This window comes from Janthinobacterium violaceinigrum, from assembly GCF_009208555.1.
Classification (GTDB): domain Bacteria; phylum Pseudomonadota; class Gammaproteobacteria; order Burkholderiales; family Burkholderiaceae_D; genus Janthinobacterium; species Janthinobacterium violaceinigrum.
The window spans coordinates 1-57,671 of the sequence record NZ_WFLI01000034.1 but is presented as its reverse complement, the minus strand read 5'-3'; the positions used below and the strand labels follow the sequence as shown (position 1 = coordinate 57,671).

General features: G+C 66.0%; 35 protein-coding genes (1 of these 35 running past the window's edge). 13 read left to right on the top strand and 22 right to left on the bottom strand.

What is annotated here, in order from left to right; all coding sequences use genetic code 11:
* The 7 genes from GCN75_RS22815 to GCN75_RS22785 all read left to right on the top strand — a co-directional run.
* A protein-coding gene (locus tag GCN75_RS22815) for a catalase (protein ID WP_152284430.1) crosses the window boundary here: on the top strand, positions 1–1,596 show its 3' portion. Its footprint begins 816 nt before the window's first position; the window shows 1,596 of its 2,412 coding nt (coding positions 817–2,412); its start codon lies off the left edge, out of view; the stop codon is at positions 1,594–1,596.
* 233 nt (positions 1,597–1,829) lie between these two features.
* Complete coding sequence (locus tag GCN75_RS22810) at positions 1,830–3,524, top strand: MFS transporter (protein ID WP_193317614.1); 1,695 nt, start codon at positions 1,830–1,832, stop codon at positions 3,522–3,524.
* Positions 3,511–4,728, top strand: a complete 1,218-nt coding sequence (locus GCN75_RS22805) for an HlyD family secretion protein (protein WP_193317613.1) — start codon at positions 3,511–3,513, stop codon at positions 4,726–4,728. Before GCN75_RS22810 ends, GCN75_RS22805 begins: the two co-directional genes overlap by 14 nt.
* A complete protein-coding gene (locus tag GCN75_RS22800; protein WP_152284429.1) occupies positions 4,725–6,122 on the top strand; it encodes an efflux transporter outer membrane subunit in 1,398 nt (465 codons plus the stop codon). The genes GCN75_RS22805 and GCN75_RS22800 overlap by 4 nt, the downstream gene beginning before the upstream one ends.
* Positions 6,123–7,039: 917 nt before the next feature.
* Positions 7,040–15,649 carry an SdrD B-like domain-containing protein gene (locus GCN75_RS22795; protein ID WP_152284428.1) on the top strand — a complete coding sequence of 2,870 codons (8,610 nt, stop codon included), beginning with the start codon at positions 7,040–7,042 and terminating at the stop codon, positions 15,647–15,649.
* A gap of 14 nt (positions 15,650–15,663) precedes the next feature.
* Positions 15,664–20,109, top strand: coding sequence for an OmpA family protein (locus GCN75_RS22790; RefSeq protein ID WP_193317612.1), 4,446 nt, complete (start codon positions 15,664–15,666; stop codon positions 20,107–20,109).
* 167 nt (positions 20,110–20,276) lie between these two features.
* On the top strand, positions 20,277–21,017 hold the full coding sequence (locus GCN75_RS22785; protein WP_152284426.1) for a tetratricopeptide repeat protein: 741 nt from the start codon (positions 20,277–20,279) through the stop codon (positions 21,015–21,017).
* A gap of 32 nt (positions 21,018–21,049) precedes the next feature.
* Here the strand turns inward: GCN75_RS22785 and GCN75_RS22780 are convergent, their stop codons facing one another.
* The 12 genes from GCN75_RS22780 to GCN75_RS22725 form a co-directional block, all read right to left on the bottom strand.
* Complete coding sequence (locus GCN75_RS22780; RefSeq protein WP_152284425.1) at positions 21,050–22,021, bottom strand: hypothetical protein; 972 nt, start codon at positions 22,019–22,021, stop codon at positions 21,050–21,052.
* Positions 22,022–22,151: 130 nt separating this feature from the next.
* Positions 22,152–25,268: an efflux RND transporter permease subunit gene (locus tag GCN75_RS22775; protein WP_152284424.1), complete on the bottom strand. Its 3,117-nt coding sequence runs from the start codon at positions 25,266–25,268 to the stop codon at positions 22,152–22,154.
* A gap of 8 nt (positions 25,269–25,276) precedes the next feature.
* Positions 25,277–26,449 carry an efflux RND transporter periplasmic adaptor subunit gene (locus GCN75_RS22770; protein ID WP_152284423.1) on the bottom strand — a complete coding sequence of 391 codons (1,173 nt, stop codon included), beginning with the start codon at positions 26,447–26,449 and terminating at the stop codon, positions 25,277–25,279.
* A 13-nt stretch (positions 26,450–26,462) separates the two neighbouring features.
* Positions 26,463–27,884, bottom strand: a complete 1,422-nt coding sequence (locus tag GCN75_RS22765) for an efflux transporter outer membrane subunit (protein WP_226941522.1) — start codon at positions 27,882–27,884, stop codon at positions 26,463–26,465.
* Positions 27,881–28,603: a CerR family C-terminal domain-containing protein gene (locus GCN75_RS22760; protein WP_152284422.1), complete on the bottom strand. Its 723-nt coding sequence runs from the start codon at positions 28,601–28,603 to the stop codon at positions 27,881–27,883. Before GCN75_RS22760 ends, GCN75_RS22765 begins: the two co-directional genes overlap by 4 nt.
* A 264-nt stretch (positions 28,604–28,867) precedes the next feature.
* Positions 28,868–30,229, bottom strand: a complete 1,362-nt coding sequence (locus GCN75_RS22755; protein ID WP_152284421.1) for a hybrid sensor histidine kinase/response regulator — start codon at positions 30,227–30,229, stop codon at positions 28,868–28,870.
* Between the two features lie 142 nt (positions 30,230–30,371).
* Positions 30,372–31,106 carry a 2OG-Fe dioxygenase family protein gene (locus GCN75_RS22750; protein ID WP_152284439.1) on the bottom strand — a complete coding sequence of 245 codons (735 nt, stop codon included), beginning with the start codon at positions 31,104–31,106 and terminating at the stop codon, positions 30,372–30,374.
* 105 nt (positions 31,107–31,211) lie between these two features.
* Positions 31,212–33,245, bottom strand: a complete 2,034-nt coding sequence (locus GCN75_RS22745; RefSeq protein ID WP_152284420.1) for a TonB-dependent receptor — start codon at positions 33,243–33,245, stop codon at positions 31,212–31,214.
* Positions 33,246–33,295: 50 nt separating this feature from the next.
* Positions 33,296–33,781, bottom strand: coding sequence for a DUF6702 family protein (locus tag GCN75_RS22740; protein ID WP_193317611.1), 486 nt, complete (start codon positions 33,779–33,781; stop codon positions 33,296–33,298).
* Positions 33,781–36,156 carry a M1 family metallopeptidase gene (locus GCN75_RS22735; protein WP_152284418.1) on the bottom strand — a complete coding sequence of 792 codons (2,376 nt, stop codon included), beginning with the start codon at positions 36,154–36,156 and terminating at the stop codon, positions 33,781–33,783. The genes GCN75_RS22740 and GCN75_RS22735 overlap by 1 nt, the downstream gene beginning before the upstream one ends.
* 165 nt (positions 36,157–36,321) lie before the next feature.
* Positions 36,322–36,783 carry a MarR family winged helix-turn-helix transcriptional regulator gene (locus GCN75_RS22730; RefSeq protein WP_152284417.1) on the bottom strand — a complete coding sequence of 154 codons (462 nt, stop codon included), beginning with the start codon at positions 36,781–36,783 and terminating at the stop codon, positions 36,322–36,324.
* 73 nt (positions 36,784–36,856) lie between these two features.
* The gene (locus tag GCN75_RS22725; RefSeq protein ID WP_152284416.1) at positions 36,857–37,723 is read right to left on the bottom strand and encodes an aldo/keto reductase family oxidoreductase; all 867 of its coding nucleotides are present in this window, start codon (positions 37,721–37,723) and stop codon (positions 36,857–36,859) included.
* Between the two features lie 131 nt (positions 37,724–37,854).
* Here GCN75_RS22725 and GCN75_RS22720 point away from each other — a divergent pair, with 131 nt between their 5' ends.
* Positions 37,855–38,793, top strand: a complete 939-nt coding sequence (locus GCN75_RS22720; protein WP_152284415.1) for a LysR family transcriptional regulator — start codon at positions 37,855–37,857, stop codon at positions 38,791–38,793.
* On the opposite strand, the gene GCN75_RS22715 is transcribed toward GCN75_RS22720, so the two are convergent.
* Together GCN75_RS22715 and GCN75_RS22710 are read right to left on the bottom strand one after the other, a co-directional pair.
* Positions 38,778–39,599 carry a sugar phosphate isomerase/epimerase family protein gene (locus GCN75_RS22715; protein WP_152284414.1) on the bottom strand — a complete coding sequence of 274 codons (822 nt, stop codon included), beginning with the start codon at positions 39,597–39,599 and terminating at the stop codon, positions 38,778–38,780. The genes GCN75_RS22720 and GCN75_RS22715 overlap by 16 nt on opposite strands.
* On the bottom strand, positions 39,599–40,438 hold the full coding sequence (locus GCN75_RS22710; protein WP_152284413.1) for a phytanoyl-CoA dioxygenase family protein: 840 nt from the start codon (positions 40,436–40,438) through the stop codon (positions 39,599–39,601). The genes GCN75_RS22715 and GCN75_RS22710 overlap by 1 nt, the downstream gene beginning before the upstream one ends.
* Positions 40,439–40,547: 109 nt before the next feature.
* Here GCN75_RS22710 and GCN75_RS22705 point away from each other — a divergent pair, with 109 nt between their 5' ends.
* Positions 40,548–41,501, top strand: a complete 954-nt coding sequence (locus GCN75_RS22705; protein ID WP_226941521.1) for a LysR family transcriptional regulator — start codon at positions 40,548–40,550, stop codon at positions 41,499–41,501.
* A 25-nt stretch (positions 41,502–41,526) separates the two neighbouring features.
* On the opposite strand, the gene GCN75_RS22700 is transcribed toward GCN75_RS22705, so the two are convergent.
* Positions 41,527–42,597 carry a M29 family metallopeptidase gene (locus tag GCN75_RS22700; RefSeq protein WP_152284412.1) on the bottom strand — a complete coding sequence of 357 codons (1,071 nt, stop codon included), beginning with the start codon at positions 42,595–42,597 and terminating at the stop codon, positions 41,527–41,529.
* Positions 42,598–42,902: 305 nt separating this feature from the next.
* Between GCN75_RS22700 and GCN75_RS22695 the strand changes: the two genes are divergently transcribed.
* Positions 42,903–43,322 carry a hypothetical protein gene (locus tag GCN75_RS22695; protein ID WP_152284411.1) on the top strand — a complete coding sequence of 140 codons (420 nt, stop codon included), beginning with the start codon at positions 42,903–42,905 and terminating at the stop codon, positions 43,320–43,322.
* Positions 43,323–43,570: 248 nt separating this feature from the next.
* Here the strand turns inward: GCN75_RS22695 and GCN75_RS22690 are convergent, their stop codons facing one another.
* Both GCN75_RS22690 and GCN75_RS22685 read right to left on the bottom strand, forming a co-directional pair.
* Positions 43,571–45,073, bottom strand: coding sequence for a hypothetical protein (locus tag GCN75_RS22690; RefSeq protein WP_152284410.1), 1,503 nt, complete (start codon positions 45,071–45,073; stop codon positions 43,571–43,573).
* Positions 45,070–45,945 carry a hypothetical protein gene (locus GCN75_RS22685; RefSeq protein WP_152284409.1) on the bottom strand — a complete coding sequence of 292 codons (876 nt, stop codon included), beginning with the start codon at positions 45,943–45,945 and terminating at the stop codon, positions 45,070–45,072. Before GCN75_RS22685 ends, GCN75_RS22690 begins: the two co-directional genes overlap by 4 nt.
* A gap of 168 nt (positions 45,946–46,113) precedes the next feature.
* On the opposite strand from GCN75_RS22685, the gene GCN75_RS29305 reads away from it, so the two are divergent.
* Positions 46,114–47,049 carry a hypothetical protein gene (locus GCN75_RS29305; RefSeq protein WP_193317610.1) on the top strand — a complete coding sequence of 312 codons (936 nt, stop codon included), beginning with the start codon at positions 46,114–46,116 and terminating at the stop codon, positions 47,047–47,049.
* A gap of 66 nt (positions 47,050–47,115) precedes the next feature.
* On the opposite strand, the gene acpA is transcribed toward GCN75_RS29305, so the two are convergent.
* On the bottom strand, positions 47,116–49,236 hold the full coding sequence (gene acpA / locus GCN75_RS22675; RefSeq protein WP_152284408.1) for an acid phosphatase: 2,121 nt from the start codon (positions 49,234–49,236) through the stop codon (positions 47,116–47,118).
* 175 nt (positions 49,237–49,411) lie between these two features.
* Here acpA and GCN75_RS22670 point away from each other — a divergent pair, with 175 nt between their 5' ends.
* Positions 49,412–50,683 carry a cytochrome-c peroxidase gene (locus tag GCN75_RS22670; RefSeq protein ID WP_152284407.1) on the top strand — a complete coding sequence of 424 codons (1,272 nt, stop codon included), beginning with the start codon at positions 49,412–49,414 and terminating at the stop codon, positions 50,681–50,683.
* Between the two features lie 150 nt (positions 50,684–50,833).
* On the top strand, positions 50,834–51,163 hold the full coding sequence (locus tag GCN75_RS22665) for a hypothetical protein (protein ID WP_152284406.1): 330 nt from the start codon (positions 50,834–50,836) through the stop codon (positions 51,161–51,163).
* 57 nt (positions 51,164–51,220) lie between these two features.
* Here GCN75_RS22665 and GCN75_RS22660 read toward each other — a convergent pair whose 3' ends face one another.
* The 4 genes from GCN75_RS22660 to GCN75_RS29300 form a co-directional block, all read right to left on the bottom strand.
* On the bottom strand, positions 51,221–53,254 hold the full coding sequence (locus tag GCN75_RS22660; protein ID WP_319633305.1) for a sensor domain-containing diguanylate cyclase: 2,034 nt from the start codon (positions 53,252–53,254) through the stop codon (positions 51,221–51,223).
* A 210-nt stretch (positions 53,255–53,464) separates the two neighbouring features.
* A complete protein-coding gene (locus GCN75_RS22655) occupies positions 53,465–55,276 on the bottom strand; it encodes an ABC transporter ATP-binding protein (RefSeq protein WP_152284405.1) in 1,812 nt (603 codons plus the stop codon).
* The gene (locus GCN75_RS22650; protein ID WP_152284404.1) at positions 55,266–57,017 is read right to left on the bottom strand and encodes an ABC transporter ATP-binding protein; all 1,752 of its coding nucleotides are present in this window, start codon (positions 57,015–57,017) and stop codon (positions 55,266–55,268) included. Before GCN75_RS22650 ends, GCN75_RS22655 begins: the two co-directional genes overlap by 11 nt.
* Before the next feature lie 186 nt (positions 57,018–57,203).
* Positions 57,204–57,671 (bottom strand): hypothetical protein (locus GCN75_RS29300; RefSeq protein ID WP_405002834.1); only part of this gene is annotated, 468 nt, incomplete at its 5' end.

Sequence of the window (57,671 nt, the reverse complement as noted above, 5' to 3'; positions counted from 1 at the left end):
CCGAACAACGGCATCCCGCAGGCGGCCAGCGCGCATGACACCTTCTGGGACTTTGCCTCGCTGTCGCCGGAAATCACGCACATGCTGATGTGGGTGATGTCGGACCGCGCCATCCCGCGCAGCTTTCGCATGATGCAGGGCTTTGGCGTGCACACCTTCCGCCTCGTGAACGCCAAGGGCCAGTCCGTCTTCTGCAAATTCCACTGGTCGCCCATGGCCGGCACGCATTCGCTCGTGTGGGATGAAGCCGTCAAGCTCAGCGGCGCCGATTCCGATTTCCACCGGCGCGACCTGTGGGAAGCCATCGAGTGCGGCGAATACCCCGAATACGAGCTGGCCTTCCAGGTCTTCACGGAAGCGCAGGCGGAGGCATTCCCCTTCGACGTGCTCGACCCCACCAAGCTGATACCCGAGGAACTCGTGCCGTTGATCCCCGTCGGGAAAATGGTCTTGAACCGTAACCCGGACAATTTTTTCGCCGAGACGGAGCAGGTGGCCTTCTGTACGGCGCACATCGTGCCCGGCATCGATTTCAGCAACGATCCGCTGCTGCAGGGCCGCATCCACTCGTACGTGGACACGCAGATCACGCGCCTGGGCGGCGCCAATTTCCATGAAATTCCCATCAACTCTCCGCTGGCGCCGCTGCACAACAACCAGCGCGACGGCATCCACCGCCAGGCCATCAACCGGGGGCGGGTAGCGTATGAACCCAATTCACTGGCGGGCGGCTGTCCGTTCCAGGCGGGGGCCAAAGGTTTCAACAGCTTTCCCGCCTCCGTCGAGGGCGACAAGGTGCGCGGCAAGCCCGAGAAATTTGCCGAGCATTTTGCGCAGGGGCGGCTGTTCTGGATCAGCCAGACGCCGGTCGAGCAAGAGCATATCGTGCATGCGTTCCGCTTTGAGCTGAGCAAGGTGCAGACGGTGGCCATCCGCCAGCGCGTCGTCGCCATGCTGCGCAATGTCGATGAAACCCTGGCGCAGCGCCTGGCCGACGGCCTGGGCCTGGCCTTGCCGCCGGCCATGCCGCTCGTCTCCATGCTGCCCATGCCCACGTATCCGCCGTCGCCGGAACTGTCGCTCTTTTTCCGGCCCGGCAAGACGGGCATCCATACCCTGCGCGTGGCCATCCTCGTGGGGCCGGGCAGCGATGGCGCGCAGGCGCGCAGCATCTACGCGTCCCTGCTGGCCGACGGCGCCGTGCCGCGCCTGGTGGGCAGCCACCTGGGCAAGGTCGACACGAGCGGCGGCGCGCCGCTGGCCGTGGAAGTGTCGCTGGAAACGGGGCCGTCCGTGCTGTTCGATGCCGTCGTAATCCCGGACGGCCAGGGCGCCGTGCAGCAGTTGGGCAGCGACGCCAACGCGCTCGATTTCCTGCGCCTGCAATACCGCCACTGCAAGCCGATGCTGGCCGTTGGCGCCGGCAAGAGCTTGCTGGACAAGGCCGGCATACCGGCGACCCTGCCCGATGGCAAACCCGATCCCGCCATCTTCATCGTGGCCTCCGGCGAGGTGGTGAAAGCCGTGGCCGCCTTTAAGAAGGCGCTGGCGGCGCACCGGGCGTTCGCGCGCGAGACGGATCCGCCGCGCGTGTGATCGGCGGCTACGGCGCAGGCGAAGGAGCGGGGCGGATCCGTCGGGTCCGGCCCCGCCGGTCCGGCCGCCTATCCTGTTTGCCCTGTCTGCGCAACGCCGCCCAACAATGTAAACAATAAAAATGTCCTGCGGTGATATGCTGCTGACTAGAACTGTTCATTTGCAACTGTTTGCTTAATAGCAGTAGAGCTGCAGCAAAGAACGGTTTCAGCAAACTAGATCGCGATTGCCGCATGGACAAGTACACACCACGGACCTGGGGGCCGGGCGAACGCCCGAACCTGCCCGGGTCGCCATCGACGCCCGAACATTCGACGCCCAAGCGCGTCGCGTATTTCATCGTCGGCCTGATCGTCGCGCTGACGGGCGGGCTGGGCAACGGCCTGGTGACGGCCAATTTGCTGAACCTGCAGGGTTCGCTGGGCGCGTATGCCTACCAGATGCAGTGGCTGCCGGCTGCCTACGTGATGACCATCGTCTCCATGAATCTGCTGCTGGTGAAATTCCGCCAGCAGTTCGGCCTGCGCCTGTTTACCGAATTCTTCCTCGTGCTGTACGCGCTGGTCACCTTCGCCCACCTGTATGCGAATACCCTGCCGTCGGCCATCGCCGTGCGCGCCGCGCATGGTATGGTGGGCGGCGCGCTGGGGGTGCTGGGCCTGTACTACACCTTGCAGGCGTTTCCCGCGCGGCACCGGCTCAAGGGCGTGGTGCTGGGCCTGGGCTTTGCCCAGCTGGCGCTGCCGCTGGCGCGCATTTTCACGTCCGAGCTGCTGCAGATCGGCGAATGGCACGGCCTGTACCTGTTCGAACTGGGCCTGACCCTGCTGGCGCTGGGCTGCGTGCTGGCCCTGAAACTGCCGCCCGGCGACCGCGTGCAAACCTTCGAGCTCCTCGATTTCCTCACCTTCATCTTGTTCGCGCCCGGCGTGGCCCTGCTGTGCGCCGTGCTGGCGCAGGGACGCACGGCCTGGTGGATGGAAGCCGAATGGGTGGGCGTGTGCCTGGCGTGTTCCATCGTGCTGATCGCCGCATCGCTGGCCATCGAGCATAACCGCGCGCGCCCGCTGCTCAACACGCGCTGGCTCACCACGGGCAAGATCGCCAAGCTGTTTTTATCCGTGCTGCTGTTTCGCGTCGTGCTGTCCGAATCGACGGGGGCCGTTGGCTTCCTGCAGGCGCTGGGCTTGAACACGGACCAGATGCAGAACCTGTTCATCGTGGTGCTCCTGGGCAGCGTGGCGGGCCTGGTGGTCAGCGCGCTGACCATCAATCCCGCCACCATCCACCGCTCGCTGATGTTCGCGCTGCTGCTGATCGCCCTTGGCGCGCTGATCGACGCGCACGCCACCAGCCAGACGCGCCCCGTCAATATGTACCTGAGCCAGTTCCTGCTGGCCTTTGGCGGCACGTATTTCCTGGGCCCCACCATGGTGGCCGGCATGGGCGCCGTCATCGCCGAGCCGCGCAACCTGGTCAGCTTTTCCGTGATGTTTACCATGACGCAGAACCTGGGCGGCCTGCTCGGTTCGGCCATCGTCGGCACCATCCAGACGGCGCGCGAGAAATACCATTCCAGCTACCTGGTCGAGCACCTGACCATGCTCGATCCGCAGGTGGCCGCGCGCGTGCAGTCGGGCGCAGCAAGCTATGGCAGCGTGCTGGGCGACCCGGTGCTGCGCAGCGCCCAGGGCGTGGCGCGGCTGGGCGCCATCGCCACGCGCGAAGCCAATGTGCTGGCCTACAACGATGTTTTTCTGATGATCGCCGGCGTCGCCATCGCCACCTTGCTGTGGATGCTGGTCAGCCAGTCCTGGACCCGCATCACCACCGGCGCGCGGCGCCTGGTCGGCCCCGTGCGCGATGCACAGACGGCCATGGCCATCGTCCCCATTACCAATTCGGAACCGAGCAATGACAGACAATAAGAATCCACCGCCACCTCCCGCATCCGCACCCGCACCGGCACCGGCACCGGCAGCGCCTGCCGCCGCGCCTGCCGCCTCGTCCACGGCGCAGCCGGACCGGCGCCACCAGTGGCTGTCCGCGCTGGCCTTTGCCGCCGTGGCGCTGGTGGGCGTGCTGATCGTGCTGTACGCGTGGCGCCTGCCGCCCTTCACCAGCCCCATCGTGACGACGGAAAACGCCACCGTACGGGGGCAGGTGACGATCATCGGCACGCAGCTGTCCGGCTATGTGGTGGAAGTGACGGTGCAGGATTTCATGGATGTGAAGGAAGGCCAGCTGCTGGTGCGTATCGACGACCGCATCTACCAGCAGCGCTACGAGCAGGCGCAGGCCCAGCTGGCGGCGCAGCAGGCGGCGCTGTCGAACTGGGCGCAGCAGAAGGCCAGCGCGCAGGCGGGCATTTCCGTCAGCGAGGCGGCGCTGGCCAATGCGGAAGCGCAGGCGCGCAAGGCCAGCGCCGACCTCAATCGCGTGGAGCAGCTGGTGGCCGACGGTTCCCTGTCGCAGCGCGAACACGACCAGTCGCGCGCCGCACAGGCGCAGATGGCTGCCGCGCTGGCGCAGGCGCGGGCCAATCTCGACATTGCCCAGCAAAGCGTGCATAGCGTGGTGGTCAACAAGCAGGCGCTGGAAGCGGCCGTGGCGAATGCGCAGGCAGCCGTCAAGGCAGCGAAGATCGACCTCGACAACACGCGCATCGTGGCCCCTTCCGACGGCCAGCTGGGCCAGGTGACGGTGCGCCAGGGCGCGTACGTGAATTCGGGCGCGCAGCTGATGGCGCTGGTGCCGCGCCAGATGTGGGTGATCGCCAATTTCAAGGAAACGCAGATGAACGGCGTGCAGGAAGGGCAGAGCGCCACCTTCCACGTCGATGCGCTCGACGGCGCCGTGCTGACGGGCCAGGTGGAACGCATCTCGCCGGCCACCGGTTCCGAATTTTCCGTGCTGCCGGCCGATAACGCGACGGGCAATTACCTCAAGATTGCCCAGCGCATTCCCGTGCGCATCCGCATCGATCCGGGCCAGGCGAATGCGCGCCGGCTCGTGCCCGGCATGTCGGTGGTGGTCAGCGTCGACACGTCCGCCGTGCTGAACGACTCGGAGGACAATCCCGCCCCTCCGCCGGCGCCGCCGAAAAAGGCAGCCGCAAAGGCCAAGCCATGAGACGCCGCGCCTTGTTGATGGCGGGTGCGCTGGCGCTGGCCGGCTGTGCCGCCAACGCGCCTTTGCCGCCCCCGTCGGCTTTGCAGCTGCCGTCCGGCTGGCGCGCGCACGCGGCCGGCGCGCCTGCCGCGACTGGCGCGCAGGTGGAGCAGCTGTGGTGGCAGGCCTTCGGCGACTCCGTGCTGAGCGATCTGGTGGGCGAAGCGCTGGCGCGCAATGGCGACTTGCGCGTGGCGCGCGCCCGCGTGCAGGAATACCGCGCGCGGCTGGCGCAGGCCGATGCGAACCGCGCGCCGAACCTGGCCTTCGACGGTTCGCCCACGCGCACGCGCACCCTGGCCTCCAGCGGCAAGCCGTATGTGACGAATGTCTTCCAGGCCGAACTGCAGGCCAGCTATGAAATCGACGTGTGGGGCCGGCTGGCCAGCCTGAGCGACGCGGCGGGCGAGAGCTACCGCGCCGAACAGGCTAGCCTCGATGCGGCCGCCCTGTCGATCGCCGCCAGCGTGGCCACGGCGTACCTGAATCTGCGGGGCCTGGACGCGCAGCTGGCGCTGACGCAATCGACCCTGCAGCTGCGCGAACAATCGCGCGAGCTGGCGCGCAAGCAGTTCGAGGTGGGCTACAGCTCGCGGCTGGAATGGCTGCAGGCACAATCGGAATACCATGCGGCAGCCGAGCAGGTGCCGCAGCTGCAGCGGCAGATCTTTGAACAGGAAAATGCGCTGGCTATCCTCGTCGGCGGCAATCCCGGCCCCATCGCGCGCGGCTTGCCGCTGGCCGACCTGGCGGCGCCTGGCGTGCCTGCCGGCCTGCCGTCGGAATTGCTGCGCCGGCGGCCCGACATCGCGCGCGCGGAACACAACCTGGCGGCCGCCAATGCCAGCCTGGCCGCCACGCGCGACCAGCTGCTGCCCTCGTTCAAGCTGACGGCTGTGGGCGGCGGGCAAGCCACGACGCTGACGGATTTCCTGCATGCGCCGACGGCCCTGTGGCGGTTGACGGCGCTGGCGGCCGGTCCCCTGTTCGACGGCGGGCGCGTGCAGGCGCAGACCGATGCGGCCGGTGCGCAGCGCGACCAGCTCGCGTACACGTATGAAAACGTGGTGCGCAACGCCTTCGCGGAAACGGAGAACAGCCTGGGCGCCATCTACCGGCTCAAGCAGCAAGCGGTGGAAAACGACGCGCGCCGCGCTACGGCGGAAGATACCCTGCGCATCGCGCATAACCGCTACCGCAATGGCTACGCCTCCTACCTGGAAGAGCTGGATGCCCAGCGCACCCTGTACAGCGCCGACGTGGGCTTGCTGCAGCTGAAGACGCGCATCCTCGTCGCCTCGGTGGACCTGTATCGGGCCATGGGCGGTGGCTGGTCCGCAGGAGCCCGCCCTTAGCGTTGGCTCCGGCAGCGGATGTCCTGCATCGGCCGGGACTAGCGCCCGGTCCCCGTCGCGGCAGGCAGCCTGCCGCTGCCCGCCGGTTGCCGCCGCATCCGCGGTGTTGGCCTGGATGCCGGCGGGGCAGTCTCCCCCGTGCCGTTTTTTTTGACACATCCCCGTTTTTCCCCTGTCCGCGGCGGTGCGCTGCCGATCTTCTTGTTGTATTTTTACAACTCCCTTTTCACGTTGCCGCGCATAAAAAATTTCCAAATAGAAATTTTCTGCGATTTCTGCCGTGCAGCGCCTGTGATACCAATAAACATTGTCATTTCAATTATTTTTAGTATCACATGGCTAACACTTTCTTTTCTGGTATGTACTGTATCGTACATAGTGGCATATAGGCCGAAATTGGCGTCTTTCCCCTCTTTTTCTCCCATCCTCCGGGCGCAAAGCCAAAAAACCAGGCTTAGTACCAATTTTTAAAAATAACAAAATAGACATATTAATTGACATGAAAGCAAGTGCCTTTGAAGGATTTTTGTTTTTACTTGATAATTTCAATTAATTAATTATTTAATATTTTTATTGCTTGTAATGCATTAAAAAATGCACCAGAATGTCGCAAATTCTCAATGTTGTCATAAATTACACATTGAATATTTGTTGACTTTCGTGCCGCCTTGCCATGTCCGCAGGGTGAAAAAACAGGCCGTTCGCTGTTTTTTCTGGGCCGGAAGTGCCGTTGCAGCACACCGCACAACCCCCTGACGACTGCCATGCCTATGTCCTCCTTTTTGCGCACTATCTTTTCCTGTCTGATCTCCTGCAAGCGGGGAGGGCCGCGCGGTCTCCTGCAGCGCCTGCTATGGCTGATCGCCTGTTGCTGGACCCTTGGCGCGGCGGGAGCGGCGTCGGCGGCGACAATCGACTTGTCCGTTTCCGCCTACTTGCAAGCGCCGGACCCCGTGCCGCGCGGCGGCAAGGCCAGCTTTTCGGTGGTGGTGACGAACAATGAGGACCTGGTCGATGCAACGGGCACTGTGCGCCTGGCGGTGGAACTGCCTGCCAATGTGAATTTTGCATCGGGCACGGCGCCGGCCGGCTGCGCCTACAATCTGGCCGCCAGTCCGCAATTGCTCACTTGCACGCGCAACGGACTGGGCAAGACCGCGAACTGGACGGTCAATTTCAGCGGCACGGGCTCGGCGGCGTCTGCCGTGGTGACCAAGGCCAGCGTGTCCTTTGTCAACGTGGACACGGACGGCAACAGCTTCAACAACGATTCGATCAAGACGGTCACCGTCATCAAGGGCGCGGACCTGAGCGTCGCCGCCAGCGGCACGACGGGCTTGAGCGGCTGCCCCGCCGCTTGTACGGCAGCGGCCGGCGCAACGGTGGGCTACCGGGTGGACGTGGCAAATGCCGGTCCGGACAGCGCATCGCAATTCAAGGTCACGTATAACCTGCCGGCCAGCGCAGACTTTACCTACGCGTCGGCGTCAGGCACGGGCTGGGCGTGCGCCCGTTCGGGCACCGTGCTGACCTGTACCTACAGCGGCGCGGCCATCGGCGTCGGGCAGCAAGCTCCCCCCATCACGATCGGCGGGCGCATCGTCAAGAGCATCGCCGGCACCATCACCAATGGCGCGTCGGTGGCATCGAGCGACTTGCAGACGGGCGATCCGGAAGACGGCAACAACGGACCCAGCCAGGTCATCGTCACGGTCAAGCCGGGCACCGACCTCGATGCCCGGCAAACCCTCGTGTCGAACGCCAGCGGCCTGAGCTCGTTGACGCAGGGCGAGGCGGTCAGCCTGAACCTGTGGGCCGTCAATAGCGGCACGCAGGACGCCAGCGGCGTCACCGTGAAGACGACGGTGTCCAGCGATTTCACCATCGGCACCTTGCCGGCCGGCTGCGCCAGGGCTGGCCAGACTATCACCTGCAATGTCGGCGCGCTGGCGCTGGGCGCCACCTCTTCCAAGTTCCTGATTCCGCTGACCGTCGCCTCGGGCGCGACGGGCGGCGCCAACGTGGTGGACGTGGCACGCAGCGCCCCGCTCGACGGCTTGAACAATCCCGCCTCGGCCACCTACACCATCGTCGCGCCATTCGCCCACCTGACCCTGACCAAGAGCAAGTCGCCAGGACTCGTCGCGGCCAATGGCCTGATCACCAATACCATCACGGTCACCAATGCGAGCACCTCCACCAGTGCCGCCAGCGGCACCGTGACCGTCACCGATACCTTGTCGCCGCAAGAAAGCTATGTGGGCGCCAGCGGCGCCGGCTGGACGTGCAGCGCGGCGGGCCAGCTGGTGACCTGTACCTACACGATCTCCGGCAGCCTGGCGCGCGGCGCGAAACTGCCTGCCCTGGTGCTGACCACGCGCGCGCAAGCGGGTTTTTCCGGCACCTTGAGCAATACCGCCTGTACCGGCATGGCCGCCGGGTCGGCGCACCAGCCGCCGGACAATGCGAGCACGGGCAATTGCGCCACCGCCAGCGTCACGTCGACGCCGTTGAACGTCGACCTGGCCATCGTCAAGACGGCGTCCCTGGCCAGCTTGCCGGCCGCCTCGAATACCTTCAGTTATACCCTGGTGGTCAGCAATGCGGGTCCGGACAGCGCGCCGACCGTCAAGGTGGTCGATGCCTTGCCGCACTGGTACAACGGCAGCGGCGGCACTACGGGCGGCAGCGTCGTGCTGGCCGGCAGCGGCGCCGGCGAAAGCTGCAGCTTTGCATCGACCATCACGTGCACGCTGCTGAATCTGGGCAATGGCGCGTCGCGCAGCATCACCATCACGCTCAACCGTCCGTTGAAGGACGGCGCCTTGCTCAATACCGCCACGGTATCGAGCCCCGATGCCATCGACACCGATGCGGCCAACAACAGCTCCGGTGCCACCGTCACCGTGGTGCCGCTGGCCGACGTCGGCGTCACGGCGATGTCCGGTGCGCCTAACCCCGTGCGCGTCGGCGTGCAGCTGGTGTTCACCACCTCGATCCGCAACAATGGTCCCAGCAGCGCGGCCAACGTGGTGCTGCGCCAGGTCATCGATCCGGATCGCATGGCGTATGTGGCCGGCTCGGCCAGCATCGCGGGCAGCGCCGCGCAATGCACGCTGGTGCCCGCCTTCAGCGGTGCGCCCTATGCGGGACAATCCGGCATCGAATGCCGGACCTTTGGACTCGCCGATGGCGAGACGCGCCAGCTGATCTTCTCGGTCATTCCCGTGTTCCCGTATCCCGATGCGCTCGACGCGGCCTATGCCAGCAGCGCCACCATCAGCACGACGACCGACGACAGCAATGCGGCCAACAACAGCAACAGCACCACCGTCACCGTGATCAGCAAGGAGCTGGACCTGAGCGTGTCGGCCGTCGATACGGGCTACGAACAGAGCCCGTTCGGCGATGCGCTTGTGTACCGGGTCACCGTGCAAAATAACGGGCCGTCGCTGGCCACGGGCCTGAAGCTGGTCGTCACGCCCATGCCGCCGCCGCAAAATGGCGCGGCCATGCCGTATACCATGCTGTGGAATGCCGCCGGCAGCACCTTGCCGACCGGTGCCGCGTGCAGCCAGCCGGGCGGCGCGGGCACGAACGTGGTGTGCTACCTGGCCAGCGTGCCCGGCGACAGCACGCTGTCCAGTGGCGCCAGCCGCGTGTTCGGCCTGAAATTCGATACGGGTCCCGTCAGCAATGCACCGCTGGGATCGATCACCTACAAGATCAACGCCAGCGTCGAATCGCTGGAAACGGGCGCGGCGCCGTTTGCCGGCGACAAGCTGGCGACGAACAACGTGGTGGAAGAAACCACCACCGTGCTGCCGAAGACCGATCTGATGCTGGTGTCGAAAACCGTCTCGCCCGCATCGCCGTTCAGCATCAACCAGCCCTTCAGCTACACCCTGGTGGTGGGCAATCTGGGGCCCGCCCTGGCGGCCAGCACGGTCGTCACCGACGTGCTGCCGGCCGGTTTCGTGCTGACGGGCGCACCGACGGCGCGTCTCGGCTCGGGCGCTGCGCTGGCCTTGAACAACTGCGTCAGCAGCGGTTCGCCGGTCACCGTGACGTGCACGCTGGGCGTGCTGCCGATTGCCTCGGGCGCCGCCGACACGGCCAACCTGGTCGCCATCACCATCCCGGTGAAGGCGCCATACCCGGCCTATGCGGGACCGTTCGCCAGCAACATCACGAATACCGCCAGCATCGTGCCGACGCCGGGCACCTCGCGCGATCCGAACGCCGGCAACAACAGTGCCAGCGTCGACGTGCAGATCGTCAAGTCGAGCATCGCCGGCTCCGTGTATAACGATGCGAACCGCAGCAACGGCATGGATGCCGGTGAAAAAATCACCAGCAGCGTGACGTTCTCGCTGTACGGCCAGGATTTCTGGGGCAACGATATCGGCACGGCGGGCGCGCCGCTGACCCTCAGCACCAGCAGCGGCGACTTCCTGTTCGACCGCCTGCCGCGCTCCGCAGCCGGCGGCTACACCCTCGTCGAGACACAGCCGGCCAGCTACGCCGACCTGTTTGAAGTCGCGGGCACGGCCGGTGGCACGCCGCCGCCGGCCAGCTGCGACAACGGCGCCAACTGCTCCGCCAGCGCGGCGCACAACACCATCGGCCAGATCGTGCTGGCGCCGAATACGGCGGCGACGGGCTACCTGTTCCAGGAATACGCGCATGCGGCCATCAGCGGCTACGTGTACGCCGACAGGAACAACAACGGCTTGCGCGAGGCGGGCGAAAATGGCATCGCTGGCGTGCAGGTGAAGCTCTCCGGACTGACATTCTGGGGCGCCGACGTGTGCGTGGCGATGGGCAGCGCATGTACGGCCACCACCGACGCCAATGGCAAATACAGCTTCACCAATGTCCCGCCTAGCCGTCTGGGAGAATCCTACACGGTGACCGAACTGGCCCAGCCTGCCGGCCATGCGGATGGCAAGGAGCAGAACGGCGCCGGCAATGTCGTGGCAAACAGCGCGGGACGCGCGGCGCCGGAAGGCATCGTCATCGGCAGCATCGAACCGGGCCTGAGCTACACCGAGCGCAATTTCGGCGAACTGGCGCTGGCGTCGATTGCCGGCAGCGTCTACATGGACAGCAACCGCGATGCGGTGCGCCAGGGTGGCGAAAGCACGGGCGTGGCCGGCGTCACGCTGACCTTGAGCGGCAATGACCATCTCGGTCGTCCCGTCTGTCCGGGCAATGCCATGCCGAGCTGCACCTTCCAGACGGGCGCCGATGGCAGCTACCTGATTGCGGGCCTGGCGCCGAGCGATGCTGCCGGCTATGCCGTGACAGTCACGCCGCCGGCCAGCCTGTATCACACGGGTGCGCAGGCTGGCAGTCTCGGTGGCCTGATCGACGGCGCCGTGCGCGTGCCTGGCACGGGCGTGCCCGGTGCGGCGATCCGCACTGCCGGCGCCATCGTGCTGCTGCCCGGCGCCACGGCGACGGGCTACCATTTCGGCCAGGCGCCAGGCGCGTCGGGCGGCGTGGCGCAGTCGCTGTCCGGCTACGTGTATATCGATGCGAACCGCAACGGCCGCAAGGATGGGGGCGAGACGGGCATCGCGGGCGTGACGCTCACCCTGTCGGGCACCACGGCGGACGGCTTCGATGTCTGCAGCGTGATCGTGCCTGCCGTGTGCACGCTGCAAACGGCGGCCGACGGCGGCTACAGCTTCACGGGCCTGCCGCAAAGCGACGGCAACGGCTATGCCGTGGCTGAAACCCAGCCTGCCGCCTACCTCGATGGCGCGGAAAGCGTGGGCACGGTCAATGGCGTCGCGACAGGCCGCATCGGCGGCAGCGCGCCCCGTTTCGACCAGTTCAGTGGCATCGTGCTGCCGAACGGCGGCAGCGCGCGCGACTACAATTTCGGCGAACTGACGGGCAGCATTGCCGGCAAGGTGTATCTCGACGTGGATGGCAATGGCGCGGCCGGCAGCGGCGACACGCCGCTGGCGGGCGTGACCTTGACGCTGACGGGTGGCGCAGGCGGTCCCGTGACGGTGCTGACCGATGCCAGCGGCGCCTATCGTTTCGACGGCCTGCTTGCCGGTACCTATACCGTGACGCAAACGCAGCCGGTCAATTACGCCGATGCGGCGCAGGCGGCCGGCAATGGCGGCGGCAATACCGGCGTGGCCAACGTGGTCAGCGCCATCACGCTCGCGCCGGGCGCGCAATTGACGGGCTACGATTTCGGCGAGAAGACGGGCGCCATCAGCGGCGCCGTCTACGTCGACGCCAACGACAATGGCGTACGCGATGCGGGTGAAACCACGGGCATCGCCGGCGTTACCGTCAGCCTGTCCGGCATCGCCCGCGACGGCGTCACGCCGGTCAACCGCACGGCCATCACGGCCGCCGACGGCAGCTACAGCTTCCGGGACCTGCCGCACGCGAATGCGGCTGGCTATACCTTGGTGGAAACGCAGCCGGCCGCCTATCTGGACGGACGCCAGCGCAAGGGCCTGATCGACGGCGCCGCTTCCTGCGCCAATCCGGCCTGCGACATCGGCACGGCCAATACCATCGCGCGCATTCCATTCGATGCGGCGAAGAGCCATACGCTTTTTGACTTCGGCGAATTGCAGGCGGCGAGCATTGCCGGCCGCGTGTACGGCGATGCCAACGACAGCGGCAGCTACGAGAAGGGCGAGGGCCTGCCGGGCGTGAGCCTGACGCTGAGCGGCATCGACAGCCACGGCAGGCCGGTCAATGTCACCGTCGTCACGGACGCCGATGGCAGCTACACGTTCCCTGGCCTGTATCCATCGGGTCCGGCCGGCTACACGGTCACTGAAACGCAGCCGGCCGGCCTGGGCAACTATCCGGGGGCGACGGGGACCTTTGTCGGCAGCATCAACGGCAAGCCGGTCGGTACCGGCGCGGTCGATGCCATCAGTGGCATCGTCCTGCCGCCCCAGGGCAATGGCAGCGGCTATGATTTCCGCGAACAGGTGTCGTCGTTGCGCGGTTTCGTGTATCGCGACCTGAACGACAACGGCGCCATGGACGCGGGCGAAGCGGGCATCGCCGACATTGAAATCACGGTGCGCGGTGCGAACGGCTTGAGCCGTACGGCGGTGACGGGAAGCGACGGCAGCTACCGCTTCGACGGCCTGCCGGCCGGTACCTACAGCCTGCTGGAAAACCAGCCTGCCGTGTATCTCGACGGCCGCGAAACGGCCGGCAGCGCCGGCGGCAAGGTCAACAACGCCAGCTTCGGCGCGGCGCCGGAACACAACACGATCAGCGACATCGTGCTGCCGGTGGCGACGCAGGCGAGCGGCTACCTGTTTGGCGAACGCCATATGCTGGGCAAGCTCGGTGGCGTGGTGTATGCGGACCTGAATAACGACGGCATCCGCAACGATGGCGAGCCAGGCATTGCCGGCGTGACGGTGACCCTGAGCGGCACGTCCGTCGATGGCAAGCCCGTCAAGCTGAGCGTGGTGACGGGCGCCGACGGCAATTACCTGTTCGATACGGTGCCGGTCAGCGACGCTACCGGCTACACCGTGACGGAAACGCAGCCGGCCGGCTATGTGGACGGCAAGACGTCCGTGCTGCCAGGATCGGTGGGCACGGCCAATGCCAGCAAGCCTGTCGGCGTGGGCAACAAGGACACGATCACGGGCATCCGGCTGGCGGCGGGCGACGACATGCGCGGCTATCTGTTCGGCGAGAAGGGCATCCCGCAATTGAAGCCGCCCATCATCAACGGCTACGTATGGCTGAACCGCGACGGCAGCCGCGTGCGTCCGCTCGACGGCAGCCAGGCTGGCGTGGCCGGCTGGACGGCCGAGCTGCACCAGGAAGGCAAATTGATCTGCCGCGCCATCACGGACGAGAAAGGCTTCTACCAGTTCGACAACCTGCATTGCCCCGGCTACGAGGCGAGCGGCTTGCCGACGGGTTCCGGCTACGCGATCACCTTCCTCAAGGATGGCAACAACATGCCGAATGTGCCCGTGTCGACGGGAGGCGAAGGCGTGGTGCTGCCAGGTGGCAGCCGCATCAGCGACCTGACCTTGCGCGACGGCGACCGTGTCGTCGAACAGAATCTGCCGCTCGATCCGGCCGGCGTGGTGTACGACTCCGTCACGCGCAAGCCGGTGTCCGGCGCCGTGGTGTCGATCAGCGGCCCCGCCGGTTTCGACAGCGCCACGCACCTGGTCGGTGGCGTTGCCGAGCAGACGCAAACCGTGGGCAGCGACGGCATGTACCAGTTCCTGCTGCAGAACGGCTTCCCCAGCGGCGTGTATACGCTGAGCGTGGTGGCGCCGGCGAACTACCTGCTGGCGCCGTCCGGCAGCCTGCCGGCCTGCAAGGGACCGCTGACGGTGGGCCTGGTGCCGGATCCGGCCTTTATCCAGGCCAGCGATTCGGCGCCGGTATTGTCGACGAAGATGGAGCTCGATCCGAACAACTGCACGGGACTGGTCGCCGGAGGCGCCAGGACCACGCAGTACTACCTGAGCTTTGTCATCACGAATGGCGGTTCGGCGCCGATCCTGAACAACCACATTCCGCTCGACCCGCTGGGCAGCGACAGCATCATGGTGACGAAGACGACGCCGATGCTGAACGTCACGCGCGGCGACCTGGTGCCGTACACGATCACGGCCAGCAATCCGCAGGCGGCAACCCTGGGCGCGATGGAAGTGCGCGACCTGATACCGGCCGGCTTCAAGTACCGCGTCGGCAGCGCGACCCGCAATGGCGTGCCGGTGGAGCCGCTCGTCGATGGCCGCAGCTTGCGCTGGAAGGAAAGCGGTTTCGCGCCGAAGGAGAAGAAGACCTACAAGCTGATGCTGATGGTGGGCAGCGGCGTTGGCGATGGCGAATACGTCAACCAGGCCTGGGCAGCGACGGGCGATACGCGTATTTCCAACCTGGCCACTGCCACGGTGCGGGTGGTGCCGGATGCCACTTTCGATTGTCCCGACATCATCGGCAAGGTCTTCGATGACCGGAATGCGAACGGCTACCAGGACGAAGGCGAGGCGGGCATTGCCGGCGTGCGCATGGCGACGGCGCGCGGCTTGCTGGTGACGACGGATGCGGAAGGACGCTTCCACGTGGCTTGTCCGGCGATTCCGAATGCGGACCGCGGCTCGAACTTCGTCATGAAGCTCGATGACCGTACCCTGCCGAGCGGCTACCGCGTCACGACGGAAAATCCGCGCGATGTGCGCTTGACCCGCGGCAAGGTGGTCAAGCTGAACTTCGGCGCCACCATCCACCGTGTCGTGCGTCTTGAGCTGAGCGACGCCGCATTCCTTGCGGGCGAAACGGCCTTGCAGCCGGAATGGGCAGCACGCATCGAAGGACTGGTGGCCAGCCTGCGCGCCAAGCCATCGGTACTGCGCATCGCGTATGCCGCTGGCGGCGATGCCGCGCTGGCGCAGCGCCGCAGCAAGGCGATCGAAAGCGAGATGCAGGCGCGCTGGCAGGCACTGCAAAACGAATATCCCCTCGTCATCGAGATCGAGGGCGCACAATGAAACCGAAAATGACCATGAACGTTAGCAATCAAGGCACCTTCAAAGCGGCGGCCAGGCCGGCCCCCAAGCGGCTCGTGTATTTGCTCGGCAGCATAGGCTTTGTCTGCCTGGGCGCGCATGCGCAAATGGCAGACGAACACGCGCTGCGGGGAAAAATGCTGGACCGCGGTCAAAGCATGGGGGCGCAGCAGCCCGCGAGCGGGGAACAGGAGTCGCCCGCTTTCAGCGGCCTGGCGCCGTCCGGCCTGAGCCGCGCCGAGCGCCGCGTGATCCTGGAAGCGGTGCCGCCGGCCACGCCGGCCCAGCAGAGCGTGACCTTCGACGACCTGCTGTCGGGCACCAATTTCGAGTCCGGCCGCGATGTGCTGCTGCCGGCCGCCACGGCCCGGCTTGACGCGCTGGCCGCACGTTTGCGCGGCAAGCAGAAGGTGCGCGTGCAGGTGATCGGGCATACGGACAACCAGCGCATCGCCGCCTGGCTCAAGCCGACTTTCCCCTCGAACCAGCATCTGTCGGAGGCGCGCGCACTGGCCGTCACGGCCTATCTGATGCGTGCACTGGACTTGCCGGCGTCGGCTTTTGCCGCCAGCGGCAAGGGCGAGAGCGAAGCGATCGCGTCGAACGCCACGCCGCAAGGCATGGCGCAGAACCGCCGCACGGAAATCCGTGCCTGGTACGAGGAAACCGCCGAACTGCCAGCCGTGGCCAGCGCGCCCGCCAGGCGCGTCGAGACGGTGGTGCTGGTCGACGACTGCGCCGTCGCCAGCCAGCTGGCCAACCGCGATGCGGCCTTCTCCATCAGCATAGACGGCGTGGTGCAGGACACCGATACGCCGCAGCAGGAAGCGGACCGCCAGCGCTGCGTCGACGTGGCGCTCGAGCGCTCCGACATCCAGGTCAAGTACGATCCCCTGAATGTCGCGCCGGCCCTGAATGTCTGGCTGGCGGCGCCCTATGCGCAGCGCCAGGCGCCCGTGCGTTTTGGCACGTACACCAACTACGCTTTTTTCCAGCAGCGCGCCGAGATCCGCATCTTCGCCAAGGGACAGAGCACGCAGGAGCAGCCATTTGCCATCGTGCCCGCGACGATGGGTGTAGCGACGGCCTGGCAGGCGCCGGCCGACGCGCCGGAGCAGATCGGCTACCTGCTGCGCGTCTACGACGCAGACGGCAAGTTCGACGAGACGCGTTTGCAGCCATTGCGCCTGCTCGATGCGGCGCCACCCGACGCGCCGGGCAAGAAGGCCGGCGGCGACGCCCTGGCCGACTGGGGCGAGTCGAGCCTGATCCTGCGCAATATCGATGCAGCGGGCGGCAGCGTTACCATCAGCGGCGAGAAGATCAAGCCTGGCCAGCAGGTGACGGCGCTGGGCATGGTCGTGCCCGTCGACGCCAGCGGCAAGTTCGCCATGCGCCAGATCATGCGCCCCGGCCCGCATACGGTGGAAGTGGCCGTGAAGGATGACAGCGGAGCCGGCATGACCTTCCGCCGCAACCTGAACATCGCCGACAGCGACTGGTTCTATGTGGCGCTGGCCGACCTGACCATTGGCCGCGACCGCACCAAGGGGCCGGCCGAACTGGTCACGGGCGACACGCAGCACTACAGGAACGAGACCTGGGCCGACGGCCGCGGCGCGTTTTACCTGAAGGGCAAGATCAAGGGCGACTACCTGCTGACGGCCAGCGCCGACACGCGCGAGCAGCCGCTGCGCGACCTGTTCCACAACTTCCAGAGCAAGGATCCGAACTACCTGCTGCGCCGCATCGATCCGGACAAATACTATCCCGTGTACGGCGACGACAGCACCACCGTCGACGATGCGCCTACCCAGGGGCGCTTCTACGTGCGCCTGGAAAAAGGCGATTCCTCCGTCATGTGGGGGAATTTCCAGACCACCTGGAGCGGCTCGGAACTGGCCCAGTACAGCCGCGGCCTGTATGGCGCCAATCTGCTGTGGAATGGCGCCGCCAGCACCAGCCATGGCGAAAAGGCCAGCACGGTCAACGCCTTTGCCGCTTCGCCGGGCACGCTGCAGTCGCGCGAGGAATTTCGCGGCACGGGCGGTTCGCAATACTATCTGCGCCACCTGGACCTGACGCAGGGGTCGGAACGCCTGTGGGTGGAAGTGCGCGACAAGGATTCGGGCCTGGTGATCGAGCGCATCCAGCTGACGCCCTCGCAGGACTATGAGATCAACTACCTGCAGGGCCGCCTGACCTTGCGCTCGCCGCTGTCCTCCGTGGCCGACGGCGGCGCGCTGGTGCAAAGCGCCAGCTTGAGCGGCAACCCCGTGTACCTGGTGGCGACGTATGAATATGTGCCGGGCCTGAGCGCCATTTCCGGCACCTCGGTGGGCGTGCGCGCCAGCCACTGGTTCAACGACCATGTGCGCATCGGCGCCAGCAATTACCACCAGGGCGAGCAAGGTTCGGACCAGACACTCAAGGAGCTGGACCTGACCCTGCGCTACAGGCCGGGCACCTGGATCAAGGCCGAGGCAGCCCGTTCCAGCGGCGACGCCAGCAGCGTGCTCAGTTCATCGAGCGGCGGCTTCGATTTCAACCAGACGACGGCGGGCGGCCGCCCCGCCAACGCGAAGCGCTTCGACGGCGCGCTGGACCTGGCCGACCTGGGCGGCGCGGCGCGCGGCCGCATCGCCGCCTACTGGCAGGACCGCGAAGCCGGTTACGCGGGACCGGGCATGCAGACCCTGAACGGCGAAGCGGTGCGGCAAACGGGCCTGGCGGCGACCGTGCCGCTGGGCGAGCGCACGGAAGTGTCGCTGAAGGCGGATGACCGCACGGCCACCAGCCAGGATGCGCGCGCCGTGGAAGCGGCGCTGCGCCACAAGCTCGATGCCGAGTGGGGCGTGTCGGCTGGCATGCGGCACGACCGCCGCGACAATGCGATCGGCAGGGACAATGCCAGCGCCATCCTGAGCCAGGATGGCGGGCGCAGCGACGCCGTGCTGCGCGTCGACTATCGGCCGCTGCAGCAGGGCCAGCAAGCCCGGGACGGCGCGCTGGAAAGGGTGCCGGCATCGAACGCCGTGCCGCAGCCGGGACTGCAAGGCGGCATCACGGGCCAGCTGGTGACGCAGGGCCGCGAGGCGGGCATGGCCGGCGGTCCGCAGTACGGCCCCGACACCACGCTCGCTTCCGGTGTGGCTTCGGCGCGCGTGGCAGGATTGCTGTACGCGCCGTGGGACATGTACGGCTTCGTGCAGCATACCTTGTCGCGCAGCGGCAACCGCGCCCTGAATGACCGCGCGGGACTGGGCGGCACCTACCAGGTGAGCGAGCGCCTGCGCCTGGGGGCGGAAGCGTCGGGCGGCAGCGGCGGCGCGGGCGGCCAGCTGTTCGGCAACCTGCAGATGGATGAGCGCAGCAGCGTCTACCTGAACTACCGCATGGAGACGGAAACGCCGGATGTGAACTACAGCGGCCGCCAGTCTACCTTGACGGCGGGCAGCCGCTATCGCCTGAACGACAGGGCGGGCCTGTTTGCGGAAAGCCGCTGGGGCAATGGCGCGGGGCCGCAAAGCCTGACGCACGCGTTCGGCGTGGACCTGGCGCCCACCGAACGCTGGACCACGGGCATCAAGTTCGAGACGGGCACCCTGTCGAATCCCCTGTCCGGCGACTTGAAGCGCGACGCCATCGGCCTGACGGCGGCGTATGCCTACGAGCGGCTGAAATTTTCCAGTGCGCTGGAGTTTCGCACGGACCGCACCAAGTCGCTGGGAACCGTGGAGGGCAGTTGCGCCACCGTGCCGGCCGACGGCGGCTGCGCCACGGACGCAAACAGCGAACACCGCAAGGTGTGGCTGACGCGCAATGCGCTGAGCTACCAGCTGGACCGCGATTGGCGATTGCTGGGCAAGTTCAACCTGTCGCGCAGCAGTTCCACGCGGGGCGCCTTCTACGATGGCGACTACACGGAAGTGGTGACGGGAGCGGCCTACCGTCCCGTCGACAACGACCGCTGGAATACCCTGTTCAAGTACACGTACTTTTACAACCTGCCATCGCCAGGCCAGGTGGACGGCGTCACGGGCGGGGTGCTCGACTACACGCAGAAAAGCCATATCCTGAATGTCGATACGACCTATGACGTGCGGCCGTGGCTGTCCGTGGGCGGCAAGTTCGGCGTGCGCACGGGCCAGTTGCGGGCGTCGAAGACGCAAGGCGAGTGGTTCTCCAGCCGCGCGGAATTGCTGGTGCTGCGCGCCGACTTCCACATCGTCAAGGAGTGGGACGCCCTGATCGAGGCGCGCCGGCTGAAGGCGCGCGAGGCGGGCGATGCGCGCGCCGGCGCCCTGATCGGCGTCTACCGGCATGTGGCAAAGCACGCCAAGATCGGCATCGGCTACAACTTCACGACCTTCTCGGACGACTTGACGGATCTGTCGTATCGCAGCCGGGGCTGGTTCCTGAACGCCATCAGCACGTTCTGACGCCGATAGGCGCAGCAGGGAAGCAGGGCGGTCTCGCGGCTGTCCTGCTTTTTTTTTCGCCGTTCGCGCGTCTCCCCGGCGGGCTTGCCGGGGCGGCCGGTGTAATATTGAGCCAGGGAAAGCTGCGGCATGGTGCCAGCGGCTCCCGTCACGAACGAGGTTGCAACATGACGATTTTTGGCATAGGCATCCACATCCTGATCGCGCTGTTTTTTGCGATTCACGTGGTGCGCAACGGGCAGCAGCTGTACTGGCTGCTCATTTTATTCATGTTCCCGCTGCTGGGCAGCGTGGTGTATTTCTTCGCCATCTACCTGCCCAATTCGCGCCTGCCGCAAGGCGCGCGCAAGGTCGCGTCGGTGGCCGTGCAGGTGCTCGATCCGAACCGCGAATTGCGCGAGGCGAAGGCCGCCTTCGAGTACACGCCGACGGCGCAGAACCAGATGCGCCTGGCCAGCGCGCTGCTGGAAGCGGGCGATGCGCAGGAAGCGGCCTCGACGTATGAAGCCTGCCTGCAGGGCGCCTTTTCCTCGGACCTGGAAATTCGCCTGGGCGCGGCACGCGCCTACCTGGAATGCGGGCGCGGCGCCCAGGCCTTGACGCACCTGGAATTCATCCGCCGCAGCGACATCCATTTCCGTCCCGAGATGGTATCCCTGCTGACGGCGCGCGCGCTGGCGCAAAGCGGGCGCCAGCCGGAGGCGAAGGGGGAATTCGACGATGCACTGACCCGTTACGGCAGTTTCGACTGCCGCGCCGAGTATGCGATCTGGGCCCTGCAGCAGGGCGACAAGGTGCTGGCCGAGCGCCTGTGCGCCGATATCGACAGCGCCATGGCCCGCTGGAGCAGCCATACGCGCTCGATGTATGCGCCGCTGCTGGCGCGCCTGGAGGCGGCGCGCCGGTAGTTGCCGGCGCCCCAAGACGGTGGCTGGCTCGCTTATACGCCAGGCACCGTGTTCTTCCCTTCGACTAATTTATACCCCTTGCCATCGAAGGCGTAGCGCGCGTGGCCGTTCAGGGGCGTGGCGATGCGCGGCGGGTCCTGGTCCGGCTTGACCGTGACACCGGGCTTGATCTTCTCGGACGCGCCCTTGAAATCGATCAGCAGGTCATCGTAGCTGCCGCCATTGCGCGCCGGCGCAAAGCGCCAGCTGCCTGCCACCATCCAGCATTCATCCATGTCCGGCGTGCAGGCGCCCATATTGTCCGAGTACAGGTCGATGCCGCCATCGAGCGCCGTCACCTTGCCGTCGCCGATTTCAAACAGGGCCAGTTGCGTGATGGTGTAGCCCTGGCCCGTATAGCCATGGCGGATCGCCAGTCCCGGCTTGTTCGCACCCAGCATGACCCAGTGGACTTCGCCCAGCTGCCCCGATGACCCCAGGGCGGCGATGTTTTCCAGCCGTTTCACCACTTGCCATTGGCCGTCTTCCGGCTGGCCCTTGGGCGCGAGGAAAAATACGTTCAACAGCCCGGACGAGGCGTGCGCCGATTCCGCCGTGCCTTCCGTGTTGGCCGTTTCCGCATTCGCCACCAGGATGGCGCGGCCATCGGGCAGCAGCTTGTGGCTGACGGCGCTGACGACATAACTGAGCTTGTCGACATGGTTGTCCGGATCGGAGAGGTCGGCCAGCGCATCGTCGCTGTCGCTGCGGTAGTCGTCGCCGAAGACGGCGCGCATCATGCCCGCTTCCCGCTTGCGCGCCTGCGGCGTGTTCATTTCGTCCGTCTTGGGCGCGGTGGCGGCCGGCGGCGGCACGTGCTCGGTCGGTGCCGCATCGGCAGCGCTGGCGGGGACGTCGGCTGCCACGTCGGCTGCCACGTCGGCGCTGGCGGGGGCGGTCTTGTCCGAGCAGGCGCCGAGCAGTGCGGATGCCAGCAGCAGGGCGAGCGGGGTGCGGTAATTCATAGGCAGGGCAGATTGCGTTCATTGAGAATGGGCGCAGTATGCCAGATAGATGGAAGCGAGGGAGCGCGGCCTGCCGGCCGGTCCTTCGCTTCCTTGCCCGCAGGGGGCGATTTTGCCATCCGCGGTGGCGCTATTTTTCCAGCGCCACCTGCTCATCGCGCCGCAGGGGCGCCTTGTGGCGGCGCAGTTTCGCCATGCCGCGCTTGAGCAGGTGCTCGAGGTCGTCGATGTAGGTGAACACGGCCGGCACCACCAGCAGGCTGAGCAAGGTCGACGTGATCAGGCCGCCGATGACGGTGATGGCCATCGGCGAACGGAAGCTGGGGTCGGCGCCCCAGCCCAGCGCCAGCGGCATCATGCCGGCGCCCATGGCGATCGTCGTCATCAGGATGGGGCGGCTGCGCTTGTGGCAGGCGTCGACCAGCGCATCGAAGCGGTTCATGCCGGCCTGGCGCGCCAGGATCGCATAGTCGACCAGCAGGATCGAGTTCTTGGTGACGATCCCCATCAGCATGATCAGGCCGATCATCGACGGCATCGACAGGGCGCTGCCCGTGATCAGGAGGGCCACGAAGGCGCCGCCGATCGACAGCGGCAGCGCCGCCAGGATGGTCACCGGCTGCATGAAGTCCTTGAACAGCAGCACCAGCACGCAATAGATGCACAGCACGCCGATCAGCATGGCCAGGCCAAAGCTGGCGAACAGCGAGGCCATCTCCTGCGCGTCGCCCAGTTCGGCGATCTTCACGGACGGCGGCAGATTCTTCATCGACGGCAGCGCGCGCGCTTCCTCGTTCAATTCGCCCAGGGTGCGCGAACCGAGTTCCACGTCGAGGGTCACGTTGCGGCTGCGGTTCAGGCGGTCGATCTGCGCGGGACCGCTTTCCATCGTCACGCTCGCTACGTTCGCCAGGCGCACGGGGCCATTCTTGCCCGGCACGGTCAGGCGCTCGATGGCGGCCAGGTCGGCGCGCACGCTGTTGGGCAGCTTGACGCGGATCGGCACCTGCCGCTCGGGCAGGTTCATCTTCGTCAGGTCCGTGTCGTAGTCGCCGGCCGTGGCCACGCGCACCGTCTCGCCGATGGCTGCCGCCGTCACGCCCAGGTCTGCCGCCTTGGCAAAATCAGGGCGCACGATGATCTCCGGGCGTACCAGCGAAGCGCTGGAATTGACGTTGCCGATGCCTTTCAGGCCGCGCAGCTCGCGCTCGACCTTCTGTGCCGCCGCCATCAGTGCCACGGGATCTTCCGAGCGCAGCACCAGCTGCATCTTGACGCCCGTGTCGGGCGGCCCCACCGTGAAGCGCGCGCCCGGTATCGTATCGAGCTTGTGGCGCAGCTGCGTTTCCAGGCCCGCCATCGATTCCTTGCGCTCCGTGCGGTGCACGGTGGTCAGGGTCAGCACGGCGCGGCGCGCCTCGGCCGCTGCGCCGGGAGCGAAGGCGTCGCCGCTGGAACCGCCGCCAATCGAACTGAAGACGCCCTTGATGCCTGGCGTGCGCATGGCCGCATCGCGTGCCATGGCCGCCACGGCCTGCGTTTCGGCCAGGGTGGAGCCGGGCGGCAGTTCCAGGTTGATCTGCGTCTGCGCGCGGTCGGCGGCCGGCACGAAACCCGTCGGCAGCAGCGGCACGAGCGCGATGGCGCCGACAAAGAACAGGGCTGCGGCGATGGCCGTGGTGCCGCGGTGGTTCAGGCACCAGCGCATGACCTTCAGGTAGCGCGTCATCAGCCAGCCATCCTGTTGTTCCTTGTGCGGCAGCGGTTTCAGGATGTAGGCGGCCATCATCGGCGTGAGCAGGCGCGCCACCACCAGCGAGGCCAGCACGGCCAGCACGGCCGTCCAGCCGAACTGCTTGAAGAACAGGCCGGGAATGCCGCTCATGAAGGCCGTCGGCAGGAACACGGCCACCAGCGCAAAGGTGGTGGCGATCACCGCCATGCCGATTTCGTCGGCCGCTTCCATGGCCGCTTCCATGGGCGACTTGCCCATGCGCAGATGGCGCTCGATGTTTTCGATTTCCACGATGGCGTCGTCGACCAGCACGCCGACCACCAGCGCCAGCGACAGCAGGGTGACGGTATTGAGCGTGTAGCCGAACCAGTAGATGCCGAGGAAGGCCGGCATCACGGACAGGGGCAGGGCGGCCGCGGCGACCAGGGTGGCGCGCCAGTCGCGCAGGAACCACCACACCACCAGCACGGCCAGCAGTGCGCCTTCGTACAGCAGCTCCATCGAGCCGTCGAAGTTTTCCTCGACGGGGAAGGCATTGTCGATCGATTGCTGCAGCACGACGCTGGGGTTTTCCTTCTGCAGGTCGGCGATGGCCTCGCGCGCGCCCTTGGCGACGGCCACTTCGCTGGCCCCCTTGGTGCGGAAGACCTCGAACGCGACCACGGTCTTGCCATCCTGCTCGGCCAGCGCGCGCGGTTCGGCGATGGTGTCGCGCACGGTGGCCACCTGGTCCAGGCGCACGTGGCGTCCGTCCGGCAGCGGTACTTCCACGCGCGACAGTTCATCGGCTGTCTTGACGGTGGCGATGGTGCGCACCGATTGCTCGGCGCCGCTGATGTCGCCCCGCCCGCCGGGCGCTTCGCGCTGCACCAGGCGCAGCTGGCGCGAGACGTCGAGCGCCGACACTTTCAGCGCCGCCATGCGCGCTTCGTCGAGCTCCACCTGGATTTCGCGGTAGACGCCGCCCACGCGGGTGACGGCGCCCACGCCGGGCACCGTCAAGAGGCGCTTGGCCACCGTGTTGTCGACGAACCAGGACAGGTCGGGCGCGTCGAGCGGATTGTCGACGCCCCCTTTCGCCGTGGCGATGAAGGTCAGCACCACGCGCCCGGCCGTGGACGCCTTGGTGACGGTGGGGTCGCGCAGTTCGGCCGGCATGTCCGCCTTGACGCGGGCGACGGCGTCGCGCACATCGTTGACGGCTTCGGCGATCTGCTTTTCCAGGATGAATTCGACGGTCACCGTGACGACGCCGTCGAGCACCTTGGTATAGATGTTTTTCACGCCTTGCAGGGTGGCTACGGAGTCTTCGATCTTGCGCGCCACTTCCGTTTCCAGCTGGGCCGGCGCGGCGCCGGGCAGCACCGCGCTGACGGTGACGATGGGCAGTTCGATGTCGGGGAAATCCTGCACCGGATTGGCCTTGTAGGCCAGCAAGCCGGCCAGGGTCAGCAGCGCGAACAGCATGATGGCCGGGATCGGATTCTTGATCGAGAGGGAGGAGAAATTCATGGCTGGCCTTACTTTTTCGCGGCCACGGTGGCCGGTGCAGCGGGCTTGGCCGCCGTTGGCGTGGCCACATTGCGCACCAGGTCGCCGTCATTGAGGAAGCCGGCGCCGCTGACGACGATGGTGGTATCGGCCGTGATGCCTTGCGTGATCTCGATGCGGTCGCTCAGGCGCCGCCCGGCCTGCACCTTGATCTGGCTGACGCGCTGGTCGGCATTCAGGCGGAAGACGTAGCTGAAGCCGTCGCGCACGGCAATCGCCTGCTGCGGAACCGTCAGCGCGCCCGACGTGCCCAGTTCAAATTCGCCGCTGGCGTACATGCCGGCCTTGAATGGCGCATTGTTGCCGCTGCTGGCCGGCAGGTCCACGTACACGAGGGCGGAGCGGGTTTGCGGATCGACGGTCGGGGCGATCATGCGCACCTTGCCCGTCAAAACGCTACCGTTGGATGCCTTGACCTGCGCCAGGGTGCCCGGTTTCAGGTTCAGCAGCTCGGTGGCCGTCACTTCGGCGCGCCATTCGAGGCGGCCCTGGCGGATCATGCGGAACAGTTCCGTGCCGGCGCCCACGACGGAGCCGACAGTGGCCGAGCGCGCAGAGATGATGCCGCTGTCGGGCGCCACCACCTGCGTGTATTTCAGGCGCAGCTGCTGCGACGCCAACTGCGCCTTGGCGGACGCGATGCGCGCGTTGGCCGTCTGTTCGGCCGTCAGGTACTGGCTGATCTGCTGCGCGCTGATGGCGCCCGTGCTTTGCAGCGAGCGGGCGCGCTGCGCGTTGGCCGCCGCCTCAAGGGCATTTGCTTCCGCTTCCAGCACGGCCGCTTTCGCCTGCGCCACGTCGGCATTGACCGTGTCGTTCGAGAACACGGCCAGCACCTGGCCGGCGCGCACCACGTCGCCGACATTCACGCGTACCTCGGTGAGGCGCAAGCCGTTCGATTCGCTGCCGATGACGGCTTCCTGCCAGGCGGCCACGTTGCCGTTGGCGTTGAGCTTGATGGGCAGGCTGGCCGTCTGGGGCTTGGCCGTGGTGACGGTCAGGGCCGGTTTCTGCGCCGCGTGCTTGTCTTTGGCATCGTCGGCCGCCGTGGAGGCCGAAGGGTACAGGGCCACGCCCGCGCCCAGCACCACGCACAGGGCGGCAAGGGCGAGCGCCATGGGTTTCAAGGTCATTTTTTTCATGTTGTCGTATCCGTCAGGGGGCGTTATGGGCGATGGCGTTGGCGCTGCTGCTGTTCCAGCCGCCGCCGGCGGCGCGGTACAGCGCTACCCAGGCGACGCTGCGTTCGCGCTCCAGGTTCACCACGGTGTTTTCGGCGGCCAGGCGCGTGCGGCGCGCGTCTTCCAGTTCGATCAGGCTGGCCAGGCCATTCTTGTAGCGGTCCTCGGTGGCGACAAACGACACGCGGTAGCCTTCCAGCGCCGTTTTCGCGTGGCCGCTGCGCTCGTCCGTGCTGGCCAGGTTGACCAGTGCTTCTTCCACTTCGCGCACGGCCTGGCGCACGCCGGCACGGTATTTGACCACGGCTTCGTCGTAGCGCGCCGTGGCCGCATCGACCTGGGCGCGGCGGGTGCCGCCGTCGAAGATGGGCAGGCTGACGGCCAGCGGGCCGATGCTCCAGGTGCTGGCCGTGATGCTGGTGCCGCCGGAGCGGATATTGCCCTTGCCGATGGAACCGGCCAGGCTCAGGCGCGGATAGCGCTGCGCCTGCGCGCCGCGCACTTCGAAGCTGGCGGCCGCCACTTCGCGTTCGGCGCTGTAGATGTCGGGACGCTGGCCCAGGGTTTGCGCCGGCAGTTCGGCAATCGCCACGGGCGAGGGCAGGATGGCGGGGCTGGCCGCCAGCTTCTGGCGCAGCGACGCTTCCGGCATGGCCGACAGGGCCACCAGCGCCTTGACGTTCACGTCGCAGGCGGCGCGCTGCTCGATGGCGCGGCTGGCGCCTTCCGCGGCGCTGGCGCGGGCCAGGGCCGCGTTGGCGGGCGGCTGGAAGCCGGCGCCGGCGCTCAGTTCCGTCAGGCGTGCCGAGTCGCGGCGCGAGACGGCATCCTGTTCGGCCACTGCCTGCAATTGCTGGCAGGTGCGCAAGGCGTAGTACTGGTTCGCCACTTCGGCCGCCACGGAAACGCGGGCGTCATGCCAGCCCGCGCGCGCGCTGTCGTAGCGCTCCTGCGCCGCATCGCGCGTGGCGCGGTTGGCGCCAAACACGTCGATTTCCCACGACGCCTGCAGCGCCGCCTGCGAGGTGGTGCCGCCGGGCTGCGCCGACTGCTGGCTGGTGCGCACCACGCTGCCTGTGGCATCCAGCTTGGGCGCCAGCGCGGCGCCGCTGGCGACCCGGTCCGCGCGCGCCTGCACGATGCGCGTGCTGGCGGCGGCGATGGTGGGGCTGACCTGCTGCGCGTCGGCGATCAGTTCCACCAGCAGGCCGTCGCCCTGGTGCTGCCACCAGCTGGCCAGGTCCGTCAGGCTGCCGTTATGCGGCAGCGGCGCCTGCCACTGCGCGGGCGCGCTGGCCGCCACCGCCGCGGGCGGCCCCTGCAGGGCGCAGCCACCCAGCGCCAGCACGATGCTGGCGGCCAGGGCGCGTTGAACGGTGCATCGAATAGTCGTCATGCTTGTCCTTCTGCTTGTCGTTGAGCGGTAGAGGGGGAAAGGGCCAGGCGCTGGCGTTCCACGTCGGCCATGGCCAGCGCATAGTCGGTCATGCGCGCCAGCCAGGTGTCGATGGCGCGCGGCGTTTCCAGCAGCTGCGGGCGCAGGGTGTGCAGTACCTCGGCGCCGACCATATGCTGCAGGGCCAGCGAGGCGATGGAGAAGGCCAGGCGGTGCATGTCGTCGCTGTCGTCGGGCGCGCCCAGGTGGCGCGCCAGCACGCGCGTGAGCGCTTCGTGCTCGGGACGGATGTTCTGGTCGATCTCGCGTGCCCACAGGCCCGTCGGCTCGAGCATCTCGCGGCACCACAGGCGCATGCAGTCGCGCGCGATCTCGCCCTGCTGCATGGGGGCGAGCAGCTGCGCATAAAAGCCTTCCAGGCTTTGGCGCAGGGTGAAATGCGGTTGCTCGTACAGGGCGATATTGTCTTGCGGGTTGGCCGACTGCTGGGCGAAGGCGGCGCGGTACAGGCCCGCCTTGTCGCCAAAATAGTAGCTGATGGCGGCCGCGTTCGTGCCGGCCGCCTGCGCCAGTTCGCGCGTGGAGGTCTTGGCGTAGCCCTGTTCGGCAAACAGGCGGATGGCGCTATGCAGCAGCCGCTCGCGCGATTGCTCGCCATCGGAACGGGGCTTGCGCCCGTCGTCGGCATGTGGTGTGTGGGAAATGTTTTTTTCAATCATGCCGGAGATTTAATCATATATCTCAAACGATTGATATAACTAAATCAGTTGATTTAGTTAAGAAAAGATGAAGATGCGGTAAAACGCGGGCAAAAAAAAGCCCGCGGTTGTATTCGCGGGCGTAATCCAATGTTCGGAGAACGAATTGGAGGAGACAGTTCCACTATAGCGCTAAAAATGGTGCGGTGCAATACAGTAGAACTACGGTATCAGTCTCTCCCAGGCCGTAAAAAAAGCAGACTTCATGTTGCGGTGCACAGAAGATCAGGCTTTGCTGCGCAGGGCCAGCGTGAAGGTGCTGCCCGAGCCGTAGTCGCTGTTGAAGAACAGGGCGCCGCCGATGGCGTTGGCCAGGTTCTGGCACAGGTACAGGCCCAGTCCCGCGCCTTCCACGTGGCGCGTGGAGGTGGAATCGAGCTGCGAGAAGGCCTGGAACAGCTTGGCCTGGTCTTCTTCCTTGATGCCGGCGCCGCTGTCGGCGATGCTCATTTCCGTCACCAGCACGTCGTCTTCCTCGCGCTGGGCAAGGCTGATGCGCACCGTGCCCTGTTCCGTGAACTTGATGGCGTTGTTGAGCAGGTTGATGAGGATCTGCGTCAGCGCGCGGCGGTCCGTGTCGATGATGGCGGGCGGCTGGCCCTCTTCTCCCAGCGCCATTTCCAGGGCCAGGCCCTTTTGCTGGGCCAGGGGGCGCAGGGTGTCGGCCACTTCGGCCATCAGTTCCTGGCAGTGCACGGGCTCGATCGACAGGGTCAGCTTGCCCGCCTCGATCTTGGCCACGTCGAGGATGTCGTTGATCAGCGAGAGCAGATGGCGTGCGCTGGCGCGGATGGTGTTGAGCTGCTTGTCCTGGTCGGACGTCAGGGGGCCAGGCAGTTTCATCAGCAGCGCGCCCGTAAACCCGATGATGGCGTTGAGGGGCGTGCGCAGTTCGTGCGACATGTTCGCGATGAAGGCCGACTTCATGCGGCTGGCCTCGGCCAGCTCCAGGTTTTTCAGGGCGATTTCGCGGTTGATGGTTTCCAGTTCGGCCGCATGGTGCGCCAGGCGCATGTTCAGCTCGATCACCTGGCGTTCGCGCGCCTGCAGTTCGCCGTTGACCTGCACCGCCTGCTCATAGGTGGAGATGAGCAGGTCGAGGATTTGCTGGCGCTCCGCATTGATGAAATGCTTCTGGTCGCCCAGGTACAGGGCGATGCCGATTTCCACATTCTGGTTCTTGCGCAGCTTCTGGTTCATCAGCATGTGGCTGATGCGGTTGAGCAGGTAGTCTTCCGCGTAGGGCTTGCGGATGAAATTGTCGGCGCCGCACTCGATGCCGCGGATGATGTCCTTCGGGTCGTTGAGCGAGGTGACGAGGATCACGGGAATGTCGCGCAGGGTCGGGTCGGACTTGATGGCGCGGCACAGGTCGTAGCCATTCATTTCAGGCATGACGATATCGGACAGCACCAGGTGCGGCTTGCGTTCGCGGATGGCGGCCAGGGCCAGCTGGCCGTTGGCCGCCACGCGCGCATTGTAGTGCAGGGACTGGATTAGGCGGCGCAAGCGCTCCGCCTGGGTCGGGCTATCCTCGACGATCAGGATCTCGATTTCGTCCGGCTTGATTTGGTTGTTGGAGTCCACAGACCTCTCCTAGAATTTCAGTGTGGTGATGCTGGGCGCGGTGAGCGCGCAATATCGACATCCTGTGACTATATCGGATTTAGGTCTGTAAAAGTAACTTCCAAGTAACTATTTTGGCCACAGGGAATGCTGTGGCCGCTTGTTAATTCTCGCCCTGGAACTGGCCTGCGCGATAGGTGAGCACGAGCGTGTCGCGGTGGCCATGTTCGCCGATGGGCTGGATCGGCGTCGATTCATGGATCACGGCGGCATCGTCGAGCAGCAGCAGCGACCACGGTTCCGTCAGGGTAAAGCGCTTGCCGTTGGGGCCGTTGGCTTCGAAGATGCGCGTCTCGCCGCCCTTGATCTGCTCGCGCCCGATCAGCAGCACGGCGACGAAATCGACGCCGTCGCGGTGCGCGCCTTCCGGCGTGGGGCGGCCGATGCCATCGGTCGTATCGATGCGGAACTGGTGCGCCTCGATGAACCACGGCTGCTGTCCCTTGACCTGGGAGCAGGCGTCGCCCAGGGCGCGGATCAGCTGCTGCCAGGCCGCCTGCGCGACCACGGACGGCTCGACCGGCTCGAACAGCCGGTGCATGCCGCCGTGCAGGGCGTTGTATTCCACCGGTTGCCAGTGCGGACGGTGCGCCGTCTGCGTCAGGCGCTCGCCATCCTGCACGAAGCACGAGTGGCGCCGGCGGCGGTAGCGGCCGCCATCCTTCAGGTAATTGTCCAGCGCCAGCGCGTTCCAGCTGGGTTCGAGCGCGCGCAGCGCGGCCAGCGGGCAGCCGGCCAGCGCGGCCACGTCCTGCGGGCGCAAGACGGCATAGCCGTCGTCGCGCAAGGCATCCTTGACGCGGGACGGGTCGGTAAAGATCGGTGCGGAAGTGCTCATGGCGGTGCGGGCCGGCATGCGGCCGGTATCAGTTTATCCAGCCTGGCATTCTACGACTTCGCGGCAACTCTTGTGTTGGGTCCGATAGGAATTATTCTTGTTGAGTTAAAAATTCTTTACCAGGGTCAGGCGCAGCGAGCGCGACTCCACCGGATGGAAGTGGATATCGTCGACGGGCTGCGCTTCGCCGGGCAGGCGCGAGGCATAGTAGTAATCGATGGCCGAGTCGCGCCGGTTGGCCAGGTTGTAGCCTTCCAGCTCCACGCGCAAGGTCTTGTCGACCTGGTAGGCGATGCGCCCGTTCAAGCCCACGCTGGCTGCCGAGCGCACGCTGTTGTCTTCAATGAGGGGGCGCGGGCCGAAATAGCGCAGGCGCAGGGAGCCTGACCATGGTCCGGACGGCGTCACCGTCATGGCCAGCTGGGCCACGCCTTCGATGGCGCCCGGGATGTAGTCTCCCGCCGGGTCGCTGCCGCGCGAGCGTGCCCGCGCATAGGCGAGGTCCAGGTCCAGCGACAGCCAGCTGGCCGCCTTGTAGTAGCTGGAAAACTCGATGCCGTAGCGGCGGCTGGGGCGGCCCGCCTCGGTGGCGCCGGCGTCGCCGATGAACAGCAGCTCGGAATCGAAGTCCAGGCGGTACAGCGACAGCGACGTTTGCAGGCCGGCGATGGCGGCGCTGCGTAAACCCAGTTCCAGCCCGCGCGAGCGCACCAGGGGCGTGACCTTGTCGGCCGCCTCGCCCGTCTTCGGGTCGACCGTGATCGTCGTGCCGCGCGCGTCGTTGCTGTGAAAACCATTGCCAATGTTGATATACGCTTCCGTGTCGCGCCATGGACCGGCGATCACGCTCAGGCTGGGGCTGAGCAAATGGTCGCTGGCCTCGCCGGAATTGGCGGCGCGGTCGCTGCGCACGTCGAAGCGGTAGGCGTCCGCGCGCAGGCCGGCCACGGTGCGCAGCCAGCGCGACCAGCGCGTGCTGTTTTCGCCATACACGCCGATGCTGCTTTCAACGATATGGTCTTGCCGCGTGCTCGATACGATCTGCCGCTGCCGCGTGTTGTACAGGCCATTGTGGATATTGTCGTTCTGCAGCTGCAGGCCGATCGTGGTGTCGCTGCTGCCCCTGTCCGTGTGGCGGTGCCAGGTGTGGCTGGCATCGAGGCCGGCCGTCACGCGCCGGTCGGGCTGGGCGAACTGGTCGCCGTTGCCGGGGTCCTCCATCGCATACGTAAAATTCGAGAACAGGGCCAGGCGGTTGGCGATCACGTAGGCGCTGACCCTGGACGAGACGTCGTCCGTCGTCTGGCGCCAGGCGCCGGACAGGCTGTAGCGCTGCGCCTTGCCGCCGTCGCTGGTATCGATGGCGTCGAAGCGGCCCAGCGTGCCGTCCTGCACGGCGCGCAGCGGAATCTGGTCGGTGGCATTCCAGCTGGCGTCGTACGCCATGGCCGTGACGTTGTAGCCGTTGTTGGCATAGCCTTCGCTGTAGCGCAGCACGCCATTGAGCTTGCGGTAGCGGTCCGGCTGCGTGAACGGGCCATCGCTATGCTGCGCTTCGAGCGCGTACAGCAGGCTGCCGTCGCCCGCATCGAACGAATCGGCCAGCAGGGCGCGGCGAAAGCCGTTCTGTCCGATGCCCACGCTGGCGATGCCCTGCGTCAGGCGGTTCGCGTAGATGACGGAGGCCGCTCCGGCCGAGGAGAAATCGCCTTGCGCCGCCGAATACGGCCCTTTTTTGTAATCGAGGCGCATGGCCAGTTCGGGGATCAGGAAATTCAGGTCCGTCCAGCCCTGGCCGTGGCCATGGCTGCGCTGGTTGACGGGCATCTCGTCGACGGTGGTGCGCAAGTCCGTGCCGTGGTCGAGGTTGAAGCCGCGCAGGTAAAACTGGTTGGCCTTGCCTTCGCCGCTATGCTGGCTGACGATCAGGCCCGGCACGGCTTCGAGCAGTTCGCCGGGCCGGTAGCTGGTGCGCGCATCGAGCTGCTTTTGCGTGACGCTGCCCGCGTTGGCCGAATCGGCCACGCCCAGCTGGTTCAGGCGCGAACCGTCGACCAGCACGCGCTGGAAGATGTCGTCGGCGTGGGCGGCAGGTAAAAACAGGGCGGCGAGGAGGAGGGAAAGGTAGCGTGGCGTCATGGGTGTCTGGAAGTGGCGGGGCGGGGCCCCGGCGGGCTGCCTGCCGCTGATTAGCGGATCGGCAGTTCCGTATTCTGGCGGTCGAAGATCAGCGTCTGGATGGTGCCGCTGTCCTGCACGTTCAGGGTGTTGCGCTGGCTGGGCAGGAAATCGATCAGCAACTGGTTGTGGATGCGCGTGGCGGGCGCCAGGCGCGTGCGCTCGATCTCCTGGAAGATCACCACGTTGTCGGCATTGACCTTCATGCCGACCCATGCCAGGCGCAGGCGCTTGCCGTCCGGCGCCACGAGGTAGAACTGTTTGTCGACATAGCGGCGCAGCGCCGCTTCGCTGTCTTCCTGGCCCAGGTCGAACTGGCGCTGGTACAGCTGCGTCAGCAGCGCCTCGACATCATGGCCCGTATAGGTATGCACCACTTCGGTGCTGCCGCTGGCCGCGTTATAGCTGATGTCGGCGATACCCATGTGGAAATTGTGCGCGCCGGCCGCCATGCTGGCGCTGACCAGCAGGCTGGCCGCGAGGAGGCGCCAGCGCATCACGCCTCGTCGCCCTTGTCCGCGCCGCCGCTCCTGCCTTTCAGCGGCGTATTAAAATCGCGCATCAGGTTATCCTTGGGCGATTTTTCGCTCTTGAACAGTTCCAGGCGCGATGGCGTGATCTTGCGCGGCCAGCTATTGTTGCTGGTATCGATATCGGCCGTTTCCCAGTACGGGTCCTGCACCAGGCCCACCATCGGCTCGTCGGTGATGACGACCTTGGTGATCTTTTTCGGCGAATAGCGCCACACTTCGGCCGGCACGCGCTCCACGTATTTCTTGCCGCTTTTCAGTTCGATTTCCAGTATCAGGGGCATGACCATGCCGCCCACGTTCGACAGGTCGACCAGGTACAGGTGCTTGCCCTGTTTCAGCAAATCCTTTTCCCACGGTTCCAGGCCGGCCAGTGCTTCGGCATAGGCGTTGCGGTCCTTGTTGGTGACCGTGAAATCGTCGTGCTGGTTGTAGAAATCCTTCAGCTCCGGATGCGCGTCGACCCGGCGCGGCATGCCCTTGTTGGCGCGGCTCGTGACGGATTCGGGCTGGGCATCCTTCTGCGCCTTCTTCCACGCCTTTTCCGTGTCCGGGTTTTTGGAACTCACGCCATATTCCGTGATGCCGTCGATGCTGATGTCGACCGGGTCGGTGGTGTAGAACCAGCCGCGCCAGAACCAGTCCAGGTCCGTGCCGGAGGCGTCTTCCATGGTGCGGAAAAAGTCGGCGGGGGTCGGGCGCTTGAACTTCCAGCGCTGCGCATACTCCTTGAACGCGTAGTCGAACAGCTCGCGCCCGAGGATGGTTTCGCGCAGGATGTTCAGGCCCGCCGCCGGCTTGGCATAGGCGTTGTTGCCGAACTGTAGCAATGACTCGGAATTGGTCATGATGGGCACCTGGTCGCGGCTACGCATGTAGTCGACGATCTCGCGCGGTTCGCCGCGCGAGGCCGGGTAGTTTTCTTCCCACGCCTGCTGCGCCAGGTATTGCACGAAGGTGTTGAGGCCCTCGTCCATCCACGTCCATTGGCGCTCGTCCGAGTTGATGATCATCGGGTAGTAGTTGTGGCCCACCTCGTGGATGATCACGCCGATCAGGCCATATTTTGTGCGCTTGGAGTAGGTCAGCTCGCCCGTCTTCTTGTCCTTGACGGGGCGCGGTCCGTTGAAGGAGATCATCGGATACTCCATGCCGCCCACGGGACCGTTGACGGAAATGGCCGTCGGGTACGGGTAGTCGATGCTGTACTTGTTGTACTGCTCGATCGTGTGCACGATGGCTTGCGTGCTGTACTTTTCCCACAGCGGGTTGCCCTCTTTCGGGTAGTAGGACATGGCCATCAGCTTGCTGCCGCCCTTGTTGTAGCCCTGCGCATCCCAGATGAACTTGCGGCTCGAGGCCCAGGCGAAGTCGCGCACGTTGGCCGCCTTGAAGTGCCAGGTCTTTTGCGCGCGGCTGACGGATTTTTCGGCCGCTTCCGCCTCTTTTTGCGTGACGATGACGACGGGCTTGTCGCTGGTGCGCGCTTTTTCCAGGCGTTCGCGCTGGGCGGAAGACAGCACGTCCTGCGGATTTTGCAGCTCGCCCGTGGCGGCGACGACATGGTCGGCCGGCACCGTCAGCTGCACGTCGTAGTCGCCGAATTCCAGCGTGAATTCGCCGGAGCCGAGGAACTGCTTGTGCTGCCAGCCGGCTGCGTCGTAATAGGCCGCCATGCGGGGAAACCACTGCGCCACTTCGAACAGGGCGTTCTTGTCGTCGAAGACTTCATAGCCGGCGCGTCCGCCCAGCACCTTCTGTTCGTTGATGCGGTAATCCCAGTCGATCTGGAAGACGAAATCCTGGCCCGGCTTCAGCGGCTGCGGCAGGTCGATGCGCATCATGGTGCGGTTGATTACGTACTTCAGGGGCTGGCCATCCGCGCCTGCCAAGCGGCGGATATTGAAGCCGCCCTGGAAGTCGCCGCGCGCGAGGATGCCGCGCAAGCCTTCGAACTTCATCGTGTCTTCGCCTGCCGTCCTGGCCCAGGCCTGGCGCGATGGCGCCGTGGCCACGCGGCGCGCGTCGGAATCGGGCTTGTAGATATTCTGGTCCAGCTGCACCCACAGGTAGCCGAGCGTGTCGGGCGACTGGTTATGGTAGGTGATGGTGCCGCTGCCGGCGATTTCGCGTTTGGCTTCGTCCAGGGTGGCGCGGATCGTGTAGTCGGCGCGCTGCTGCCAGTAGGCGTGGCCCGGCGCGCCGGACGCGGTGCGGTAGGTATTCGGGGTGGGCAGTATCTCTTCGAGCTGGCGGAACTTGTCGTCGAATGGCTCTGCAGCGAAAGCCGAGACGGTAAAGCAGAAAGCCAGCGAGGCTACGGAGCCGAAAGGTATGCGCATGGTCACCCTGATGTTGTTGTAAGGAAATAGTGGCAACTATTCTATACGCAGGGTGGGGCCATCCTTGTATCGATTTGTAATAAAGAAAGGCGGATTTCGCGCCAGCATTTGCCATGCGCAGCCGAAGCACGTGTCTGCCTGATTTTGCTCGGAAAAGCGGGGCGTTTACTCACTTTTCATCAGACTGTCGCGCAACTGGTTCAGTTGTTGTTTCATGTCCACAACTTGTTCCACGCTGCAGTGGCTGGCCGTCAGGATGGCCTCGGGCAGCAGGGCCGCTTCGTGGCGCAGCTGGTCGCCATGTTCTGTCAGGGAAATGATGACCTGGCGTTCGTCGCTGGCCGCGCGCGTGCGCGTCAGCAGGCCCGATTGCTCCATGCGCTTGAGCAGGGGCGTCAGGGTGGCCGAGTCGAGAAACAGGCGCTCGCCCACTTCCGACACGGTCAGGCCGTCGCGTTCCCACAGCACCATCATCACCAGGTATTGCGAATAGGTCAGGCCCAGCTTGCGCAGCAGCTTGCGGTACAGCTTGTTCATGGCGAGCGAAGTCGAGTACAGCGCAAAGCACAGCTGGCTGTCCAGGCGCGGCACCTGGTGCAGCGGGTTGGGGGCGGTGGTGATATCCATGGGCACAGTATATATAGCGCGCTACTTAGTTGCAAGCTACCCCGCCACCCCGTTACTCGGCTGCCTGGTGGCATCACAGGGTATTCAATGCCGCCAGCGCCTGCGCGTCGAGCCTGAGCGCGCCGGCCGCGATGTTTTCGCGCAGGTGCGCCACCGACGAGGTGCCGGGAATGACCAGCATATTCGGCGCGCGCTGCAGCAGCCAGGCCAGCGCCACCTGCATCGGCGTGGCCTGCATGGCGGCCGCCACCTGGTTCAGGGTATCGGACTGCAGCGGCGAAAAGCCGCCCAGGGGGAAGAACGGCACATAGGCGATGCCTTGCGCGGCCAGCGTGTCGATCAGCGCATCTTCCGCGCGGTGCGCCAGATTGTAGTGGTTCTGCACGCAGACGATGGGGCTGATCCGCTGCGCCTCGGCCACCTGGCCGGCATCGACATTGGACAGGCCGATATGGCGCACCAGGCCTGCCCGCTGCAGCTGCACCAGCACGGACAGCGGCTCGGCAAGCGACGAGCCGTCCGGGCCGGCGATGCCCGGTGCGCGCAGGTTGACGACGTCGAGCACGTCCAGGCCCAGGTTGCGCAGGTTGTCGTGCACGGCGTCGCGCAGCTGTTGCGGCGACGCGGCCGGCAGCCAGGACTGGTCGGCGCCGCGCACGAAGCCGATCTTGGTGACGATGGTCAAGCCGCTGCGGTACGGGTGCAGCGCTTCGCGGATGATCTGGTTGGTGATATGCGGGCCGTAAAAGTCCGACGTGTCGATATGGTTGACGCCCAGTTCGACCGCTTCGCGCAGCACGGCGACGGCGGCGGCGCGGTCCTTCGGCGGACCCCAGACGTGCGGGCCGGCCAGCTGCATGGCGCCGTAGCCGGTGCGGTTGAACGCGATGTCGCAATGGGCGGGCGTGAATGGGGCGAGGGCGGGGGAAGAGGTGTGCATGGAAGCTCCGGTGTGATGGTCGAGGACAGGAGCAGCCATCGTAACGGCGATTGCGCTGTATGATAATCGGGTCAATCCGGCACAGGCTGTACTCAATTGCGTACAGTGAATTACGCACAGTGAGAATCCCCATGCATGCAGACAGTCCTTCCATGGCCGATCTGGCCGCCTTTGCCCAGGTGGCCCGCCACCAGGGGTTTCGCCAGGCCGCGCGCGCCAGCGGCCAGTCCGCGTCGGCGCTGAGCGAGGCGCTGCGCCGGCTGGAGCAGCAACTGGGCATCCGCCTGCTGGAGCGCACGACGCGCAGCGTCACGCCGACAGCCGCCGGCGCATTGCTGCTGACGCGCCTGGGTCCCGCGCTCGATGAAGTGAGCAGCGCGCTCGACGTGCTGAACGACTTGCGCGACAGCCCGCGCGGCACCTTGCGCCTGAACGTGCCCGTCATCGCGGCGCGCTTCTTCTTGCAGCCCATGGTCGACCAGTTCCTGCGCGCCTATCCGCAGATCCGGGTCGAGCTGGTGGTCGATAATAATTTTGTCGATGTCGTCGCCAGTGGCTGCGACGCGGGCATTCGCTATGGCGAGCGGCTGGAGCAGGACATGATCGCCATCCCGATCGGCCCCCGCACGCAGCGCTTCGCGGTGGCGGGTGCAGCGTCCTACCTGGCGCAGCGCGGCGTGCCCATGCATCCGCGCGACCTGCTGCAGCACGCCTGCCTGCTGGGGAAATTCCTCAGCGGCGCGATTCCACCGTGGGAGTTCGAGCGCGACGGGCAAAAAGTGAGCGTGGAGCCGGATGGCCCATTGATCGTCACGCCGACGGCGGCCGACCTCGCGGTCAGCATGGCCGTCGCCGGCCATGGACTGGTGTATCTGTTTGAAGAGTGGCTGCAGCCGTATATCGATGCGGGCCAGCTGCAGCCGGTGCTGGAAGACTGGGCGATGCCCTTTCCCGGCCCGTTTTTATACTATGCGGGCCGGCGCCATCTGCCAGCGCCGCTGCGCGCCTTCATCGATTTCGTACAGGCCAATTTTGCGCCGCTTCCGCAGCTTTCTCACTCCGCGGAATAGCGCTGGCGCAGCAGCTGCAGCATGGCGACGTTCTGTTCCCAGGCGTCGGCCACCGGCTGCTGCGTCCAGGGCAGCGTTTGCAAATACGGCGCGGGGCCGAATTCGGGCGTGAACGTCATGCGCTCGGCGCCGGCTGCGCGGCGCAGCGCGACGATGGCATCCCACCACGCCAGGTGGGCGTCGAGCGCCGTTTTCGCTTCCGGCGCGCGGAAGTCGGCCACCTGCGGCCCCTGCGCATGGCCCACGCGCGCATGCACGTGGCGCACCAGCGGCAGCACTTGCGCCAGGGTCTGCGGCTGGTCTTCCAGCAGGGATTCGCAGGCGCAGCACCAGTGCGACAGGTCGGCCGTCAATGGCAACGCGGGATACTGCGCCAGGTAGGGCAGCAGCAGCATCGGATGGCCGGAAAAGCGGCTGCGGTGGATTTCATGCACGATGGGCACGCCGTGCTTTTCCGAGATGGCGGCGGCCAGGTCGAGCAGCTGCGCGTTTTGCGCCGGCGTATAGAAATCCTTGCCCGTGTGCGTGTTGACCAGCACGGGGCGCGCCAAACAGGCGTTCTCCAGCAGTTCGGCCAGAGCCACGCGGTGCAGCTCGAAATCGCTGTGGAACACGGTTTCCCACTGCGCGGCGATCAGCTGCAGTCCCGCACTGGCGATGCGGTCCGTCCATTCCCCGCGCAGGGCTGCGTCCAGCGGCAGCGACATTTCGATGCCGTCGAAGCCGGCCGCCAGTACCTTGTCGATGAAGACCTCGGGCGCCAGCTCGTTATTGCCCCAGTGGGCGGCGTAGACCTCGATGCGCATCAGACAAAGCCCCGCACGGGGAACGCCGCGTCGCGCTGTATCCAGTTGTGGGCCGCGTACTCGGTCTGGCCGTCGGTCGCGTGCAAAGTATAAGCGTGGCGCGAGACGGGCGAGCGGTTCGGCGCGCTGTAATGGGGCAGCAAGCCATGGAAGCAGACGAGGGCGCCGGCCTTGACTTCCAACGGCACGGCCGTGCTGTCGTCGGGCCAGGGCGTGGTGTCGAGTTTTTCCACGCGCACCTGATCGCCGTTGCGGATGAAGCGCTCGCGCAGGGGGCTGCGGTGGCCGCCCGGTTCCGCCCACAGGCAGCCGTTGTCCAGGGTCGCGTCTTCCAGCGCGAACCAGAAGGTGGTCACGCTGATGGGCGTGGTCTCGAAGTACGTGGCGTCCTGATGCCAGCGCACTTCGCCGCCGATGCCGGGCTGCTTGAAGATGTACATCGATTGCCACACCTGCGCGTCCGCCAGGCCCAGGTCGCGCGCCACTTCGGCCAGTTTCGGGTCGCTGGAAAAGCTGCGGAAGACGGGGTCCAGGTCATGCATGGCGTGGCCGATCTTGTTGATCGACAGGGACTTGGCCTGCTTCAGCTGGCCGTCCGCGCCGAACGCTTCTTCCTCGAAGAAGCAGCGGATGGTGTTGTCGGACGCGAGAAAATAATCGTCGGTGTTCTTTGCCTGGTCGCGCGTGGTGAAAATGGATTGACTCTGGCTGGGGTCGAATTCGTTGACAATCTGCTCGGCGCGCGCGCGCAGGGCGGCGATTTCATCCGCCCCCTTGAAGCCGGGCAGGATGATGTAGCCGTCGCGTTGGTATTGTTCTTGTTGTTCGATCGTTAGCATGGCGGCGGCTCCGGAGGTCAATGGAAAGCGCCATTGTAGGATGGGCGGTGGCCGCAAACAATCGCCCAGCGGTTGACAGATTGTCGTCAAAACGAAGACAATCTTTGACATGGATCAATTAAAAGCGATGGAAATCTTTGTCGAAGTGGCGCGCCAGCGCAGCTTTACCGTGGCCGGGCAGCGCCTGGGCCTGACGCGTGCCATGGTCAGCAAGACCATCATGCAACTGGAAGAGCGCCTCGATGCGCGCCTGCTGCACCGCTCCACGCGCGAAGTGAGCCTGACGGACGCGGGCCGCGCCTATCTGGCGCCGTGCATGGCCACCGTCAGCCAGGCGCAGGAAGCGGCGCGCATGGTGGCGCACGTGGCGCAGGCGGGAGCCGGTTTGGCCGGGCCGCTGCGCATCCAGGCGCCATCGAGTTTCGGCAGCGCGTGGCTGGCCGATGCCGTCGCCCGTTTCAGCCTGCTGCACCCGCAGGTGCAGGCCGAACTGTTTGTCGACGATGCCCTGCTCGACCCCATACGCCACGGTTTTGACCTGACCATCCGCGTGGGCGGCATCCCGGACAGCAGCGCGCTGGCCATGCGCCCGCTGGCGCCGTGCCGCGCCGTGCTGTGCGCCAGCCCCGCCTACCTGGCGCAATGGGGCGTGCCGCAGGCGCCGCAGGATTTGTTGAAGCATCAATGCCTGCACTTCAGCCACCTGACCGATGGCACGAACTGGCATTTCCAGAAGGGAGTCGGGGAGCGGCGCGAGGAGGTCAGCGTGCGCGTGCAGGCGGGTTTTACTGCGAACAATGGCCTGGTGCTGCACCAGGCGGCGCAGCGGGGATTGGGCATCGTCTACAGCACCACGTTCCTGGCCTGGCGCAATCTGCTCGATGGCAGCCTGGTGCCCGTGCTGTCCGATTGGGAACTGCCCCTGAATCATTTGAGCGCCCTGTATCCGGCCAGCCGCCAGCCATCGCCCAAGGTGCGCGCGCTGATCGATTTCCTGGTGGCCGAATACCAGCCCGTGCCGCCGTGGGACCGTGAACTGGCAGCGGCCGGGTTTTTCAGCTGAAGGTCAGCCAAGGTTCAATTGAGGCTCAGTTGAGCGCGACGGGTTCCACCGTCCACGCGCCATCGGCATACACGCGCTCGTCGTCCAGGTACACGGCTTCGGTGACGGCGAAGATGTCGACGTGGTAGCGCGCATCCTTGCGCTTGAACTGGGGTTTTGTATAGACGCCGTGCTTGGCGCCCAGCGACAGATGGATGCCGCACATGCGTTCGTACGTGCCGATGTCGTTGACCAGCTGCTCGCGCGAAAAGGCGCGGTTCATGCCGAAGCCCAGTTCGCGCACCCACACTTCGCCTTCGTGGGCGCGGATGATTTCCAGCATGGCGGTAAATTCCGGCGTGGCGTTTTCCGTGCCCGTCACTCTGCCTTTTTCGATGATCAGGGTGATCGGCGTGTCGGGGCGGTTGACCATGAAATGCGTATCGCCAAAGACGAAGATGCGTACGCGCCCGTTCACCGCTTCCAGGTCCTGCGCTTCCGTAAACACTTCGCCCAGCGGGAACTGGCCGCCGATATTGTTCATGCCGCGGTAGTCGCCGATATTGAGCTTGGCCGATTCGAACGGCGAAGCGAAGACCAGCTGTTCGCCGCCGCTGTCGACCATGCCGTGGCGGGCGCTGTCGATGCGCGCCTTCAGTGCATGGCCCACGCCGCGGTAGTAGGCGGGGTCGTAGGCCAGCGAGGCGATGTAGTGCAGTCCCTGCACGCCGGGCATGCGCGACAGGTGCACGTGCTCGATCACTTTCAGGCCCCGCTTGAACAGCTCGATGCGGATGCGGAACGCTTCCAGGCGGAAGCTGGTGGACTGGATCAGCACGACGAGGCTGCCGGCCGGCAGTTCGGCAAACGCGGCCAGCACGGTATCCGGCGTGACCTCGTCGAAATCGATGAAGGTGGCGTCCGGCAAGGCCTGGCGGTACGCTTCCGTCAGCACGACATTGAGCCAGCTGCGTTTGTCGCAGACGATCAGGGCCGGTTCGTCCGGGCCGTGACAGATGGCCATGGCCAGCAGGTCGGCCACGTTTTGCGCGGCCACTTCGGTGGCAGCGGCGCTGATGGCGTCGAGCCGGCTGGTGTCATTCTCGGGAAGCGTCATGGTGCGGAGGTGTCTGGCGTGAAGGAATCGCAGCATTATAAGGCGATTGCCACCGGGCACACCATTCCCCATCCGGCGGAGGACACGGGGCTGCCGCGCCCTCGATTATCTTGTGTAGTGCTTTACGGCAATGTATTATTTGATAAATGGTATGACAGCGGGTATGGCAGCGCGCCTGGAAGCGGCCAGCCGCAGCGGCCAAGGCACGCATGTGCACGGTACGCTTTCAGTGATGCAGGGACAACAAGCCAACAGGCGATGATGAAGAGTGTGATGTGATGAGCATAATCGGACAAGATATTCCCATGGAACGGCCTGATGCGGATGGACGCGCGGCCGTGTTCGTTCCCGTCTCGGGCGTCAAGGAAGATGTCTTGTTGACTATACGCAAGGGAGCGGCCATCGTCGGCTTTGCCAACCACGACCGCACCATTACCGTGTATTTTGAAAGCAACCGCTTTGACGACCCCGTGCTGGCCAAGTGGGAGCACAAGGCGCGCAAGGCTTACGACCGCCTGGTCGACAATGCGCCCACCGTGTCGAAGCTGACCACCAGTCCCGCCAATTTCGAGCAGATCGGCTACATCAACGGCAAGGGCATCACCATCCGCCGCATGGAAAGCCTGCAGCGCTGGCTCGCGTATTCGGATGCGATGGCTTCGTGTCCGGAAAACGACATCATCCCCCGCACGGTGATTGCCAAGGTTGATGCTGTCAAGGTCTAAGAGCGGCCGATAAAACGCCCAGGGCGTTGTTGCCTGCCCCTCGCCGTACTAAAGTACTGTCTTCGGGGTGGCGCCTAGCCCTGAGCATTTTCTCGACCGCTCCTGGCGTGCAGGCGACGCCAACAATATTGTCGGATTAGGCGTTGCGTTGCCCTGCCAATTCGGCCTGTGCCTGCATCCTGGGGCAGTCGCTATACTATCGGAATACGTTCCATCGGGACGCATTTCCCTCGGAGTCTGATCCCCGATCACACCACGACGATATTTGCCTGCGCCTTGAGCGGGCAGGGCAGGCTGTCGTCGAAGGTGATTTCGATGGCACTGGCGACGAACATGCCGCCGATGTGCTGGGCGGCGATTTCCGGCGGCGTGCCAGGCTTGGTCAGGTTGACGTCTTGCGCGAAGACGAAGACTCTCCAGGTGCCGAAGACCTTTTGCCCATATTGCAGCAGGGTCCGGTAAGCCCGCTTCAAGTCCAGGCTGCCTGCGTACACGCCATCGTTGGCGCCCGGGTCGAAGCCCAGGCCGTCGTCGGTCAGCGATTCCACGAAATACAGGCCCTGCGGCGCCTGGAACAGCACAAACGCATACAGCTCCGTGCCGCGGAAGACCACGCCATTGTCGCGCTTGAAGCTGGCGCGTATCCACAGCGGTTCGTAGGCTTGCACGACGGCGGGCGTATCCGTTTCCACGGGACCGGCCACATGGATGTTGACCTGCGTTTCGTTCACCGCATGCTGGTAGGTGGCGCCCGTGGTGTAACGCTCGTATTGCCAGCTGATGTCGGCCGTGTAGGGCAGGCCCGCATTCGGCGCTTCGGGCAAGACCCACTGCGCCACTACGCGTTCGGCCAGGGTCAGTTCCCCTGCGGCGGGCGGTGTGGCTTCCTGGCCACGCCAGAACGGGTCTGCGATATCGGAGCAGGCGACGGCGATGGCGCCCAAGGCGATGGCCGACGCCACACCCGCCACCGTGAACTCGGGCTGGCCCGAGCCGGCCCCTTCCAGCGAGCAGCAGTTCACGTCGGGTTCCGTTTCCTCGAAGCTGCCGCCCACGCTGAAGCTGGCCTTGCCGGAACCGAGCGCGGCGGAAATGATGGCCACCAGCGCGGCGATGATGGCGATGATGATGGCGAGTATCTTCCACCACGGGTCGGAAAACGGCAGTTCGCCATGCGCGCCCGCATAGGCGGGATTCGGCGTCCAGACGAGCGTCATGCCGGTCGGCACGATGGGCCCCAGGCCCGGCGGGCAGCGGCAGTCTTTATCATTGCCGCCCGTGCTGCCCCAGCGCTTGCCGGGCAGGTGGCCCTGCGGCTTGGACAGTTCCAGGGTGCCTTCCTCGACCGTGCAGGTGTAGGTATCGGTGGCGCTGTCAAAGCGCGTCTGCGAGACGAAGATTTGCTGGATCGAGCGGCGCGGCGTGTAGCCATCCGCCTTGGCGACAAAGCTGACCAGGCGCTTGCCGGGCGCCGCATGCTGGAAGTCGGCATCCCACGTCACCAGCATGGCCGCGCCGGCGGGAATGCTGGCAAAGAAAAAGGTGCGCGCCACGGGCACGATGCCGGGGTCGCCCACGCTTTCCAGGTACACGGTGACATTGCTCAATGCGCTGCTGGACATGTTGGTGACGTGGGCGGCGATGCGCAAGCCATAGATGGCATTGTCGAAGATGCCATCGGGCAGCATGATATTGGTGACGGGCTCGATTGCGAACGGCCGCGTCAGCACCTGCATGGGGGTGTCGCTCATGATGCCTGCTCCTCGGGGCTGTGCGCCGCTTGCGCTTGGTCTTTCTCCAGATTAATGACGATATACGTGATGCCGCCCATGACCTTGCCTTCCTGCGTCTCGAGTACGCGCAGCAGCGCATATTGGCGTGGCGGCAAGGCCTCGGCGCGCACGCTCAGGTACGCGGCCTGTGCCTGGCCCCGCGGCACGTCGAGCGCCAGCTTTTGCTCGCCGGGCGCGTCGCCATTGCAGTGCGGCGTGCGCGCCAGCCCCGTTATCAGCCGCGCCTCCTTGGCCGGCTGCCATCGGTCCAGGCCCAGAGTGGCCAGCAGGCGGGCAGGCAGTTCGCCGCCCTGTTCGATGAGCAATTCCACCTTCCTGGCTGCGCGGGGCAGGGCCGCCACCGCGATGGCCAGCAGCTGCGCGCGCCGCGCCGCCAGCACCACGGTGACATTGCGCTGGGCGATCTGTTCGTGCAGGGTGGGCTGGAAGGGAAAGCCGTTGGGCAAGGGATCGGGCAGCGGATTGATGTCGCCGGCGCCGTGCGCCACGGCCAGCAGGCATTCGTGGCCGCCATTGACGATGACGGGCACCCAGGGCACCAGGCACAGCACTTCCTGCGTGGCGCCGGGCGGCAGGTCGGCAAACGCGGAACCGATCTGCGTGGCGGCGCCGACGGCGATCTGGCCGGATGGGTCGGCCCAGTAAAAGTCCACGCGTACGCCGTTCGAGGCGCTGTTGCCCGTGTTGTGGACGCGGCCCCACAGGTAATTGCCGGTGCCGGCAATGGGGGCGCCGGGCGGGCCATTCGGATCATTGCCCGGCACGACCCAGATATCGGCGCTGTCCCACCACCAGGGCTGGCCGTCTTCGATGATCAGGTGGGCTGGCATGGCGATCTCCTTGTCCTTGGCCGGTGCTTGTAGCTTAGGCCGGGGCAGCGAATGCTTTTTGATTGGTATCAAGGCCATGGAACACGGCGCGGGTGCGCCCTGGCTGTGTGCGCGTAAGGTAAGATTGCGGCAGAATGCAGTGGAATGACTCCAGGAAAAGGTTGGAATGTGCTTGAAACAGTGAATGACGTTTGCATCAACGCCGCTTGCGGCCGGACCCTGCTGCTGCGCGTGGCGCATTGCCCGTTTTGCGGCGCGCGCCAGGTGGCTGCCGCACCCGTGCTCGAGAAATTAGCGGCGGCGCCACCACCTCCACCGGTCCCGCGCATGCCGCCGCCGGTGCCCGTCGCCCCACCGATTCCTGCGCCTGCTCCCATTTCCGCGCCGCAGCCCGCGCCGGCTCCCGCACCCGCTCCGCCGCCCGTCCCGCCGCCTGCCGCGCCAGCCAAGGCGCCGCCCGCGAAACCGGCCGCCCGGGGTTCGGTGCCGCCGCCGCGCCCGCCCGTGCGCTTGCGCACCTGGATCGCGGCGGTGCTGGTACTGACGGGCATCTGGTTCTTTAACAAGCCCGCCGACAAGCCGGCCAGCGTGGCGGAACAGGTCGAGGCCGCCACGGCGCTGGCGGCGCAGTGCGACCTGGACGGGGCGCGCAGCGCGCTGGCCGTGCTGAAAAGCGCCAAGGCGCCCGCGGCGCAGATCAAGCGCTTGCAGGCAAGCATCACCAAGTCCGCCGCCGCCTGCGACAAGCAACAGCAGCGGGCGCAGGCGTGGACGGCGCTGCAGGACAGCGTCAGCCAGGCCCTCGATGGGGGCAAGCCGGATCTGGCCGCCGCGCGCCTGGCCGCGTACGTCAAGCGCTGGGGCGACGATCCCGATACCCTGGAACTCGACGCCAAGGTGAAAGTGGCGCAGGCCAGCGCCCAGCTCGATGCGGCCGACGCCTGCCTGACCAGGTCGGACCGGGTGTGCCTGGAAAGCAGCCTGCTCGCCGCCGAGCGTTACAAGCGCCCGGAACTGGCGGCGCGCACGCAGGCGCTGCGCGCGGCCTTGTCGCAATTGCTCGAGCATTCGCTGCTCGATGCGGCCCCGGGAGCGGGCCAATAACACCGGGATAAAAAAACGCCCGCCGCGGCCAGGCCGGGCGGGCGTCGCGTCTGCCGGCGGGCGCGATTACTCTTGCGGCACCAGGGCCAGCGCGGCGCTGAAGTCGCCCATCGGCTTGCCGCCGTTGGCCACCAGCGCCTTGTCGCGCGTGGTCAAGCCATCGAGCACGGGCAGCGCAAAGCGGTGCGTGATGGCGCGCAGGATCGAGGCCGAATCGTATTGCGTGTGGTCGACCAAGCCCTTCTTCACGTAGGGCGAGACGAGGATGGCCGGCACGCGCGTGCCCGGACCCCAGCGGTCGCCCTTCGGCGGCGCCGCGTGGTCGTAGAAGCCGCCGTTTTCATCGTAGGTGACGATGACCAGCATGTTCTTCCACTGCGGACTCTTTTTCAGCTGGGCGATGACGCTGGCGATGTGCGCGTCGCCATCGGCCACGCTGGCATAGCCCGCGTGCTGGTTCAGATTGCCCTGCGGCTTGTAGAAGGCCACGGGCGGCAGCTTGCCGGCGCTGGCATCGGCCAGGAACTGGCTGTCGAAGTCGCGCAAGTGGGCGGCGCGGTAGGCGGGCGCCTTTACCGGGTCCATGTTGGCAAAGTAATTGAACGGCTGGTGGTGGAACTGGAAGTTCGGCGGGCTGGGGAAGCTGCTGCCGCGCGCGCTGGCCGTGGCCAGGGCCGTCGTGTCCTTCCAGGCGCCCGCATACCAGGCCCAGTCGATGTTCTTGCCCGACAACAGGTCGCCGATATTCGTCTGCGTCTGCTGCGGCAGGGTGGTGGCCTTGCTGGTATCCGCATACAGCTTGCTGCTGTCGCCCGAGGCCGGGGCATTGCTGCTGGGCTGGAACGGCGGCTGCATGGTGTTCACGGCATAGAACATGCCCGTGCTGTCGGCCGGCGTCAGCGCGCCGTCGTTGGCATAGCCGGGCGCGCCGTTCAGCACCGTGGCAGGCGCCGTGGCGGACGGCGTCAGGCGCACGAAGTTACCGTTGGCATCGACGTCGATCTTGGCAATCGAGCCCTTGGCTACCGAGGTGTCGGCGTTCGGATAGGTGGGCGCGCAGGCGCAGATCAGGTACTGGTGCGTGAGGAAGGAGCCGCCAAACGCGCCGATGAACAGGTTGTCGGCCAGCGCATACTGCTTGGCGATGTCCCACAGCTGCATCTTGCTGCCGTCGTAATAGCCCATGGTCAGGCCGCCCGCGTCGGAATATGCCGCGAACTTGTCGTTGGCGCCGCCGTTGATCTGCATCTGGTTGTTATAGAAGCGGTGCACCAGGTCGCGCGTGATCACCGATTGCGGCATGTACAGGGGGCTGCTGACGTCGTCGATCTGGAACGGCTTGTTCGGCAGGTTGGCCGACTGCGCCTGCGTGATGACGGTGCTCTGGCCGGCCGCCGCCATGCCGCCCCAGGTGGGCGGCAGAACGGGCAGAGTGCTGCCGTCGATGTCCTTCTGCGCCACATAGGAAGAGGTCGAGGTGGGATTGACGCCCGGCACGCCGTTCGCGCCCGGGAACAGGCCGTACAGATTGTCGAAGCCGCGGTTTTCCGCGTAGATGACGACGATGGTCTGGATGTTGTTCAGCGCCAGGCTGCCATTCAGGGCGGCCAGGGCATCGGCGGGCGCCGCCTGGGCGCTGGCGCTGGCGATCAATGCCGTCACGCTGGCGTTTTCGGCCTTCAGTTTGGCCAGCTCGTCGCCGGCGGCCTTGTTGAAGTCGGACGCCAGGCCCGCTTCCGACACGCCCAGGCGCGCGGCCAGCTTGCTGCTGGCAGCCGCGAAGTCGCCGCCGTTGCTGTCCATGATCTGCGCCAGTTCCGTCGACAGGGCGCTGACGAACGCGCTGTGGCCGCTGGGGGCGCGCAGCAGCAGTTTTTGCGTGACCTTGCTGCCGGCGTCGCCGATGGCTTCGTGGCGGATGGCGTCCGTGCCGATGGTCACCAGCACGGCGCCCTGGCCGTCGAGCGTGTAGCTGCCGTCGGCGGCCGTGCGCACGGCGGCGGAGGCGCTGTCGCACGTCAGCTTGGTCGTGGCGCTCTCCAGGCACACCTGGGCGTTTTCATAGTAGCTGCCGATGACCTGGCCCTGGGTGCTGGGCGTGATCGCGTAGTCGCTGCCGCAGGCGGCCAGGCCCAGCGACAGTAACAACGGCAGGGGCCGTAACGAGGTTTTTGCGTGCAAGTTCATGTTCATGCCTTCTGGGTGGAAAACGTCGCATGCTAGGCAGGCAATATGTCAGCTGCGTGACATGTCAGCGCCTGTTACATGACGTAATGTACGGACTTGATACATTACTTTTTGCAGGGGCTTGTCACGCAGTTGTCACATACCGTTGCTACGCTGCCAGCCCATGAAGAAACCGATGCCCTCCCTGCTGCTCGCCACGCTCGGCGCGATCAGCGCCGCCTGCCTGCTGGCCGCCTGCCGTCCCGCGCCGCAGAAAGACGCGCCCGCCGCACCGGCCGCCTACCTGGCGGGCGCCTATGCGCCCACCCTGAAACACCAGCCTTCGGTGGCGGCAATGACGGCGATGGGGCGCGCCATGTTTTTCGAGCCCAGCCTGTCCGTGTCGGGCAAGCTGGCCTGCGCCAGCTGCCACAGTCCCGAACATGCGTACGGTCCGCCGAATGCGCTGGCCGTGCAGCTGGGCGGCCCGGAATTGAAGGATGCGGGCACGCGCGCCGCGCCGTCGCTGCGCTACATCCAGAACGCGCCGGCGTTCACCGAGCACTATCACGACGACGATGGCGATGACAGCGTCGACGCGGGCCCCACGGGCGGGCGCAACTGGGATGGCCGCGCCCAGTCCGGCCACGAACAGGCGCTGGCGCCCCTGCTGTCGCCGCGCGAGATGGGCAACCGCGACGGCGCCGCCGTGGTCGCCAAGCTGCGGGCCGGTCCCCTGGCGGCGCAGTTCCGCCAGACGTACGGCGACGATATCTTCGAGCAGCCGGACCAGGCCCTGCGCTGGGCGCTGATGTCGCTGGAAGTGTTCCAGGAAAGCCCTGCCGACTTCTATCCGTACACGAGCAAGTACGACGCCTTCCTGCGCAAGCAGGCCAGCTTGAGTCCGCAGGAAACGCGCGGCCTGGCCCTGTTCAACGATGAAAACAAGGGCAATTGCGCGTCCTGCCACATCAGCCGGATCAGCCCCGGCGGCGCCTTCCCCCAATTTACCGACTACGGCCTGATCAATATCGGCGTGCCGCGCAATGCCTCGCTGCCGGCGAATGGGGACCCTGCGTACTTCGACCTGGGACTGTGCGGCCCGGACCGCACCGACTTGACGGAGCACAAGGAATACTGCGGCAGTTTCAAGACGCCGTCCTTGCGCAACGTGGCCCTGCGCAAGGTGTTTTTCCACAACGGCAGCTTCGACAGCCTGGAGCAGGTGTTGCGCTTTTACGTGCAGCGCGATACGGCGCCGCAGAAATGGTATCCAAAGGATAAAAATGGCAAGGTGCGCAAATACAACGATATGCCGCCGGGAATGGAAGCAAACGTGAACGTGGAAGCGCCGTTCGACCGCCAGCCGGGCCAGGCGCCCGCCCTGAACGAGCGCGAGATCGCCGACGTGATCGCTTTCCTGCACACGTTGACGGATGGCTATCGGCCGGCCCCTGCCGCACATTGAACGAGACATTGAAAAGATATCAAGATACCATTGCTTACAAATGCGCCGTCAAAGCGTGTTTTTATGTGCGTTAGCGCACGCTGGAAAAATTTAGGCCGGTGTATATTGCGAACTGATCTGTGTCTTTTGATAACAATGAAAGGGAATATCATGAAAGTAAGCAAAAATTGGATGACCGTGTGCGCCGCCGGGATGATGGTTGTGGCACTGGCTGCCTGCCATAAGAAGGACGATGTCGCTGCCGGTCCAGCCGAGCAAGCGGGCCAGAAGATCGATGCGGCCGCCGCCAAGGCTGAAGCCGACATCAAGGCTGCCGCCACCAAGGCCGACGCTGCCGTGAGCCAGGCCGCTTCCGATACGGGCGCCAAGATGGACCAGGTCGCCGCTGACGCCGACAAGAAAATGAGCGAAGCGGCCGATGCCGTGGGCAAGAAAGTGGAAAAAGCGGGCGAAAAGATGCAGGACGCCGCGCACAAGTAATCATCGCACTGACCGCGCCAGGGCCGGTTGCTGCCGGTCCGGCCGCCGCAGCGGCCGTCAGCTGACGGCAGCTGCGGCCACGCCGCCGCTGGCGCCAGCCTGGCTGCCATGCGCCGCCGTCGCCGTACTTGTACTGTCAAGCCCGTCCGTTCCCCCCAGCACCACGCTCAAATCGACAAAGCCGTCGCGCCACGCGCGTTCCAGGTCTTGCTCCACCGCTTCCAGGGTCGTTCTTTCCACCTGCTGAAAACCACGCAAGCCATAGGCCCGGTTGCGCCCGTGCGCCTTGGCCAGGTACAGCGCCATGTCGATGAGGTTGACGCTGCGTTCCCACGTGAGCGGCCGTCCCAGCGGCGCCAGCGGATAGGGCGCAAATCCCACGGACACGTGCACCTTGATGGCCTGTCCCTGGTAGTGGACGTCCTGCGCGGCCATGCCGTTGAGGATGCGCCGCGCGATATCGTCGAGTCCGTCGCGCGCGACGGCAGGCAGGAAGGCGAGGAATTCCTCGCCGCCCCAGCGCACGATCATGTCCGTTTCGCGCAGCACGTCATGCAGGGTTTCGGCGATGGTGGTGAGCACCAGGTCGCCCGCCGCATGGCCGTAGCGGTCGTTGATGTGCTTGAAATGGTCGACATCGAGCAGGAACAGCGCGCCCACGACATCGGCGCCGCCGTAGGCCTGCTGGGGCTTGCCTGCGTGGCTGCGCATGAATTCCTGGAAGTGGCGGCGGTTGTACAGGGCCGTCAGCGGGTCGCGCGAGCTTTGGCGCTTGAGTTCCTGGTTCTTGACTTTCAGCTGCACGTTCGCATGGCGCACCTTGCGGTACAGCAAGCCGACGATGACGGACGCCATGGCCAGTACCAGCGCCAGCAGCCACCATACGCGCTGCTGCAGGCGGCGGTTGTCGATCTCCGTGCTCTTGAGCTGGTTTTCGCGGCTCAGCAGCTCGATCTGTCGCTGCTTCTTCTCCGCCTCATATTTTTCCTGCAATTCGTACACGGCCTTCTGCCGCTGCTTCTCGAACAGCTGGTTGGAAATGTCGCGCTCGCGGTGGTACGCGGTGACGGCGCCGCGCAGGTCGCCCGCCTTTTCCAGCGCCGTGCCGTATTCCAGCAGCACGGCCTGCATGTCCGGCTGGTTGGCCGTACGTTCGTAGTAGGCCAGGCCCGTGGCCACGCTTTGCTTGCCCTCCTGCAGGCGGCCCTGGCCGATCAGCGCCTGGCCGATGTTCAGGCGCGCCGTCGCTTCCACCTGCTCGTTGTTGACGAGGCGCCCCGCCGTGATGGCTTCATTCGCATAGCGCAGCGCGCGCGCGTAGTCGCCTTCCTTCAGGTAGCTGTCCGACAGGTTGACGAGGGTAACGGCCACCATGCCGCGGGCGTCCAGCTGGCGTTCCAGCGCCAGGGCCGCCAGCAGGGCGCGCTGGCCCCGCTGCGGCTGCTGCGCGTCGAGCGCCAGCCCGTATTCCGTATTCTTCGCCTGCGCCATGCGGCCCGGCGATGCCAGGGTGCTGGACACGGCCAGCAATTCATCGAGCACCTCGAAACCCTTGTCGTATTCGCGCATCTGCGTGTACAGCAAGGTAAGGGCATTCAGGGCCGCTGCCAGGCTGGTGGGGGAGCTGCTCTGGCGCGCCAGGTCGACGGCCGCCTGCAGCTTGGCCAGTGCAAACGGGAAATTGCCTTCCTCGGCCCACGACTGGCCCGCGCTGATGGTCGCCTGCACGCGCACGGGCAGGTCGTCCGTGCGGTTGGCGATGCGTTCCGCTTCAAAGGCCAGCAGGTGCGAGGCGCGGCGCTCGTTCAGGGCAAACGTGATGTAGGCCTTGCACAGCATGCCTTTCGCCAGCGCCACGTCGTTCTTGTTCAGGCGGGCGTAGGCGATCAGCTCCTCGGCCAGCTGCATGGCGAGGTCGTTCTGTCCCAGGCGCATGCGGACGGTGCTCAGCTGGGTAAGGAATTCCGCGCGCACGGGCAGGGGCGCGCTGCGCGCCTGCGTTTCCACCTCTTGCAGGCGCTGCAGGGCGCGCGCGGGCACGAAGCGGCCATCCTCGCGCACGGCGGCGATCTGCTGTTCAAGGTTGCCCACCTGGGCATGGATGGCAGGCGGCAGCAGGCAGGCCAGTACCAGCAGCCAATGCGCCTTTCGCCACGATGCCCGTCTCTGTCTGCCTGCCAACTTCCCGCCCCCGCAATGACCCACTGTCTGCAACTGATTATATTCTGTTGCAATCAAGAAATATCATGCGGGGCGCAGAAATTTGCGAAAGTGCACACTGCCGGCATTGACAGAACAATATTATTGCGCCAGCTGCTGCAGCAGATACAGGCGCTGGTACAGGCCGCCTTCGATCTGCATCAGCGCGTCGTGCGGCCCCGCTTCCGTGATGCGGCCGTGGTTGAGCACGATGATCCGGTCGGCTTCGCGGATGGTCGACAGGCGGTGGGCGATGGCGATGATGGTCACCTTGCCGCGCAATTCATTGAGGGCCAGCTGCACGATCTGCTCCGTCTGGCTATCGATGCGCGACGTCGCTTCGTCCAGCAGCAGGATGCGCGGCTGGCCGGCCAGCGCGCGGGCGATGGCGATCAGCTGCTTCTGCCCCGACGACAGGCGCGAGCCGCCTTCGCCCAGCGGCGTGTCGTAGCCGTGCTCCAGCGCGGCGATGAAGTCGTGCGCATGCGCGGCGCGCGCGGCCGCCTCGATCTGCGCCTGCGTGTAGCCGCGGCCCATGTCGATGTTTTCGCGCGCCGAGGCGGCCAGCAGGAAGGGGTCTTGCGGCACCAGGCCCACGTCGGCGCGGAAGCGCTCGTTGTCGATGCTGTCGAGGGCGACGCCGTTGATGGCGATGCTGCCCTGGGCGACGGGATAAAAGCGCAGCAGCAGGGACAGCAAGGTCGACTTGCCGCTGCCCGTGTGGCCGACGATGCCGAAGAACGCGCCCTGCGGGATGGTCAGCGACAGGTCGTGCAGCACGGGCTGGTTTTCCACGTAGGCAAAGGTCAGGTGCGCGATGTCCACGGCGGGCGTGCTGCCGTCGCTGGCGCCATGCCGGGTGCCGGAAGCGGCCTTGCCCGGCGCGTGTTCGAGCGCCTGCGCTTCGTCCAGCAGGGCCGAGACGCGGGCCGTGGCCACCACCGATTGCTGCAGCTGGCTGAACTGCATGGTGATCTGGATCAGCGGCTCGATCACGCGCGCGATGTAGCTGATGAACGCATACAGCACGCCCACTTCCACGGCGCCCATTTCGCGCCGGCCGAAGCTGAAGATGACGACGGCCAGCAGCACGATGTTGAGCATGTCGAGCGCGGGGCGCAGCAGCCAGGCGTTGGCGCGCAATTCCTGCATGCGCGCCGTATAGTGGTCCTGGTTGATGCCCGTGAAGCGCGCGCCGAAGCGCTTTTCCGCATTATTCGCCTGCAGCACGCTCATGCCGCCGATCGATTCGGCGATCTGCCCGTTGATTTCGCTGCGCAGGGCGCGCGCGCGCGTGACGGCCGGCGCGCTCCAGCGCTGGTACAGGAAGACGATGACCAGCACGGCCGGCAGCAGGGCCAGCACGATCAGCATCAGCCGCCAGTCGAGGAAGGCCATGGCGGCCATGGTGCCGACCAGCACGATGGAGCTGTCGAGGATGACGAACAGCACCTGCACGTACAGCGATTTCACCGCTTCCGTGTCGTTCGTGACGCGGCTGACCAGCTGGCCCGTGATGGCGCGGTCGAAGAAGGCCATGGGCAGGCGCAGCACGTGCTGGTAGACGGTTTCGCGCAGGCGCTGCACCGAGCGCATGGCCAGGCCGGACAGGCGCACCAGCTGCAGATAGCGCAGGCCGGAAGCGACCCAGCCCGTCAGCAGGCAGCCGCCCAGCAGCAGGGACATGCGCGTCCAGTCCAGGTTGCGCGGCAGCAGATGCTGGTCGATCAGGGCCTTGCCCAGGATTGGTCCCGTCACTTCCAGGGCGGCGGCGAGGATCAGCCAGAACGTGGCCCAGTACAGGTGGCGCAGGTCGGGCGCGGCGGCGCGGCGCAGCAGGCCGATCGCTTGCGCGGCCTGGCGGCGCACGGATTGCGTGGCGGTGGCGGCTTGTTCGTTCTTCTTAGATGGCATCGAGGCTGGCCTCCAGTTGTTGATAGCGCCACTGGCTGGCGTACCAGCCGTCGCGCTGCATCAGCGCGTCGTGGTTGCCCGTTTCCGTCACGTGGCCGTCGCGCAGCACCAGGATCAGGTCTGCGTTGACGACGGCGCTCAGGCGGTGGCTGGCGATGATGGCGCTGCGCTCGGGGCGCTTGCGGCGCAATTCTTCCAGGTGCTGCAGGATGCGCGTTTCCGTGCCCGTGTCGACGGCGGACAGCGCATCGTCGAGCAGCAGCAAGCCGTTGTCGGCCAGCAGGGCGCGGGCAATGGCCACGCGCTGGCGCTGGCCGCCGGACAGGGTGATGCCCTTTTCGCCCACGTGGGTCTGGTAGCCGTCGGGGAATTGCAGGATGTCCGCATGGATGTCGGCCAGCTGCGCCGCCCGTTCCACTTCCTCGCGCGTGGCGCCGGGACGGGCCAGCGCGATATTGTCGGCGATGGTGGCGGAGAACAGGAAGGACTCCTGCGGCACCCAGCTGATGGCCGCGCGCAGCGCGTGCAGGGTGTAGGCGTCGAGCGGCTGGCCATTCCACGTGGCCGTGCCCGATTGCGGCGTGACCTGGCGCAGCAGCACGCGCAGCAGGGTCGACTTGCCGCTGCCCGTGGGACCCACCAGGCCCAGGGTCTGGCCCGGCTGCAGGCGCAGCGAGATGCCGGACAGCGCGGGCGCCGTCTGGCCTGCGTAGGCAAAGCCGATGTCCTGCAATTGCAAGGGGCCGGGCGTGATGGTGTCGATGCTGCCATGGTCGTCGATGGCCAGGGGCGCGTCGAGCATCGGCTGCAGGCGCTGCCAGGCGGCGCGGCCCCGTTCGATCAGGGACAGCACCCAGCCGGCGGCGAACATGGGCCAGATCAGCTGGCCCAGGTACATGGAAAAGCTCGTCAGCGCGCCGATGGTCAGCTGGTCTTGCCACACGAGGTAGCCGCCCAGGCCCAGGGTCAGTGCCGTGGCGGCCGTCAGGGTCAGGCCGACGGCCGGTTCGTACGCCGCTTCCCAGCGCTGCGCCGTCAGGCTGGCATTGGCCGCGTGGCCGGCCAGGGTGGAAAACTGCTTGCTGCTGCGCTCTTCCAGGCCCAGCGCGCGCAGGGTGCGCACGCCCGACAGCGATTCCTGCACATGGTCGTTCAGCGCGGAAAAGCGTTTCAGCGAATCCGTCGACGCCGTGTGGATATGGCTGGAGATGCGCCAGAAGGCCAGTCCCATCAGGGGGAAGGGCAGGAGGGCGATGCAGGCCAGGCGCCAGTCCACGCCCAGCAGCATGATGCCCAGCACCATCAGCAGGGTCAGGGTGCCGTCGAAGCCGGCCAGCATGGCTTCGCCGGCGGCCATTTCGATGGCGTCGATGTCGTTCGTCGCCAGCGCCATCAGGTCGCCCGTGCGCTGGTTCTGGTAAAACGACGCGCCCTGCTGCGACATGCGCGTGTAGAAGCGCGTGCGCAGCATCACGCCCAGCTGGTAGGCGGCCTTGAACAGCGTGATGCGCCAGCCCACGCGCAGGAAGTAGATGACGACGCCCACGGCGAGCAGGGTCAGCAGCTCCAGCCATAGTTCGGCGGCCGTCATGCGGTGCGCGGCCAGCGCGTCGATGATGGCGCCCACGCGGCGCGGGATCCAGACGGTCAGTGTTGCCACGCCTGTCAGCATGACGGCAGCGGCGGCATACGCCGGCCAATGCTGACGCACGAAGCCGGCGATGAGCCTCGATAAACTCATGGTTACCTTTTGTTTTGAATAATGGGGTGTCGCGGGGCGGAAGGACGGGCACGCGGACGGAAAGTACGCGTAGGATACAACAAGGCGGAAAAGCGCGCTGTGGACGGGCACGCAAAAAACGGGCCGTAGCCCGTTGTTTTGCGCGATGCGGCGCCGCTGCCTGGAACTGCAGGCCTGACTGCCGGCTTACTTGCGGCTGCTGCCTTTGCCGCCGCCCAGCATGTCGAGCTGCTTCGATGGTGCGCCCTTGGGCGCTGGCTTGGCTGCTGGCTTCACGGCAACCTTGGCCACGGTCTTGCCGGCGGCGCTGGCCGGCTTGGCAGCTGGTTTGCTCGCAGGAAATGACTTGGCCGGTGCGGGAGCGGCCGCTTTTGCCGGCGCGGCGGCGGGTGCCGGTGCGGGCTTGGCTGCTTCCCCCTTGGCTGCCGGCTTGGCTTCGGCCGCTTTCACGGCGGGCTTGTCGGCCACGGCCTTGCTGGCCACGGCTTTCTCGGCTACCTTGTCGGCGACCTTCTCGGCCGCCTTGACGGGGGCGGCTGCCGGCTTGGCTGCCGGTGCGGCGGCTGGGACGGGCGCTGCCTTGGCCATTTCGGCTGTTGCGGCCGGCTTGGCGGCAGGCGCAGGCGCTGCGGCTACGGGCGCCGGTGCGGGCGC

Bases quoted from the DNA above. Each gene is read 5' to 3' on its own strand.
- GCN75_RS22810 (WP_193317614.1), top strand. From the start codon at position 1,830: ATGGACAAGTACACACCACGGACCTGGGGGCCGGGCGAACGCCCGAAC.
- GCN75_RS22805 (WP_193317613.1), top strand. From the start codon at position 3,511: ATGACAGACAATAAGAATCCACCGCCACCTCCCGCATCCGCACCCGCA.
- GCN75_RS22800 (WP_152284429.1), top strand. From the start codon at position 4,725: ATGAGACGCCGCGCCTTGTTGATGGCGGGTGCGCTGGCGCTGGCCGGC.
- GCN75_RS22790 (WP_193317612.1), top strand. From the start codon at position 15,664: ATGAACGTTAGCAATCAAGGCACCTTCAAAGCGGCGGCCAGGCCGGCC.
- GCN75_RS22785 (WP_152284426.1), top strand. From the start codon at position 20,277: ATGACGATTTTTGGCATAGGCATCCACATCCTGATCGCGCTGTTTTTT.
- GCN75_RS22780 (WP_152284425.1), bottom strand. From the start codon at position 22,021: ATGAATTACCGCACCCCGCTCGCCCTGCTGCTGGCATCCGCACTGCTC.
- GCN75_RS22775 (WP_152284424.1), bottom strand. From the start codon at position 25,268: ATGAATTTCTCCTCCCTCTCGATCAAGAATCCGATCCCGGCCATCATG.
- GCN75_RS22770 (WP_152284423.1), bottom strand. From the start codon at position 26,449: ATGAAAAAAATGACCTTGAAACCCATGGCGCTCGCCCTTGCCGCCCTG.
- GCN75_RS22765 (WP_226941522.1), bottom strand. From the start codon at position 27,884: ATGACGACTATTCGATGCACCGTTCAACGCGCCCTGGCCGCCAGCATC.
- GCN75_RS22760 (WP_152284422.1), bottom strand. From the start codon at position 28,603: ATGATTGAAAAAAACATTTCCCACACACCACATGCCGACGACGGGCGC.
- GCN75_RS22750 (WP_152284439.1), bottom strand. From the start codon at position 31,106: ATGAGCACTTCCGCACCGATCTTTACCGACCCGTCCCGCGTCAAGGAT.
- GCN75_RS22745 (WP_152284420.1), bottom strand. From the start codon at position 33,245: ATGACGCCACGCTACCTTTCCCTCCTCCTCGCCGCCCTGTTTTTACCT.
- GCN75_RS22740 (WP_193317611.1), bottom strand. From the start codon at position 33,781: ATGCGCTGGCGCCTCCTCGCGGCCAGCCTGCTGGTCAGCGCCAGCATG.
- GCN75_RS22735 (WP_152284418.1), bottom strand. From the start codon at position 36,156: ATGCGCATACCTTTCGGCTCCGTAGCCTCGCTGGCTTTCTGCTTTACC.
- GCN75_RS22730 (WP_152284417.1), bottom strand. From the start codon at position 36,783: ATGGATATCACCACCGCCCCCAACCCGCTGCACCAGGTGCCGCGCCTG.
- GCN75_RS22725 (WP_152284416.1), bottom strand. From the start codon at position 37,723: ATGCACACCTCTTCCCCCGCCCTCGCCCCATTCACGCCCGCCCATTGC.
- GCN75_RS22720 (WP_152284415.1), top strand. From the start codon at position 37,855: ATGCATGCAGACAGTCCTTCCATGGCCGATCTGGCCGCCTTTGCCCAG.
- GCN75_RS22715 (WP_152284414.1), bottom strand. From the start codon at position 39,599: ATGCGCATCGAGGTCTACGCCGCCCACTGGGGCAATAACGAGCTGGCG.
- GCN75_RS22710 (WP_152284413.1), bottom strand. From the start codon at position 40,438: ATGCTAACGATCGAACAACAAGAACAATACCAACGCGACGGCTACATC.
- GCN75_RS22705 (WP_226941521.1), top strand. From the start codon at position 40,548: ATGGATCAATTAAAAGCGATGGAAATCTTTGTCGAAGTGGCGCGCCAG.
- GCN75_RS22700 (WP_152284412.1), bottom strand. From the start codon at position 42,597: ATGACGCTTCCCGAGAATGACACCAGCCGGCTCGACGCCATCAGCGCC.
- GCN75_RS22695 (WP_152284411.1), top strand. From the start codon at position 42,903: ATGGAACGGCCTGATGCGGATGGACGCGCGGCCGTGTTCGTTCCCGTC.
- GCN75_RS22690 (WP_152284410.1), bottom strand. From the start codon at position 45,073: ATGAGCGACACCCCCATGCAGGTGCTGACGCGGCCGTTCGCAATCGAG.
- GCN75_RS22685 (WP_152284409.1), bottom strand. From the start codon at position 45,945: ATGCCAGCCCACCTGATCATCGAAGACGGCCAGCCCTGGTGGTGGGAC.
- acpA (WP_152284408.1), bottom strand. From the start codon at position 49,236: ATGAACTTGCACGCAAAAACCTCGTTACGGCCCCTGCCGTTGTTACTG.
- GCN75_RS22670 (WP_152284407.1), top strand. From the start codon at position 49,412: ATGCCCTCCCTGCTGCTCGCCACGCTCGGCGCGATCAGCGCCGCCTGC.
- GCN75_RS22665 (WP_152284406.1), top strand. From the start codon at position 50,834: ATGAAAGTAAGCAAAAATTGGATGACCGTGTGCGCCGCCGGGATGATG.
- GCN75_RS22655 (WP_152284405.1), bottom strand. From the start codon at position 55,276: ATGCCATCTAAGAAGAACGAACAAGCCGCCACCGCCACGCAATCCGTG.
- GCN75_RS22650 (WP_152284404.1), bottom strand. From the start codon at position 57,017: ATGAGTTTATCGAGGCTCATCGCCGGCTTCGTGCGTCAGCATTGGCCG.